Here is a 56,536-nt window from a genome sequence, read left to right on the forward strand (position 1 = left end):
GATGGCCGTGTGCGTGGCTGAAAAGCAGCACGAGAAGCGCTTCCGCGACCTGCTGGCCAACGTGGAGAGCGGGCGCGTGTTCAAGCGCGACACCCCCGTCACCTGGCGCTGCCGCAACTGCGGCTACCTGCACACCGCCGAGGAGGCCCCTGGCGTTTGCCCCGCGTGCGCCCACCCGCAGGCCCATTTCGAGCTCCTGGGCGAGAACTGGTAGAGGCTGGCCGCGAAAGCCGGGCCCGGCGTCGCGAATGACAGCGTCGGGGCGTGGCGGCAGCGCGCGTCAGCGTAAAATAAACAGCGGGAGGGCCGCCTGAAGAGATTCAGGCGGCCTTTTCTGTTGAGGGAAGCGATTTGGCGGCTGGTTGCCCGGCCTGCTCTGGCCCGTGGATTGCGACGGGGCAAGGGGCCCGGCTGCGATCACGGCTGCCGGATGAAGGCCGCCTGAAGCAGCGCCTGCCGCCTATGAACAGTCCGACGGGAGAAGCTGTCCACCCTTGCGGATGCCGGGCAGGCCAGCGCTCGCGCCGGGGGGGGCCCTGCCCGGCCGGTTTCCCCCGGCGGGCGCGGCGAAGCGGCATTCCGGCAAGTCGAAACACGCCTAGATTGCCCCGGAAGCCCGGCTCATTCTTCAGGAGTATTTTCCTGGTCGTCTTCAGGAGCTGCGGCTTTCTTCTCCTGCTTGCGCTTCAGCTTCTCTTCTTTCTTCTTGTTCTTGGCAGCCTCTTTGGCCCGCTTTTCGTAGGTATAATTGGGTGTCTTGGCCACGGATCGTCCTTGTGTATGGGTGATTGAGGCATGTGGGCTCCGGCGGCGGCAATCCGGGACTGCGGGCCTGCCGGGCTCTTCCATGGGGGATCATACGTGAGAAAGCCGCTCCCGTCGATGCGTGCGCCTCGCGGCGGACCATGGCCCATGAAGCGTGCGCTGCCGCGCTCATGATGTGGTGCCTCACCCCTGCGGGGCATGGGCAGATGCGTCAGGTATAAGTTTAGTGTTATCCGCCTGTTATCCTCAATAGATACTCACTTCTGGGGCGTTGCGCCAGGTTCTGGAGCGCTGGCCGCGAGCTTCGCCACCGCGCTGTCCCATTCCTGCGTGGAGCATTTGCTCTGTTCGATTATCTCGAAGAAATCACCCGGCCCAAGGTGCAAGAGCTCGTTCTCGGGGTGATGGCGGCGCAGCCAGGTGGGCGCTTCGCGCGCCTCTTCCTCGGAATCGGCGCTGAAAAAGACCACCGGGGTTCTCGCGCCGTCACCTCCGCAGCGGTATAGCAGATAGGACTTGGCCATGGTGGACCCTCACGTGGCGTAGTATTCGGTTGCCGTCGAAATCATGGACAGGAATCGGAGTCCGGGGTTTCAAGGTAGCGCATATCGCAGGCCGTGGGAAGAGTCGCACGGCAAAACGGGCGAAGTGCCGCGCCTTCGGACCAGGGCGGGGAGTTCCGCAAACCGGAGGTGCATGCCTTCGGCAGGAACAGCGTACCGCAGACGCCTGATACGCGCGGCGTCATGTAAACTGAGCACGCTCATCACGCACGCGACGCGAAAGGGATTGGCCCAAGTGGCCCAATCCCTTTCGCGCGGGGTTCAGGCAGCAGGATCGGCCGTGGGGACGGGCTGGTCGGCGGACGGTGCGGCCAGCGCCTGCACCGCCACGTAGTCGGTCTTCCCGGTACCCAGGATGGGCATCCTGCCCACCGTCAGGATCGACTTCGGCGCCATCAGTTCGGCCAGCCCCCGGGCGCGCAAGTGCGAGAGGATCTCCGCGCGCGTGGCCTGTCCGTTGGTGGTGACCAGAAGCAGCCGCTCTCCCTTATGCCCGTCCGGCAGCGCGACAACGGCGTGGTGATGCCCGGGCCACAGGGCCGCGATCTCGGTCTCCACCTTGCCGAGCGGGACCATCTCTCCTGCGATCTTGGCGAAGCGCTTGGCGCGCCCGAGGATGCGCACGTAGCCGGACTCGTCCACGGAGACGATGTCCCCGGTGTCGTACCAGCCGTCCACGGGCGGCTCCAGCAGGCCGGGACGCTCGGCGCGCAGGTACCCGAGCATGACGTTGGCCCCCTTCACCCACAGCCGCCCGCCTTCCTCCACGCCGGGCACGGGCTCCAGCCGGTGCTCGATGCCGGGCAGGATGCGCCCCACGGTTCCCGCCTTGAAGTGCATGGGCGTGTTGACCGCGATCACGGGCGCGGTTTCGGTGGCGCCGTAGCCCTCCAGGATGCGCAGGCCGAAGGTGTCCATCCAGGCGCGCCGGGTCTCCTCCTTCACCTTCTCCGCGCCTGCGAACACGTAGCGCACGCTGTAGAAGTCGTAGGGCGAGGCCACGCGGGCGTATCCGGCCAGGAAGGTGTCCGCGCCGAACATGATGGTGGCGTTGGTGTCGTACACCATCTCCGGCACGATCCGGTAATGCAGCGGGGACGGGTAGAGGAACGTCTTCACGCCTGAAAGCACCGGAAGCAGCAGCCCGCCCGTGAGGCCGAAGGAATGGAAGATCGGCAGCGCGTTGAACAGGATGTCCGAGGAGGACAGGGCGACGCGCGCGGTCATCTGCCGGCAGTTGGTGAGGATGTTGGCGTGCGACAGCACCACGCCCTTGGGCGTGCCTTCCGACCCGGAAGTGAACAGGATCACGGCGGGGTCGTCGCAGGAGCGCCTGAAGCGCCGGGCCAGCCTGCCCGCGAAGAGTCCGGCCAGCAGGCCGTAGAGTTTGTCCAGGACGGTCATCCCGGCCCGCACGTCTTCCAGGTAGACCAGCCGCACGCTGCCCGCCAGCGCCTCGGCCAGGGGCAGGAGCCCGGCCTGCTCGATAAAGCGCCTGGAGGTGACCACGGTGCGGATGCGCGCCGCCTCGCAGGCCGACAGGGCGTTGCGCGCCCCGGTGGTGTAGTTCAGCATGGCCGGGACGCGCCCGTAGGCCTGGGCGGCGAAGAAGGCCGCTGCTGCGGCGTTGGCGTTGGGCAGCATCAGGCCGACCGCTTCGCCGGGTTGCGTCCCCTGGGTGATCCGGCGGCCAAGGGCCAGGGCTCCCGCGATGAGCCTCCCGTAGGACAGGGGCTTGCGGTTGATGTCCTCCACTGCGGGCGCTCCCGACCCGTGGGTGCGGCGCGCGTCCAGCAGGGCCTCGAACAGGGTGCGCCGGTTGTTGGAGGTCTCGAACATCATGCGCGACATGACGTCGTAGAGCTCCATGCCGATTTTCTGGCGGCGCGCCCGGCCCTTGAGCTCCTTAGGGATGTCGAAGCGCTGCGGCGGGAGTATGGAGATGGTGATCTGCGGGAACCAGCGGCGGCGCACCTTGCCCTTCAGGCGCGAGAACGGCGTGTACTGCGCGCCGTCGATGCGCACCGGAACGATGGGCGCGTCCGCCTTGTCCGCGATCATGCCGGGGCCGGCGTAGATCTTCATTAAAGCCCCGGTGATGGTGATGCGCCCCTCGGGGAAGATGACGCAGGTGCGCCCGGCCTGCACGGCGTGGATCAGCCCCCTGGTGGACATGGCGTTGGTGGGGTCCATGGGGTAGGCGTCCACCACGGACAGGAAGGGGCGGACCCACCAGCGGCGCGCGATGAAGCTGTTGATGGCGAAGGTGGGCTTGTGGGGCAGGAAGGCCGCCATGAGCACCGCGTCCAGGAAGGACACGTGGTTGACCACGATCACGGCCTTCTCGCCTGCGGCCTTGAGGTTCTCAAGGCCCTTTATCTCGACCCGGTACAGGCACTTCAAAAGCCACGCGAAGAACCCTTTGAGCAGCGCGTCGGGCAGCAGCCCGCAGATGTACACTGCGACCGCCAGCGTGGCCACGGCCACGGCCAGGAAGACCTCGGACACCGTGAACCCGAGGGCCAGCATGCCCGCCCCGGCCAGGGAGGAAGCCACCATGAAGGCGGCGTTCACGATGTTGTTGGCGGCGATGATGCGCGCCCGTTCGGACTCCTCGCTGCGCGCCTGGAGGATGGTGTACAAGGGCACGATGTACACGCCGCCAGCCACGGCCAGCAGCAGGAGGTCGGCCAGGACTCGCCACACCGAAAACTGCGCCAGAAGCTCAAACAGGGGCAGGATGGCCGCGTCCGTATGGCCCTGGCCGATGCCCGAGCCGGTCAGCCACAGGTCGAAGGCGAAGAAGGTCATGCCCAGGGCCGCGAACGGGACGTGGCGGGCGGAAATCTCGCCCTTGAGAAGCCGCGTGCACAGGAAGGAGCCAAGTCCGATGCCCACGGAGAACACGGTGAGCATCAGGGTCACGGCGTGCTCGTCGGCGTGCAGCACGTCCTTGGCGAAGGCCGGGAACTGCGCGAGGTACGTGACGCCCACCAGCCAGAACCAGGAGATGCCCAGCACCGACAGGAAGATGTCGCGCCGTTTGCGGGTCAGCGCCAGCACCTGCATGGTCTCTTTGAGGATGTTGGGTCGGATGGCCACCGACGGATTGCCGGGCCGGGCCTTGGGCAGGAACAGGCTGGCGGCGAACCCCAGCACCGCCAGGACGATCAGCAGCGTGCAGATCGCGGCGATGCCGCCCTCCTGCAGCACCAGCAGTCCGCCCGCAATGGTTCCCAGCAGGATGGCCAGGAACGTGCCGCTCTCGATGAGGGCGTTGCCGTCCACCAGATCGTCCGGGGGCAACTGCTCGGGCAGGATGGCATATTTCAGGGGGCCGAAGAAGGTGGCCTGCACCCCGAGCAGGAAAAGCACGCCGAGCATGCCGGGGATGCTCGGGACCATGAGCGACCAGGCCCCCAGCCCGGCGATGAGAATCTCCGCGAACTTCACCACCCGGATGAGCCCGCTTTTTTCGTAACGATCCGCGATCTGGCCCGCCGTGGCCGAGAACAGGAAGAACGGCAGGATGAAGAGCCCCGAAGCCAGGCTGACCAGCACCTCGGGGGCCACGAAGGACTGGTCGCCCAGGCGGTAGATCACCAGGATGGCGATGGCGTTCTTGAACACGTTGTCGTTGCCCGCGCCCAGGAACTGGCTGACGAACAGCGGCCAGAAGCGACGCTTGAACAGCACGGCGGAAAGTCCGGTCATCATGTTATTTCCCCTCGGCGGTGTGGACGTGTATTGGCTCGTGGATACTGTTTCTGGCAAGGCCCGGATGCGCAACGAACATCTCCGGCGGAAACTGCGCGCCAGTTTCGGGGTGGCGCAGGGTACGCTTCAGCACGAGATCGAACAGCAAAGGGTTGTGGCGGTAAATTTCGGTCAGGCTGCGGCGCTCGCTGGCGGAGATGAATCCGTATTGCTGCAGCAGGCGCGGCTGGATGATGACGTCGATGGCGGGCAGGGGGTAGTCGCTGCCGTTGACCAGACGGTGGTGCAGGTCTGCGCGTGCAAGCAGGGTCGTCAGATCGCGGGGGTTCCTGAGGGTCTGGGTGAGCATGGAGATGTCGGCGTACAGATGGTCCCGGTATGCGGGATCGTCCATCATGCGCAGGAACAGGTCGAAGTTGCGGGCCTTTTTGCCCGGGTTGTCCAGGTCGTCGCTCATGCCCCGGTTGCCTGCGTGGGCCATGATGACCGTGACCCCGAGGTCCAGCGGGCGGCGCAGGAGCAGGGGGTTGCCCAGGCGCTGGGCATCGGATCGGACCGAGCTTTCCAGGCCCGTGTGGCACAACAGGGCCATGCCGTGGCGGGCCATGGCCCGGTAGAACGAGTCGATGTCCGGGTCGGACGGGTCCATGCCCTGGGCGTTGGGCAGCCATTTCACCAGGGTGATCCCGGCCCTGGCGCACGCCTCGAGCCTGTGCAGGGCCTGCGGGTCATAGGGGTGCACAGAGGCCACGGGGATGAAGCGCTCGGGGTGGCGCGCGGCCAGTTGCAGGACGTACTCGTCGGGGATGTGGAATTCGCTCCTGGCGTAATCGATGGAGCCGTCCTTGGCGTAGTGGTAGTCGAAGGCCAGGATGGCCAGCTTCGGGGAATCCGGGAATTGCCGCGCCAGGTCCAGCAGGCGGGCAAGGTATTGCGGGTCGGCCTGGGCCTCGTCGGTTACGCCTGAGCTTCTGAAGATGGTCCTGGCCTTGAGGCGCGGCAGCGGGTGGTTCCAGCTGAGGAGCCTGGGGCTGGCATACGCGCCGGTGCCTGCGGCCCCAAGGCCCAGGATATGGACATGGTAGTCCACGGGTTGGCGTCCGCCCAGATCGTCAAAGGCCCGCTGGACCAGGACTTGTGCGTCCTGGCTGAGCGGTTTGGGCGTGGTCTCTGCCAGAACGGGCAGAACGGGCAGAACCGGCAGGACCAGGGGAATCAGAAGGGCTGAAAATCCTGCGAGGACGTGTCGGTGCAGCATGGTGGGCTCCGTGAATGGTTTGACCTGTTCTGAACACTGTTCAGAAAGAGGGGTAGCTTGCTTTTGAACGATGTTCAATATATTATTTGTCTGCCGTGAAAATTGCCGCGCCCCAAGTTACTCGGGCTGCACGGGCTGGGCGGACATGCCTGCGGTATGGCGGCATACGCCTGGAATGGCTCACTATATCTGGAGGGACGAATGGCTCGCCGATCCGATCATTCGCGCGAGGAGCTCTACGATCTCGTGCTGGGCGAGGCCCGGCGCATCGTGGAGGCCGAGGGTTTTAGGGCCTTGACCGCGCGGCGCGTGGCGGTGGCGGTGGGGTACTCGCCCGGCACGCTCTACAATCATTTCAAGAACCTGGATGATCTGGTGGTGCACCTGAACAGCCGCACGCTGGAGCATCTCGACCAGACCCTGGCCGCGACGCGCCTGGAGGGCGACCCCGAAAAGGACATCCTCTCCCTGGCCCTGGCCTACTTTGCCTTCGTCGAGGAACATCCCCGCCTGTGGGAGCTGCTGTTCGAGTACCGGCTGGGCGAGGGCTCGGAGCTCCCGGAGTGGTTCACGGACAGGATCACCCGGCTTCTGGCGCGTCTCGCGGCGGTGCTGGCCCCGCTGTTTGAGCCATCGCAGACGCATCTGGTGGAGGAGGCGGTACAGGTGCTGTGGGCCAGCCTGCACGGCATCGGGTCCCTGGCCACCAGCGGCAAGCTGGAGGTGGTCACTTCGCGCAGCGTGTTTGACCTGACCCGCTCCCTGGTGGTCCATTACGTGGGGGGCTTGAAGGCCGCCCGCAGGCACTAGCCCGAGGGGATCGGCTTTCAGGCTCCCCGGAGTTGACACCTTCCCCGGTTAGGCGGATTGAACCGCCTTGCGCTTTGGTCCCGGCATCTCCTGCCCGCACATCATATACGGGGCACGCCCCCGAGCAGGTCTTCATGGCATTGAACGCGAGAACCGGCGGCTATCTGGCCGCCCTGGCCGCTACCATCCTGTGGGCGGGCAATTTCGTGGTGGCGCGCGGCATCGCCCACGAGATTCCCCCCATGCAGCTCAACTTCTGGCGCTGGGTGCTGGCCCTGTGCTGCATGCTGCCGCTGGCCCTGCCCAAACTCCGGGCCGACCTGCCCGTCATGCGCAGGCACTGGCCGTACCTCTGCGTCATGGCGCTGGTTGGGGTCACGGCCCTGAACGCGCTCATCTACAAGGCCGGGCAGACCACGCAGAGCCTGAACATGGCGCTCCTGGTGCCCACGGCCCCCATCATAATCATCATCCTGTCGCGCATCGTGTACGGCGAACCCATCACGCCCAGGCGTCTGGGCGGAGTCGCCGTGGTGCTCCTGGGCGTTTTGCTGCTGATATCGCGCGGGGACTGGCAGCACCTGGCGTCCGTGACCTTCACCCCGGGCGACCTGTGGGCTCTGGCCGGGGCGGCCAGCTTCGCCGTGTACTCGTTCCTCATTCGCAAACGCCCCCCGGAGATATCCATCGAGGGTTTCAACGCCGCCCTGTTCGCCCTTGGCGTGGCGTTCATGATTCCGGCAGTGGCCTGGGAGGCGGCGGTCCTGCCCGCGCCCACATGGAACGCCCGCGTGATCGTGGGCGTGGTCTACGCGGGCGTGGGGTGTTCGTTCGCGGCGTACCTGCTCTGGACTCGCGCCATCGCCTGTATCGGGCCGGTGCTGGCGGGCATCGTGTACTACTCGCTGCCCCTGTTCGCGGCCATCGAATCCGTGCTGATCCTGGGAGAGGGGATAGCCATGTTCCACGTGCTGGGCGGCGGGCTCATCGTGGCGGGTATCCTGATGGCCACGGTGGAGTGGCGCTTCGCCTCGCTTCGTCCGCGCGGACACCACTAATCAAGCTTCAGGAGCTTCCCATGAGGATGGACAACATCGCGTTTGGCGTCACCGACTGGAACAGCGTGGAGCCCACCGAGCACAAGGGCGAGACCGGCGTGGCGCTCTGGCGCACGCGCCTCTTCGGCGACCCGGCCGACCAGATCCGCGTGCGCATGGTGGAGTATTCCCCCGGCTATCTGGCGGATCACTGGTGCAGCAAGGGGCACGTGCTGCTCTGCCTGGAAGGGGAACTGGAGACCACCCTGGAGGACGGCAGGACGTTCACCCTCACCCCAGGCATGAGCTACCAGGTGGCGGACAACGCCGAGGCGCACCAGTCCTACACGGCCACCGGCGCGAAGCTGTTCATCGTGGACTGAGCGCGGCGTCGTCCGCCGCAGGTCAGTTGCCCAGAGGCAGCCACAGGATGAAGCGCGCGCCCTTGCCGGGTTCGGACTGCACCTCGAAGCGCCCCCCGTGGTTGGTGACGATGATGAAGTAGGAGACCGACAGTCCAAGGCCGGTGCCTTCGCCCACGGGCTTGGTGGTGAAGAACGGTTCGAAGACGCGTTTGCGCACGGACTCGGGCATGCCGGGGCCGTTGTCCTCCACCTCGATGCGCAGCCAGTCCCCGTCGACGGCGGTCCGCAGGACAATGGCTGGAGGCGGCGCGTTGTCCGGCGCTTGCGCCATGGCATGCGCCGCGTTTTTGAGCAGGTTGAGGAACACCTGCTCGATCTCGGTGCGGGTGCAGGGCGCCTCCGGCAGGTGCGGGTCGTATTCGCGCACGATGCGCACCCGCTTGAAGTCATACTGTTTTTTCAGGTCGTAATCCGAGAGGGCCAGCTCCACGGCCTTGTCCATGAGGTCGTTGACCTGCTCGGGGGTTCGCGTGGAGTGGCTCTTGCGGCTGAATTCCAACATGTTGGAGACGATGCGCGCGGCCCGGACTCCCGACTCCCGGATGCCCTCCAGAAAGTCCGGGAGTTGGCGTTTCTCGGCGTAGGCCCGGATGTTCTCCATGGTGCAGCCGCTGGCCTCCGCCGCAGCGCGGTTGGCGGGAACGTCCGGCGAGAGGTGCGAAATGAGCACCTGTGCGCTCTGGAGAATCCCGCTCAGGGGATTGTTGATCTCGTGGGCCATGCCTGCGGCCAGCCCTCCAACCGAGACCATCTTCTCGGACTGGACCATCATCTCTTCCAGGTGCACCCGGTGGGTGACGTCGTCCACGCGCACCACCACGCCCTCCACGCCGTTGCTGATGAGGGGATAGACCATCACGTCCTGGTAGCCGACCGTGTTGCCCTTGTGGAACATCTCGCGCTCAACGTGTTGCGGGCGGCGCTCCCGCAGGGCCGTGCGGATGTCCTTCAGGTGGGAGCCCAGCCGGGGAAATACGGCCTCCAGGGGCTGGCCTTGTGCCTGCGCGGAGGAAATGCCCTCAGCCTCCTCGGCGGCCTTGTTCCAGTGCGTGACCACGCCGTCCTGGTCCACCCCCACCAGCACCGAGGGCATGGAGTCCAGGATGTTTGCTATGTAGCTCTTGGCCCTGGTCAGCCCCTGCTCGGCCTGCCTGCGTTCGGCTGATTCCTCGGAGAGGGCCGTGGCCATCTGGTCGAAGGCCTGCCCCGCTTCGCGCACTTCCCGGCAGGAATCCAGCGGCCCCACGCGAAACGAGAGGTCGCCTGCGCTCAGTTGCCGGGCGGCCAGCGCGAGGCGGTCCAGGCCCGCGCCGATGGTCATTTTCCCCAGGAACCGGGCGGTCAGGAGCGCCAGCGCGAGCACGCCGAGCATCAGCGTCAGGGCAGGCAGCAATTTGGCCACGAAAACCTGTGTGAACGCCACAACGGGCAGTCCCACCGCGACCGTCATGTAGGGGGGCTCCTGTGGGGAGAGGCGAAGTTTGACGAAGGCGTATTCCAGCCTGACCCCGTCCGGGCCGATGGCCTGGACGTTTCCTTCGTCCATGGCGGAGTTTTCGAAGACTGTCCGAATCTCGGGCAGGATCGGTTTGCCGGGAGCGATGGCGTCGTTTTTCGGGAATCGGTGCAGCCGGATTCCCTGGTGGTCGATCAGCGCGAAGCGCCAATGGTCCGGGAGGACCGTTTCGGAGTACAGGTGATCGTACATGTTCAGCTTCATGGTGGCGACCAGCACCCCGGACATGTCCCCGGCCTCGTTGAACACCGGCGTGGAGAACTGGAATATGGGGTCCTGTACCACCCTGCCCACCACGAACTCCCCGGCGCTGAACTGTTTGGTGCGCACTGCGTCTTTGAAGTACTTGCGGTCGTAGGCGATTATCGGCGGTTTGAAGACGTGGCTGCTGCTCACCAGATAGCCGTTCATGTCCACAAAAGAGATGTTGGAGTAGTTGGAGTGGACGGTCAGTAGTCCCTTGAACAGTTCGTGCATGGCCGGGGGGTTGGCCGAAATGACTTCCGGCAGACGGGCCAGGGTGTGCAGGAGGATGCGGGTGTTCTCGGTAAGGATCTGCTGCTGGAAGGCGATGGACTTGACCAGGTTCAGGGTCTGGTCGCGGGTCTGGAGCTGCGCGCGGTAGTAGTCCTGCGCGCCGTAGAATATTATGACCAGAAGCGCCGGGCACACGGCGCAGAGCACCAGGGCGTAGAGGGTCTGGCGGATGGACCAGCGGTAGAGGAATTCAGGCCGCAACGAGCGCATGGATACTCCTCGGTCATGAACTGGGCATAATAATACGGGCTATTCTCAAACCGTAGCCTACCGGGCTTCCCCGGCGCAAGTGCTTCCTGAAAATATATAGATTTGCTCATGCGTGTTCCTGGCCGGTGGACGGGCCCGGATGCGCTCCGAGAGAAGGGAGATGCCGCCGCAGGGGGGGCATGGCCGGGGCGGAACGGGGATGTGGCGTGGCAAAACGGCGGTCCTGGGCGCGGCTCGCATGCGCCGGAAGCGATTGTGAGGGAGGCGAAGATAAAATACGAAGCTGGTGCCCTATATGCCGGAGTTGACAGCGCCGGGTGGCAAGACCAAAGAATCTCCGGGGCAAACCTTTCAGACTTCATGGGGGATATCCATGCGCCGGATTTTGTTTCTCGCAATCATTCTTCCCTGCCTTGCCTCGTGCTCGGGCCTGGGCGGGACCGGCCCGGCGGTTCCGGTCGCGGTTGAGCGCCAGGACTGGGCGCGCCACTTCGCCGACGCGGGCGTGACCGGAACCATGGTCCTCTTCAAAGACGGCTCAGGCACGGCCCAGGTCCATGACGCTGGCCGGGCCGCCAGGGGGTATCTGCCCGCCTCCACCTTCAAGATACCAAACACCATGATCATTCTGGAGACCGGGGCGGCCAACGGGCCGGACGAAGTGTTTCCCTGGAACGGGACGAAATACGAGGTGGCGGCCTGGAACAAGGACCTCTCCTTCAGGGAGGCCTTCGCCGTGTCCTGCGTTCCGGTCTACCAGGAGCTCGCCCGCCGGGTTGGGCAGCAGCGCATGGAGCACTGGGTGAAGGCCGCCCGCTACGGCAATGAAAACATCGGCGGCGGCATCGACCTGTTCTGGCTGCAAGGCGACCTGCGCATCTCCGCCCTGGAGCAGGTGGAGTTCCTGCAACGCCTGAAGCACGACCGTCTGCCGTTCTCCAAGAAGAACATGGCCATCGTGAAGGACTTCATGGTGGTGGAGCAGGGCGAAGGCTGGACGCTCCGGGCCAAGACCGGCTGGGCGGCGCGAAGCGCCAACATCGGCTGGTGGGTGGGATGGCTGGAGCGCGGCAACGAGGTGTGGTACTTCGCCCTGAACATCGACATCGCCAACCCAGGGCAGCTCCCGGCCCGCCAGGGCGTGGTCAAGGCCGTGCTGCGCGGCGAGGGGCTTCTGCCTTAGCGGCAGAGCCTCAAAGCGCGAGAGAACACATGTCAGCACAACGACTCGATTTTTCCGGCCTAGTATACTCCTCGGAGCAGGGCAAGATGTGCCCGGCCTGCGGCAAACCCGTGTCCGGATGCGTCTGCGCCAAACAGAAAGCCGCCCCCAAGGGCGACGGCATCATACGCATCTCCCGTCAGACCAAGGGTCGCAAGGGCAAGGGCGTGAGCCTCGTCACCGGGCTGCCCCTGTCTGAGGACGCGCTGGAGAAGCTGGCCAAGCAGCTCAAGCAGCGCTGCGGCGCCGGTGGCGCGGTGAAGGACGGCGTCATCGAGATCCAGGGCGACCACCGCGAGGTGCTGGCCCAGGAGCTTGCCAAGCTCGGCTACAAGGTGAAGCTGGCTGGCGGATGATGCGGCTCACATATTGGATTTCATGAACTCGCCACACTGCCGCGCAGGCCATTGAAAGAATGTGCCCATGAAGAACAGCGTGAACATCTGGAAGCCCAAGGGGCTCGGCGGCGTGGAGTGCCTGCGCGCCGAGCACGTGGGCGTGCGCTTCGCGCGCCACTTCCACGAGGGCTACGCCGTGGGCGTCATCGAATCCGGGGCGCTGGGCTTCCGCTACCTGGGGCGCGACTGCGTGGCCGCTGCCGGGGCCGTGAACATGGTGGTCCCCGGCGAGGTGCATGACGGCCACCCCGCGTCGCCCCAGGGGTTCGCGTACCGCATGTTCTACCTGGATGCCCCGGTGGTGGAGCGTCTGGCCGGGGAACTGGACGGGCAGGGCGTCAAGATTCCGGACTTCCCCGGCGGGGTCATCCAGGATGTGCAGCTGGCTTCGGCCCTGCGCAGGCTCCACCTGGACCTGGAGGCCGGGACCACCACGCTGCTGGAGCGCCAGAGCCGCCTGAGCACCATCCTGTCCACCTGGATATCGCGCCACGCCGAACGAAAGGCCAGGGTCCGCCCGGCGGACGAGCCCCGCGCCGTGAGCCGCGCTCGTGAATACCTGCGCGAGCGCGCAACCAGCCCGGTCAGCCTGGAGGAATTGTCCCAGGCGTCCGGCCTCTCGGGTTTTCGCCTGAACCGCCAGTTCAGCCGCTTTGTGGGGCTTGCCCCGCACGCCTATCAGGTGATGCTGCGCGTGGAGCAGGCCCGCGCCCTGATCGCGTCCGGGCGCAGCGTGTCCGATGCGGCCCTGGAGTCCGGCTTCTGCGACCAGAGCCACCTGACCCGCCATTTCCGCCGCATCACCGGGCTCACACCCGGCGCATACGGCAAGATCGTCCAAGACCGCTGATCCCGGTAGGTGGCAGGACGGCTCCGGCACCACGCCGGAGGTATCCGTTCATGCACGACAAGACTGCCGCTTCGCCGGGAACCGTTCCCGTATCGCCCGACGGTTCCGCCCCTCCCGCATCGCCCGTTCCTGCTGGGCTCCCCCTGATCGCATCCGTGACCGATCCGCTGTCGGCTCCCGGACACGCGGCCCCGACTCCGGCTACTGGCCTTTCCCCTGACCATGCCAGCGGCCCGGCTCTGCTTCAGGCCCCCGACACGTCTTCCGAAGCCTCCCGGCCCGGCGTGCTGCGCGCCCTGGCGGACATGGCAATGGCCATGCTGCTGGTGGGGGCCACCGCCCCGCTGGGGGAGATCGCCCTGGCCGGGATTCCGTTGTTTCCGGCGCTGGCCGTGCGCCTGGCTTTGGCCGGGCTCGCCCTGTGGATATTCAGTGGCCGAGGTGGCGAGGCGGGCACGCTCTCGCCCAAACATTGGGCCGTGCTGACCCTCCAGGCCCTGTGCGGCGTGCTGGTCTTCAACGTGGGGCTGTGGCTGGGCATGCGCGAAAGCGGCCCCGTGGCCGCAGGGGTGTTCACCAGCGCCACCCCTGCCGTGATGGCTGGGCTTGGCGTGGTGCTGTTCGGTGAGCGGCCCTCGCTGCGGGTGCTGGCGGGCATCGGCCTCACCGTGGCCGGGGTGCTGGCCGCGCGCGGCGTTGAGGGGCTGGCCTGGACGCCGGGCATCGGTGACGCGCTGCTGCTGGCCGCAGTGTGCGGCGAGGCCGTGTTCCTGCTGGCGCTGCGCTGGCTGCCGACGTGGCTGACCCCCATGGGCGCGGCCAAGCGCGTCACCTGGATCGGGTTCGCGCTGGCGCTCCCGGCGGCGCTCATCCAGGGGGCTGATGCCGGGCTGGGGGACGCCTCCGCCGGAGCGTGGCTGGCCGTGGGGGCGCTGGGCGTCTTGGTGACGGCGGGCGGCTACGTGCTGTGGTTTCGCGGCGTGGGGTCTGTGCGGGCCAGCCAGGCGGCGGCCATCACCGGGCTCATGCCGGTGAGCGCGGTGATGGCCAGCTGGGCGCTGCTGGGCGTCTCGCCCACGTCCGGCCAGGGCCTGGGGTGTCTGGCCGTGGGGGCGGGCATCTGGCTGGCTGCCGGGAAGAAGGGGTGAAGAACCCGGTTCTTGATTTCAATGGGGCAGAAATGACCAAGCCAATGCCCCCTTCGCCCCAAAATCCCGCCAAACGGCCTCAACTTGCCGGTGAACGGCGCGACAACCCTCCGTTGGCCTCCCGCTGGCCCCCGGTGAACGGCGAGCCGCAAAACCGCTCACCGATCATCAGCCGCTTCCCATCCGCTCGCCGAAACACACTTTTTTTTCTTGCTTCCTGGTTTACTGAAGAATCGCGGAAGGTGGCGACCGCGCACCGCCGCCTTCCAAGAAACCCGAACCGGGAGGTCCTCACCATGCATCACGACAAAATCGACCAGGACGCCTTCAAAGGCCTCGTCCGCAAGAAATGGTCCGTCTCCTTGTCCATGACCGCACTCATGCTGGTAATCTACTTCGGCTTCATCCTGCTCCTGGCCTTCAACAAGTCCGTACTGGCCCAGAAGATCGGCGAGCACATGACCCTTGGCATCCCCGTGGGCCTGGGCGTCATCCTCTCGGCCTGCGTGCTCACCGGCCTGTACGTCCGCTGGGCCAACACCACCTACGACCGCACCGTGAACGACATCATCGAGAAGATGAAGAGGTAGACAGCATGAACAATTTCACCTCCACCATCGGACAGCCCAACGCCATGTCCATCGCCTTCTTTTTCGTGTTCGTGGCGTTCACCATGGTCATCACCTACTTCGCGGCCAAGAAGTCCAAGACCGCCTCCGACTTCTACGCCGCCGGGCGCTCGGTCACGGGCTTCCAGAACGGCCTGGCGCTGGCGGGCGACTACATGTCCGCCGCATCCTTCCTGGGCATCGCGGGCCTGGTGGCCCTCAAGGGCTATGACGGCCTGATCTACTCCATCGGCTTCCTGGTCGGCTGGCCGCTCATCATGTTCCTGATCGCGGAGCCCCTGCGCAACCTCGGCAAGTACACCTTCGCCGACGTGGTGGCCTACCGCCTGAAGCAGAAGCCCATCCGCATCGCGGCCTCCTGCGGTTCGCTCATGACCGTGTGCTTCTACCTGATCGCCCAGATGGTGGGCGCGGGCTCGCTGGTCAACCTGATGTTCGGCCTGCCCTACGAGCTGGCCGTGGGCATCGTGGGCGTGGTGATGATCATGTACGTGCTGTTCGGCGGCATGCTGGCCACCACCTGGGTGCAGATCATAAAGGCCGTGCTGCTCCTGGGCGGCGCTTCGGTGATGGTGTTCATGGTCATGGCCAAGTTCAACTTCAACCCGGCCGACCTGTTCTCCGCCGCCGCCACCAAGTACGGCCAGAAGGTGCTGGAGCCGGGCGGCCTGGTCTCCAACCCCTGGGACGCCCTGAGCCTTGGCATCGCCTTGATGTTCGGCACCGCCGGGCTGCCCCACATCCTCATGCGCTTCTACACCGTGCCCGACGCCGAGCAGGCCAGAAAAAGCGTGTTCTACGCCACGGGCTTCATCTCCTACTTCTACATCCTGACCTTCATCATCGGCTTCGGCGCCATGGTGCTGGTGGGGCAAGACGTCATCACCCACTTCGACAAGGGCGGCAACATGTCCGCGTTGCTCCTGGCCGAAGTCACCGGAGGCACCATGTTCCTGGGCTTCATCGCGGCCGTGGCCTTCGCAACCATCCTGGCCGTGGTGGCGGGCCTGACCCTGGCGGGCGCGGCCACCTTCTCGCACGACCTGTACGTGAACGTGTTCAAGTCCGGAAAAACCACCGAGGAAGAGGAAGTGAAGATGGCCAAGCGGGCCACCATGGTGCTTGGGCTGGTGGCCATGGGCCTTGGCATCGCCTTCAAGGGCCAGAACGTGGCCTTCATGGTGGGCCTGGCCTTCGCCATCGCGGCCAGCGGCAACTTCCCGGCGCTTCTGATGTCCATCCTGTGGCGCGGCATGTCCACCGTGGGTGCGACTGCGGCCATCGTCACCGGGTCGGTGCTGGCCGTGGGCCTGATCCTCATCTCGCCCACCGTGTGGGTGGACGTCCTGGGCTTCAAGGCGGCCATCTTCCCCTGGAAGAACCCGGCGCTCATCTCCATGCCTGCGGCCTTCTTCGCCGGATGGCTGGGCTCCGTGCTGGCCCCCGACGCTGACGCCAGCGCCCGCTACGAGGACCAGAAGATCCGCAACTACCTTGGCGTGGGCGTGGAATGAACGACAGCGAAGGCTTTCTGGGACTGACCACCGGCAGCCTGACCTTAAAGGCCCCCGTGTTCGTGACCGGCGAGACATCCGTGGTGGAGGCGGCGCGCGCCATGCGCGCCGCCCGCGCCACGGCCTGCCTCGTGGGCTCGGCGCAGGCGGTGGCGGGCATCCTCACCGAGCGCGACATCTCCTGGGCCGTGGCCGACGGGCGCGACCTCACCGGCCCGGCCTCGCAGTTCATGACTCGCGGCGTGGTGACCATAGGGCGGGAGGATCTTGTGGCTGAGGCCTTCCTGGCCATGATCCGGCACGGCATCCGGCGTCTGGCCGTGACCGACGAAACCGGGCTGGTGACCGCCATGCTCGACGAGCGCGACCTCATGGCCGCGCGCCTGGAGAGCCCGGTGGCATTGTCTGCGGCCATCTCCCGGGCCGGGGACGGCCCGGCCCTGGCCAGGGCCTACGCCGGTTTGTCCGAAATTCTGCCGCTCTGGCTGCGGCAGGGCGCGGACGTGTCGCGCGCCGGGGCGCTTGCCGCCGCCGTGCGCGACCAGCTCTTCTGCCGCGCCGCCGAGCTGGCCCTGGCTGGCGGAGCCGACCCCGGCCCCCTGGCCCTGGTGGTGCTTGGCAGCGAGGGCAGGCGCGAGCAGTTCCTGGCCACGGACCAGGACAACGCCCTGGTGCTGGGCGAGGGCACGGACACGGCCCTGGCCGAAGGCTTCGCCGCTCGCCTCATGGACATCCTGAATCAGGCCGGCCTGCCGCCGTGCCCCCACGGGGTGACGGCGGACCACGCGGCCTGGCGCATGACCACTTCGGCCTGGAATGACCACCTGGAGGCCCTGGGCCGAGACCTCGGGCCGGATGCGGTGCTGGCCCTGTCGCTGCTGGCGGACGCGCGCCACGTGTTCGGAGACCCGGCCCTGACCGGGCGGCTTCGCGCTTCGCTGCTCCAGACCATGCGCGATAACCCGCGCGCGCTGCGCTACATGGCCCGCGAGGCCGTGCGCTTCGAGCCGCCCTTGTCGGTGTTCGGGGCTTTGGTCACGGAAAAAAACGGGCCTGGGCGCGGCGGGCTGGACCTCAAGCGCGGGGGGGTGTTCCCCCTGACCCAGGGGGCGCGGGTGCTGGCCCTGGACCAGGGCGTGGCCGCCACGGCCGGAGCCTCCCGGCTGGACACGGCCTCGCGCCTGGAGGGAGCCGCAGAGGCCGGGGTGATAACCGACGACACGGCCTCCGACCTGGCCCAGGCCTTGGCCTTCATGCAGGAGCTGCGCCTGCGCTTCCAGGCCCGGGCACTGGCCGAAGGGCGCGAGCCGGACAGCTTCATCTATCCCGACAGGATGTCTCGCCTGGAGCGCTCACGCCTGAAGGAGTGCTTCAAGGCCGTGGCCGCCTTCCAGGCCATCCTCACCAACAAGTACGCCCTGAGGCTGCTCACATGATCCTGGAAGACGTGGTCGATTTTTTCCGCGAGGCTCCGCCTCTGTCTCTTCTGGAGCCGGGGACGCTCATGGACCTGGCGCGCCGGGCCGGGCTGGACTTCTATCCCGGCGGCACCCCGGTGCTGGGGCCGGGCCAGGCGGGCGAGGGCTTCGTGCTGGTGGTCAAGAAGGGGCTCCTGCGGGTGGCTGGCGAGGACTACGGCGAGGGGTCGGTGCTGGGCTGGGCTCCTGGCGCAGGCGTCGTGATCGAGGACGCGGTCTGCTACCTCCTGCCGCCGGGGGACGTGGCCGAGGCCCTGCGCGCCCGCCCCGAGCTGCTGGATTTTCTGGAGGGCCGCCTGAGCGCCCAGGTGCTGGAGATAGGCCTTGCGGGCATCGTGCGCGAAATCCCCGCATGGCTGACCAGGCGTCCCCTGGCCACGGTGTCCGCCGGGGACGTGGTGCGCGTGGGCGACCCGGTGCCCTACGACATGAGCATCCGGCAGGCCGCTGCCGTCATGACCGAGACCTTCCGCGACGCCCTGGTGGTGGTGGGGCGCGAGGGGCGGCCCTCCGGCGTCGTCACCGACCGGGATTTCCGCATCAAGGCCGTGGGCGGGGGCATGTCCCCGGACGCCCCGGTGGAGGAGCTCATGAGCTCCCCGGTGGTGTCCGTGGACGCGGGCTCCTCCTGCTTCGACGCGCTCATGGCCATGACGCGCCACCACCTGCGCCACGTGGTGGTCATGGCCGGGCGCATCCCGGCGGGGGTGCTCTCGGCCCAGGAACTTCTTCTCAAGCAGGTCGGTTCCCCCCCGGCGCTGGCGGCGCGGGTGGCTCGCGCAACCACGGTGGAGGAGCTGGCCGAGGTGTCGTCGCTTCTGGATCAGCTCGCGTTGGGGCTCCTTAGGGAGGGTGCGCGAGCCTCCAGCCTGGGACGCATCGTGGGCGGGCTGCGCGAGGCCCTGGCCGCCAGGGCCTGCCAGCTTGCCGAGGAGATACTCGGGCCGCCGCCCTGCGGCTACGCCCTGATGCTGCTTGGGCGGGCGGCCCGTCGCGAAGGCCCGGCCCTGTGCCCCATGTGGCACGCCGTGGTGCACGAATGCTCCATGGACTCGCGCGCGGCGGATCTGTGGTTCGAGCGGCTGGGTGACTTTCTGGGCGAGGCCCTGGAGATCATGCACCTGTCGGGCGCTCCCGGCAGCCCTGCCGCCATGGATCCGGCGTGGCGCGGCACACTGGAAGAGTGGCGCGAACGTCTGGGCGCCTGGGCGGCGGGCAAGTCGGGCGGCGTGGGAGATGTGGGCCATTTCGATTTCCGCCCTGTGCACGGCCAGCTGTGGCTGGCCGAGGCCTTGCGCAGCCATCTGGCCGGGTTGTTCGGGGCGTCGGGCATTTCCGGCGCAGCAGCCTGCGCCATGCCTCCAGAGACCGCCCAGGATTCTGGTGCCGACCTGGCGGCGCGGCTGGTGGACGACGTCCGTACCTGGGCCATGTGCGCCGGGGTCACGCGCATCGCCAGCGTGGAGCGGGCCGTTGCCCTGAAGGAGCTTCGCCCCGTGGGTGCGGAACTGGCCCACGCCCTGGAATATCTGACCGCGTGGCAGTGGGTGGGCGAGCCGCTTCGCAAAAGTCCCATGGGCAAAGCCATGGAGCGAATGTGCCGCAACGCGGCGAGGAGGGCGCACGATGAAATGGTGGCCGTGGTCAAACCCTAAGCAGGACGTATCCATCGGGCAGGCGGATTTCGTGGTCTTCGACCTGGAGACCAGCGGGCTCGATCCGACCCGCGACGACATCCTCTCCTTCGGGGCGGTGCGCATGCACGGCGCGCGCATCGACCTGGGCAGCGCCTACGAGACGCTGGTGCGCCCGGCAGGGCACGCCCCCAGGCCCGAGAACGTGCGCATCCACCAGCTCACCCCGGCCCAGTTGGCCGAGAAGCCGCCCCTGTCCGAGGCGCTGCCCGCGTTCCTGGAATATTGCCGGGACGGGGTGCTCACCGGCTGGCACGTGGAGCTGGACCTGGCCTTTCTTCGCGCCTGGGCCAAACGCCTGGGCCTGCCCCCGCCCAGGAACAGGAGCCTGGACGTCCTGGGGCTGTACCTGTCCATCCGGGGCGGGCGGGCCTCGCAGCTGCTCGAAGAGCTTCCCCTGAAGGACGCCACGCTCTACAGCGTGGCCCGCGCCCTTGGGGTGTCGCCAAAAGGCGCGCACGACGCCCAGGGGGACGCCTTTTTGACCGCCCAGGTGCTCCAGCGGTTTTTGTCCATCCTGCGGGTGTCGCGCCAGGGCGAGGAGCCGAGCCTGGACACCGTGCTGCGTCTGGCCGATCCGTCCTGCCACGCCCGCGCCCGCTCCGCCCCCCAGCCAGCCTTCTGAGAACCGCTCACCGTCAAAGTCTGGCCGCTGGCCTAAAAACACTGGGAATCAAATGGGTTTGTGGGCTAGATATACAACCGAACCAACATCTCCACCAAGGAGCCGTCCATGACCGACAATATCGAATCCCTCTCGCATGAAGATCGCCTCTTCCAGCCGCCCGCCGGGCCGCACCACGCCCGCGCCCATATCAAGAGCATTGAAGAGTACCGCGCCGTCTACAAACGTTCCGTCGAGGACCCCGAAGGCTACTGGGGCGACCGCTCCCGCGAGCTGATCACCTGGATGACCCCCTTCGGCAAGGTCATGGACTGCGACTTCGACAAGGCCTCCTTCAACTGGTTCGCGGGCGGCACCCTGAACGCCGCGCACAACTGCCTGGACCGCCACCTGGACGGCCCGCGCCGCAACAAGGCGGCCATCATCTGGCAGGGCGACCGCGTTGAGGACACGCGCGTGCTCACCTACCAGATGCTCCACGACGAGGTCTGCAAGTTCGCCAACGTCCTCAAAAGCCTGGGCGTGGAAAAGGGCGACCGCGTGGCCCTGTACCTGGGCATGGTGCCGGAGCTGGCGATTGCCATGCTGGCCTGCGCGCGCATCGGCGCGGCGCACTCCATCGTGTTCGCCGGGTTCTCGGCCCACTCGCTGCGCGACCGCATCAACGACTGCCAGTGCAAGGTGGTGGTCTGCGGCGACTCGGTGCGCCGCGCGGGCAAGGCCATCCCCTTGAAGCCTGCCGTGGACGACGCCCTGAAGGAGTGCCCCTGCGTCCAGAAGGTGGTGGTGCACAACACCGCCGGAACCCAGATCAACTTCGTGGAAGGCCGGGACCTCTGGTGGCACGAGGTGATGGCCGATCCCGCCATGAAGGCCCCCTGTCCGCCCCAGCCCATGGACTCCGAGGACGTGCTGTTCATCCTGTACACCTCCGGCTCCACGGGCAAGCCCAAGGGCGTGTACCACACCACCGGCGGCTACCTGACCTACGCGGCCCACACCACGCAGCTGGTGTTCGACCTCTACGACGAGGACATCCACTGGTGCACGGCAGACATCGGCTGGGTCACGGGCCACAGCTACATCGTGTACGGGCCGCTGGCCCTGGGCGCCACCTCGCTGATGTTCGAGGGAGTGCCCACCTGGCCCACGCCCGACCGCTTCTGGTCCACGGTGGAAAAATTCAAGGTGAACACCTTCTACACCGCGCCCACCGCCATCCGCGCGCTTATGCGAGAGGGCGTCAAATGGACCCAGGCGCATGACCTCTCCTCGCTGCGCATTCTCGGCAGCGTGGGTGAGCCCATCAACCCCGAGGCCTGGATGTGGTACCAGGAGAACATCGGCAAGGGGAAACTGCCCATCGTGGACACCTGGTGGCAGACCGAGACAGGCGGCCTCATGATCTCGCCCCTGCCCTACGCCACGCCCCAGAAGCCCGGCTCGGCCACCCTGCCGCTGCCCGGAATCGTGCCCAAGATCGTGGACAAGGACGGCATCGAAGTTCCCAACGGCCAGGGCGGCTTCCTGGTGCTGACCCAGGCCTGGCCCGGCATGCTGCGCGGCGTGTGGGGCGACCCGGCCCGCTACAAGAGCCAGTACTTCTCGGCCTTCCCCGGCGTGTACGAGACCGGCGACGGCGCGCGCATCGACAAGGACGGCTACGTGTGGATCATGGGCCGCGTGGACGACGTGGTGAACGTGTCCGGCCACCGCATGGGCACGGCGGAGATCGAGTCCGCGCTGGTGGCGCACCCGGACGTGGCCGAGGCCGCCGTGGTGGGCATGCCGCATGACATCAAGGGCCAGGCCATCTACGCCTACGTCACCGTGAAGGACGGCGTGGACGCCTCGGACGACCTGCTGGCGGCGCTGAAGAAGCACGTGCGCGCCGAGATCGGCCCCATCGCCACCCCGGACGTGATCCAGTTCGCGCAGGGGCTGCCCAAGACCCGCTCCGGCAAGATCATGCGCCGCATCCTGCGCAAGATCGCCGAGGGCGAGACCTCCACCCTGGGCGACACCTCCACCCTGGCCGATCCGAGCGTGGTGAACGACCTCATCGAGGGCAAGGAGAAGCTGTTCGGGTAGAGACCCGCGCGGCATGAACCGACAGGCAGTATCAGGGCGGCTTTCCGAAAATCGGGGAGCTGCCCTTTACTTTTTCCGTGTCGCGTTTCATTCTGACAACGAGAGTATTCCAAAGTGATTTGTTCGAGCCGGTCCAGATGTTGTCGGCGCGACGTTGTATAGTACCCGCAGGTCCCGTCCGGAACGCGCACTGTCAGGACGCAGGTCATGCAGCCATAACGTCACCGTGAAACAAGACCAAAGGGAATCTTCATGCCCAGCCTGTCCGCCATGCTTTCGCAGCCCAGTCTGACCATCAAGTTTCTGACCATCTCGTTTCTCTCCCTGGCCATCTTCGCCCTTGCCCTGTTCGGCGTCATACTGCCCCGCACCGAGGCGGAGCTGGTCGACGTGCACAAGGACTCCCTGTACGCCGTGGTGGGGACCATCCAGTCGCTGCTCAAGGAGTACGATCTCCAGGTGCAGCGCGGCGAACTGACACTGGAGGAAGCCCAGAAGCGGGCGCTCCGGCGCATCAAGCAGGCGCGCTACGGAAACGGCGACTACTTCTGGATCAACGACCTGACCCTGCCCTATCCGAAGATGATCATGCACCCCACCGTGCCCAGCCTGGACGGCAAGGTGCTCGACGACGCGAAGTTCGCCTGCGCCACTTTCTCCCAGAAGGGGCGCGGCGGCCAACTGGACGCCGTGCCGGGCGGCAAGGGCAACCTGTTCGCCACCCTGCTGGAGGTCAGCCGGGCCTCCGGCGACGGCTACATCATCTACCAGTGGCCCAAACCGCTCTCCGGCGGCGGGGTATCCACGGAGCTCTTTCCCAAACTGTCCTACGGCGTGGTGTTCGCACCCTGGGGCTGGCTGATCGGCAGCGGCATCTACATCGACAGCATCGACGCCAAGATCGCCAATATGCGCCTGTGGGGCGCGGGCGTGCTGGCCGTGGCCTTCATGGTGGGCCTGCTCGTGACCATCTGGCTGACCAGGGCCTTCGTGGGTCGTCAGCTGGACGCCCTGGTGAGCTATTCCGGCAGGATCGCCGAGGGCGATCTGGAGGCGCGTGTGCCTTCGGAGTCCTTCAAGGCGGAATTGGCGGTGCTCAAGCATTCCCTGGAAGTGATGGTGGAGAATCTGCGCCGCTCCATCGCCCTGGCGGACGAGAAATCGCGCGAGGCCAGCCAGCAGGCCCTTGAGGCCCAGGAGCAGGCCAGACGGGCCGAGGAAGCCTGCAGGATGGCCGAGGAGGCCAAACGTGCGGGCGAACTGGCCGCCGTGACCGCCATGGGGGGGGCAGCCGACGGCATCGGGCAGGTGGCCGGGGAACTCTCCGGGCTTCTGGCCTCTGCCGTGGACGGAACCGGCAGGCAACGCAGGCAGGCCGAAGAGACCGCCCGCGAGGTGGAGGACGTGAACCGCACCCTGGCCCACGTGTCCCAGCTGGCCACGGACGTGGCCGGGCTTGCCGGGGAAGCCAGCAAAAAGGCCAGGGCCGGGTCCACCGTGGTGGAGGATTCCGCCCAGGCCATCGCGGCGGTGAACACCCAGGCCCAGGCCCTGTCGGACTCCATGCACGAGCTGGGCGCGCAGAGCCAGGCCATCGGGGCCATCCTGACCACCATCGCCGATATCGCCGACCAGACCAACCTGCTGGCCCTGAACGCGGCAATCGAGGCGGCCCGCGCAGGCGAAGCCGGGCGCGGCTTCGCGGTTGTGGCCGACGAGGTGCGAAAACTCGCAGAAAAGACCATGACCGCCACTCAGGAGGTCTCCCGCTCCGTGGGGGCCATCCAGGACGGCGCGCGCCGGAACGTGGAGCGCATGGACCAGGCCGCGCAGGCCATTGGCCGGGCAACGGACCTGGCGCGCCAGTCCGGCGAGGTGTTCGTGGACATCGTGGACATCGTGGGGCGCTCGGCCGGTCAGACCTCGGCCATCGCAAGCGACGCCCAGGCCCAGTCCGGGGCCATGCGGCAGGTGTCGGCAGCCGTGGAGGACATCGCCCAGGTGGCCGGGGACATCGCCCGGAACGCCGCCGAATCGCAGGACGCGCTGCGCAGGCTGGAGCGCGAGCAGGCCCAGTTGGGAGAGGTCATCCGAAAGTTCGACGCATAGCGCCGGGAGCGCCATATGGTCCGGTCGGCCAGGAAATCCTCGATCTTGACGCTCCTGCTCAATGCCTTCGCATTGTGCATGGCGCCTACCCTTGTGGTGTTCGCGGTCCTGGCGCACAGAGAGTACAGCAGGGACGTCGATTCCGTGGAACAGGACGGGGCGCGCGTCATTTCCTCCCTCATGGCGATTCAAAGCAGGATCGCGCTCAACGCCAACGTCTTGTTGAGGACGCTCTCCAGCACCGACGACTTCAAGCAGCTCAATGCGCAGGAGATGGCAGCCAGCTTCAGGAACATCCTGAAGTTCTACCCCGACTACGCCAACCTCCACGCCGTCTACCCCAATGGCGATGTGTTCGCCTCCGCCGCCCCCATCCCCGAAGGGGGCGTGAACCTCCTGGACCGCAAGCATGTCCTTGATGCGCTCGCGACGATAGATTTCGCCGTGGGCGAATACATCGTGAGCCGCGTGGCGTTCGAGCCCGTCCTCCCGTTCTCGTTTCCCGTCACCAACGACCGTGGCGAGATCCTTGCCGTGCTGGTGGCGGTCCTTCGCCTGTCGTCCTTGTCGGAAGGTTTCGGGGAGTCCATGTCAGTGGACAAATCCAGCGTGATCCTGCTCGATCATTCCTTCAGGGTGCTGTTGCGATATCCGGCCAGAGTGAGCCAGGCCGCTTACGGCGCTGTCGACGATGAACTCCAAAAGGCCTTGAAGAGCGGCTCCGGGCAGGCGCTGCTGACGGATGGAGACGGCATCGAGCGAATGTACGCCATCCGGCCCATCGTGTTGGAGGGACACGGCAAGCCGTACATGTACATCGCGGCGGGCATTCCCATGGCCACGGCCAGGGCCAGGGGCATATCCACGCTGGTGTTCTGGACAGTGCTCACGAGCTGCGTGATGCTCGTGTCCCTGATCGCGTCCTGGTTGCTCATCAGGAAGAAGATCGCCGGGAATTGCCGCGAGATAGTGAAGGCGTCCCAGGGGATAATGTCGGGGCGGCTGGACGCGCGCACCGGCCTGACCGAGTCCGACGGCGAGCTGGGCGTGGTCGGGGTGGCTTTCGACGAAATGGCAGGCAAGCTCCAGGCCGGGATTCTCGACCTGCGCGAAAGCGAGGAGCGGTTCCGCGCCCTGGTGGAGCAGGCGCCCGAGGCAATCGTGGTGATCGACGTCCAGGACGACAGTGTCGTCCTGGTCAATGAAAGGGCGCAGGCTTTGTTCGGCTGCGGTGAGAAGGATCTGCTTTCGGGCGGAATTTTCCGATTCTACCTCGACCCGCAGCCAAACGGCAGGCCGGTAAAGGAACTGATCAAAGACACCATGCGGCGGGCTCTTGCCGGGGAAACCGTGCTCGGCGAGCGTGTGATACGAAACGCGCTTGGAGAATTCCTGACATGCGAGATCAGGGCCGTCAGGTTTCCAGGCAGAGACAAGAGCATGGTGCGTTCCAGTTGGATCGACATAACGCAACGCAAGAAGATCGAAGAGGCCTTGCGGGTGTCCGAGGATCAGTTCAGGAGCGTGGTCGGCACTTTGCCCATCGGCATGCTGTTCTTCGACGTCGCCGCAGACGGGCGGCTGGCGTTTCTTTCGGCGAATCCCGCAGCCATGAGGCAATTCGAGCTGGGGAAGGCAGGGCTTGCGGGAAAACCCGTCGAAGTGGCCTTCCCCTCGCTCGCGGCGCTTGGAATCCACGACGTGGTGCATGCCATCATGTCCGGGGAAACACCCACGTTCACCTCCCGCAGCACTTTGGATGATGAAACGCTGCGCGGGGTCTTCGACATATACATGTTCATGCCAAAGGATAACCGCCTCGCGGTGGCGCTCCTGGATATCACCGAGAAGATGCGCATGCAGGACGTGATGGTCCAGACCGAAAAGATGATGAGCGTGGGCGGGCTGGCTGCCGGCATGGCCCACGAGATCAACAACCCCCTGAGCGCCATACTTCAGTCGGCCCAGGTTCTTCAGAGGCGTCTGCTCCAGGACAACGCCGTCAATCTCGCCAAGGCGCGCGAAGCCGGGTGCGAGTTCGAATCCGTCTTCAGGTATTTGCAGGCCAGGGATGTTCCGTCGATGCTGGCCGGAATACTCGAGTCCGGAGTCCGGGCTGCCAGGGTGGTTTCCGGCATGCTGGAGTTCAGCCGGAAGGTGGAGTCGAACCGCTCCTATGTGCAGCTTGAAACACTTCTGGACAAGGCGGTGGAGCTCAGCTCAAACGACTACGATTTGAAGAAGAAGTACGATTTCCGGCATATCCGCATCATCCGCGAGTACGACGAAGCCATCGGGGCCGTGCAGTGCACCAGCACTCAGATCGAACAGGTGTTCCTCAACCTGCTCAAAAACGCAGCCCATGCCTTGAGTTCCGGCAGGGGCGAGGGGGAGCAGCCCACCATCTGGCTTCGCACCCGCCAGGAGTCCGGCTACGCCGTGATGGAGGTCGAGGACAACGGACCCGGAATGGACGAAGCGGTCAGCAGGCGCATCTTCGACCCCTTCTACACCACCAAGCCGACAGGGGAGGGCACCGGGCTCGGGCTGTCGGTCTCCCGCTTCCTGATCGTCGAGAAGCACAACGGAACCATCGCCGTGGAGTCGAAGCCCAGCGTGGGGACGAGGTTCGTGATCCGGCTTCCTCTTGGGACCGCTTCGTCAAACGCTTCGTGATCTTCACGCCCGCTCGGGCGCAACAAATCCCACATGCAGGCGAGTGCCGAAGGCACAAAAAAAGGGGAGGCGCTTGTCAGCGCCTCCCCGGAACCGGCCTAGGCCGGTATCAACTATTTCTGCTTGGCGTGGTCGCCGGAGGCGGCGCGCTGCATCTTGACCTCGACCTTCTCGGTCAGGCCTTCATAGTACTCGCGCAGAATGGCCAGGCACTCGTCGCGGCCGAAGTGGTCGGGGATGGCGTCGCCTTCGGACAGCATCTTGCGCAGCTTGGTGCCGGACAGGATGACGCGGTCTTCCTTGCCGTGGGGGCAGGTGCGCAGGGAGGCCATGCCGTCGCACTTGAAGCAGTAGAAGGTCCAGTCGATGTTCATGTTCTCGCAGAGCAGGGCCTTGCCGGGCTCGACGGCGCAAGCGGCCTCGGGGGTCGCGTAGGGGATGCGCTTGAAGATCTCCTGGGCCTCGAACATGCCGTAGAAGTCGCCCACGCCGGCGTGGTCACGACCGATGATCATCTGGTTGATGCCGAAGTTCTGGCGGAAGGTGGCGTGCAGCAGGCCTTCGCGGGGACCGGCGTAGCGCATGTCCAGGGGGTAGCCGGCCTGGATCACGTGGTCCTTCACGAAGTAGTGCTCGACCAGGGTGTCGATGGCCTTCACGCGCACTTCAGCCGGGATGTCGCCGGGCTTCAGGTTGCCGATCAGGGAGTGGATGACCACGCCGTCGCAGACTTCCACGGCGATCTTGGCCAGGAACTCGTGCGAGCGGTGCATGGGGTTGCGCAGCTGCAGAGCGGCAACCTTCTGCCAGCCCTTGGCGTCCATTTCGGCGCGCAGCTCGGCGGGACGCTTGTAAACGCCCTTGTACTTGACGGGGTAGTCGCCCTCGGAGAGGACCTTCACGTTACCGGCCAGGGACACGGGCTTCTGGCCCATGACCATCTGCACGCCGGGGTGATCCTTCAGAGCGGTCTCCCAGAACACGTCGTCGGCGGAGTCGGGGCCGGCGCCCTTGAACACCTGGTAGCACTCCCACTTCTTCTCTTCTTCGGTGAGGGTGTACTTCTCGGTGACGGTGATGATGGCCATCATCTCGCCCTTGTGGGACTCCAGCGCAACTTCCTGGCCCACGTTGATGCCGGCGGCATCTTCGGCGGAGACGGAGAGGGTGACGGGGACGGGCCAGAAGGTGCCGTCGGTCAGGGTCATCTTCTCGCACACGGACTTCCAGTCGGCCTTGTTCATGAAGTAGGTGATCGGCGAGAAGCCGCCGATGCCCATCATGATCAGGTCGCCCTTTTCGCGGGGGGAGATGACGACTTTCTTCAGGGTGGCGGCCTTCTTCAGAGCCTCAGCGCGCTCGGCGCCTTCCAGAAGACAAATGGTCAGGCCTTTGCCACCATGCGGGGGAACCAGTCTGGACATGTTCGTTTCCTCTCCTTTACGGATAGTGTGGTTTCTCGTCTTGCCGCCCAGGCCGCTTAGCGGCCATCAATCCGTCCGGGTCCAAGGGAGCCCGGCCGCCCTATGATAAAAAATTCACGTGGAGTGTTATTGTGAAAAAAATGACTTCTTGTCAAGCCATTCCACCCCGGCTTGACGACTTCGTTCCACGCGGGCATCCTCGCCCGTGAAAGCATCAGGAGGACTGTAAACCATGTTGCTCGACGTTCGCAACGAAGACGGTTTGTCCATCGTGCGCATCAACACCCCGCGCATCGAAGCCCGCATCGCCGACGAACTCACCGAGGGCCTCATCGACGTGTTCAGCCCGACCCGGGCCGCCGCCCTGGATTTCTCCCAGGTGGGCTTCATCGACTCCGTAGGCATGAAGTCGCTCATGACCGTTCTGCTGCACTGCCGAAAACATGAGGGCGTGTGCGTCCTGTTCGGCGTGTCCGAGGACATCATGAGCGTATTCGTCATCACGCGCCTCAATAAGCTCCTGCCCATCGCCGAAGACGAGGCGTCCGCCGTGGCCCGCGTGCGCGAACTCGTCCGGGAAAACCGCGAGCGCACCCTCAGGGGTTGATCCCAGGCTACACCAGTATCTCTTCCAGAGACTTGCGCGGCCTCTGGGGCGGGCTCTCCGCCGGATGCCCCACGGCCATCAGGGCCGCCACGCCAAGACCTTCGGGCAGCCCCAGGCGCTCCCGGATGATCCTCTCTTCCAATCTGCCTATCCAGGTGGTTCCAAGCTTAAGCTCCACGGCCCGGAGCATCATGGCGGACATGGCGATGGCCAGGTTCAGCGACGCCGCGCCCCGCAACAGTTCCGGCGGTCCGGACTCGGCGGGCTTCAGGTAGGATTCGTCCACGTCCTGCGCGAACTCCGGGGTCATAAGCCCGGCCTCCCGCAGCGCCCTGATGGTGGCGCGCGAATCGCACAGGTAGGCGGACGTGTCCACGCAGCACACGATCACCGCGCCCGCCTTGCCCACCCAGCGTTGTCCGGCCGTGGCCGGGCCGCCGAGCCACTCGATATCCTCGCGGCGCGTGATGAGCCTGAAGCGCCAGGGCTGCGAGTTACAACCGGACGGCGAGAGCCGGGCGGCCTCGATCAGTTCGAGCAAAAGTTCACGAGTGACGGGCTGGTCCGTGAATTTACGGATGGAGCGGCGGTTGGCGATGGCTTCCTGTACGGTCATGGAAAGGCCTCCAGGCAGGGTGTGCGGCGTCCGTGTCACGTCCGCATCATATTTTGGTGTCGTTTTGCGGTCACGCGATGCTTTTGAAACAGCGCAGGTCGACGGTGATGTCCTCGTCCAGGTCGATGAAGGCCATGCAGGGCCTGTCGCCCGAGAGGCTGCCGGGGTTCACCACCAGGGTGTCGCCGAAGCGGATGTTGGTCTGGCGGTGGGTGTGGCCGAAAAGGATCAGGTCGAAACCCGGCCCGAAGGCCTCGGGCAGGCGGGCGGGCAGGCTCGGCCGGTCGCCCCAGCCGTGGGTGACGCCGATGGTTTTCCCGCCCAGGTTCAGGCGCAGCATGGCCGGGAGTTCCTGCCCCACGCGCCAGTCGCAGCAGTTGCCCGCCACGCCGTGGAAGTTGGGATGGTTGCGGGCCATGTAGTCGTGCATGGCCACGCCGGTGGTGTCGCCGCAGTGGATGAGCGCGTCCGCAGGAAGCAGGTGTTCGTCGAAGAATCGCCTGAACCAGTCCGTGGGCGCGTCCAGGTGGGTGTCGGAGATGACCGCGATGCGCATGAGCCTCAGCCCTTTCCGTTTTTGCGTTCCCACCAGCAGGCCTCGGGGCCGAGAAACCACCAGTCGGTGTGGTCCGTGGTCATGATGGCCTCGGCCAGTTCGCGCCCCTGGGGCGTGCGCAGGCGGCCCACGGCGCAGTCCAGCCACTTCTTGGCGTAGGTGTTGCCGAGGTCCAGCGCCTCCTTCAGGTTGACCATCAGGTCCAGCTGGTCGGCGTCCTGGGCCAGGATGGCCTCCAGGGACTGCGCGTCCTCCAGCTCGTCGTGGAGCGTCAGCACCGGTTCGGACAGGCCTGTGCCCTTGAGGCCGTCGGCCAGGGCGCGGCGCGCGTCGTGGGTGTTGTAGAGCTTGTTGACGTAGTTGAAGTCGCCGGTGCGGGCTTCATGGATGTCGTGGAAGAGGCAGAGCAGGACGGTCTTGGCCGCGTCGGCCCCGGCCATGTGGGCCAGGGCGTAGCCGATCACCGCCGTGCCGAAGCTGTGTTCGGCCACGTTCTCGGAGCCGGTGCCCAAAAACTGGTAGCCGGTGCGGGGGGTGCGGCGCAGCATGCTCACTTCAAAAAGAAAATCGGCCATGCGCGTTAAGCGCTCACGGCCGGACATGTCTATGGTGGATGCGGGCTTGTCTGTCATGGGGGGAAGATGCCTCCGGCGGCCAGAGAGGAAACTTTTTGAAATAAAGTTGTCCTCTCTGGACTCTCCTTCAAAAACTTTTAAGTAGCTTCGCGTCCGAACTCGTCACGTGTGACGGGTTAAGACGCGAAGCCAACAGAGGGTCCAGGGGGATCATCCCCCTGGCGGGTGCAGGGCAGAGCCCTGGTCTGTTTCTAGAGGTCGGACAGCTTCATGTTCTTGCGGCCGACGGAGTAGTACAGGTTGGCGATGGCGATCTGGTAGTCGGTGAGCGCCTGGGTGAGCTGGAACTCCGCGCGCGACACGCGCGCCTGGGCGTCCAGCACGTCGGTGTTGGTGCCGACCTGCGCCTGATAGCGGGCCACGGCCATTCGGTAGCCTTCGGTGGCGGCGGCGAGGCCGGCCTTGGCCACGGTGATGCGCTTGGCGGCGTCCTGGATGTTCAGGAACTGGGTCTTGACTTCGGCGCCCACGTCCAGGCGCAGGCGCGCCAGGTCGGCCTGGAGCTTTTTGACGTTGTCGTTGGCCTGGCGGTAGGTGAAGAAGGTGTTGCCCCAGTCCCAGGCCTTCCAGGTGAACTTCAGCTGGAACTGATGGCGCTCGAGGTAGAGGCTGGAACTCGTGGAGCTGAGGTTTTCGCGCAGGCCCATGGTGTCGCCCTGGCGGATGTAGTCGTAGTTGGCGCTCAGCTGCGGCAGGGCGGGGCTCAGGGCGATGGTGGCGTCCTTGCCTGCGATCTCCACGGACTTGAGCGCGATGGCGATGTCGGGGCGCTGCATGTAGGCCTCGTCCAGGGCCTGCTGCAGGGTGGTCTTGAAGGGGATCTGGGTCAGCTCGCCCGTGTAGTCCACGCTGTTTTCCAGGGGGATGTTCAGAAGCGAGTTGAGCTGGGCCAGCTGGATGTCCACGGAGTTCTGGGCGGCCAGCAGGGCCTGCTCGGCGCTGGCAAGGTCGGACTCGGCCTGGAGGACGTCCAGGCGGGGGCGCAGGCCCACGTCGTAGAAGGCGCGGGTCACCTTGAGCTGCGAATCCAGGCGGGCCACGGAGTCCTGGTTGGATTTCACGTCGGCGCGGGACTTGAGCAGCGTCAGGAAGGCCGTCTGGACCGTGCGGATGAGCGTCAGTTCGGAGCGCTTGAACAGGGCGTCGGCCTGATCCCTGGCCAGCTTGGCCTTCTGGTAGCTGGAGAGCAGGCGAAAGCCGGTGAACAGCGGCTGGCTGACGTTCAGGTCAAGCGTGGCGAACAGCGAGGGGTCGTACCAGCGGGAGGTGGCTCCGGTCAGGGTGGTTCCATTGACGGTGTTGGTCACCGCCACGGGATATCTCGAGGTGCTCGAGGTGGACGTGTAGTTGACCGTGCCCACGGGCGCGAAGGCCGCCACGGAGGCGCGCACGCCTTCCTGTGCGCCGTAGATCTGCTGCTTGGCGGACTGGATCTGGGGGTTGGCCTCGATGGCGCGCAGGACTGATTTTTCCAGGTCCATGCGCGGGGTCTCCTGGGCCAGGGCCGTCGCGGCGGCGGCCAGAATGCACAGGGCGAGCGCAAGAGCGCGACGTATCATGTGTGCCTCCCGTGGGGAGCGCCTGAACGGCGCGCCCCGTAATCAACAATATGAAGAACGAGTTAGTAGGAACTATGTCGAAGGACGTACCATTCGATGGGCAATGGCTTCGCCACGACGGGCAAGGTATAGCCAAGTTCAAATCGTATGAAAAGGGCAAAAAAAATCAGGGGCCGCAGCCCCTGACAGTGTGTGGGTTGATTAGGGGGGCTACACGTCCAGCAGCACCACTTCGATCTGCTTCTTTCCGAACTGTAATGCGCGGTCCTGGTCGTTCATGTAGATGTCCACATGCTTTGTTTTGCTGTTGCCCATCAGGTCGGTGATGGTGAAAATCCCGTGATTCTTGATGTAGACCTTTTTGCCGAACACCCATCCCTGGTTGAACAAGTCGCGAGACACGGCTATCGCGCCTTCCTTGGGCTTGGACAGGGAGGCGGTGAGCAGTTGCTGTTCGGGGAACTCACGCAGTTCCACGCTGGAGTAGGCGGTCACGGTGAGCAATTTGTTTGGAATGGGGTCGGCAATTTTGGAGAGGTTGGCCATGACCACCAGGCGCAACAGGTTTGACTCGTCGCGCACCTTTTCCATTTCCAGACGCATCTCGGCTTTGTCATTCTCGGCAGCAACCAAAACGGATTCCAACTGCACTGTCTCGCGATGATAGTGATAGGCTGCAACACTCAAACAGATCAGCAAGACTATGTTCAGGCATTTTAACATTGTTACCTCCTGCAATGGAACAGAGCCCATTTGCGATGTCCGGGCGGCCCTCATGGACGCGGCCGGGGATGTCATGGTAGGGCGATTAGCAGATGAGGATTTGGCCTGCAACCCCTTTTTTCTCCCGGGTCGTCAACGGCCCACGGTTGCCCCGGCTGGCGCGAACGGCTAGAAGACCCGAAAAAGGAATTCCCCCATGCCACCGAGGGACCATCTCCCCAGAGGCTCCGAGCCGCTCTACCTGATCGACGGCTCCGCCTTCATATACCGTGGGTTCTACGCCTTCAGCGACCTCACGCGCTCCGACGGGTTTCCCACCAACGCGCTCTATTCCGTTTTACGCCTGGGGCTCCGCCTCCTGCGGGAGGAGCGCCCCCGCTACGCCGCCTTTGTCATGGACGGGCGCGGCCCCTCCTTCAGGGCGGACATCTTTCCGGCCTACAAGGCCCAGCGCGAGAAGATGCCAGAGCCCCTGGCCCAGCAGATGGACCCCATCGTCGCGGGCATGAAGCTCCTGGGCTTCCCGGTGCTGCGCGAGGAAGGCGTGGAGGCCGACGACACCATCGCCACCCTGGCCGCGCGCTGCAAGGCCGTCGGTCCGGTGGTCATCATCGGGGCGGACAAGGATCTGCGCCAGTGCCTGGACGAGCAGGTGCTGCTCTGGGACCCCTCCGGCAAGCAGGAAAAGCTCACCACCCTGCGGGACTTCCAGGCGGATTTCCCCCCCGGCCCGGCCTTCTGGCCGGATTTCCAGGCCCTCACTGGCGACTCCAGCGACAACATCCCCGGCGTTCCCGGCGTAGGCCCCAAAACCGCCATCGAGATCGTGGCCCAGTTCCCGAGCCTCGAAGAGCTTCGCGAGGGCGTGGCGCTCCTCAAGCCCGCGTGGCGCAAGAAGATCGAGCCCCACCTGGAAGACGTGTTCGTGTACCGCGAGCTGACGCGCCTCAAGCTGGACGCCGCTGTGGACGTCTCCCTGGAGTCCCTGGCCGTGGCCCCCGCGCCCCGCGAGGAGCTGGTTGATTTCCTGAACGCCTACGAACTGCGCTCGCTCCTGCGGGAATTGCCCCGCGAGGGCGCGCCGGGCGGCCAGAACGGCTCCCCCAGGCCGGATCAGCCGAACCAGCCGGGCCGGGCGTCGCTGTTCGATGCCGCCCCTGAGGGCGGAGCAAGCAAAGGCGCTGGCGTGTCCGGGTCGTCTCCCCAGTCCGCCCCTTCGGCTTCCCCTGCTCCTTCTGATGGAGGGCAGCTGTCGCTGTTCGGTTACACCGCCGTCCCGCAGCCCGCGCCCCAGGCCGCTCCGGTGCAGGCCACGCCCCTTGCGGAGCTTCCTTCTTTTAATGATAGGAACACCGCCCTGGTCCCCACGGACGACGGCTTCCTGCTGGCCGTGTCCGGACAGCAGTGGCTGGTGGCAGCCACCCCGGCGGAGCTAGCCCCGCTTTTGGCCGGTGCCGCCTCGGTGGCCGCGCCGTCGCTCAAGGACCTGCTGACGGCCAGCCTCGAGTGGGAGCGCGTGCCCCTGGAAAAGTGGTTCGATCTGAGTCTGGGCGCATATCTTTTGAGCCCGGAGGAACGCGTGTATTCCTGGGGCAGGCTGCTGGACAGCCTGTGGTCCGACCCGGGCTTCAGCCCGGAGGAGGCCCCGGACGGCGCGCAGGGGCTGGCCTGTCTGGCCCTGGCCCGGCGCTTCGCCGCGCGCCTGGAGCAGGCCGGGCTGACCCCGCTTCTGCGCACCCTGGAGCTGCCCCTGGTGCCCGTGCTGGTGCACATGGAGCGCGCGGGCATCGGCATCGACAAGGCCGCCTTCGCCGCCTTCGCCGAAGAGGTGAACACCCGGCTTTCGGAGCTCACCGAGCGCATGTACCAGCAGGCCGGGATGCGCTTCAACGTGCGCTCCAGCCAGCAGCTGGGTGACGTGCTGTACAACAAACTGGGGCTCAAGGCTCCGGGCAAGACCCCCGGCGGAGCGGCCTCCACCTCCGCCGAGGTGCTGGAGCGTCTGGCTGGCCAGCATCCGCTGCTGGATTCCATTCTGGAATACCGCAAGCTGGAAAAGCTGCGCTCCACATATCTGGAGCCGCTGCCGGGCCTCGCCGACGAGAACGGGCGCGTGCATACCACGTTCAACCAGCTGACCACGGCCACGGGGAGGCTCTCCTCCAGCGCCCCCAACCTTCAGAACATCCCCGCGCGCGGCGACCTGGGGCGGCGCATGCGCGGCCTGTTCACCGCCGCGCCGGGCATGCTGCTCACCTCGGCGGACTACTCCCAGATCGAGCTTCGGGTGCTGGCGCACTTCTCCGGCGACCCCACCCTCATGGAGGCCTTCCGCCTGGGCCAGGACATCCACGGCCGCACGGCCGCGCTTCTGTTCGACAAGCCCCAGGGCGACGTGACTTCCGAGGAGCGCCGTCAGGCCAAGACCATCAACTTCGGCCTGCTCTACGGCATGGGGCCGCAGAAGCTCGGGCGCGAACTGGGCCTGACGCTGAACGAAGCCAAGGATTTTATCGCGAAATATTTTGAGCGCTTATCCAGGCTCAAAGAGTACTACCAGTCCCTTGTGGAGCAGGCCAGGGAGAACGGCTTCGTCACCACGCTGGCCGGGCGCAGGCGGCTTCTGCCGGACATCCGCTCGCGAAACACCCAGCTGGAGGCCCAGGCCCGCAGGCAGGCCGTCAACACGGTGATCCAGGGCAGCGCGGCGGACATCATCAAGATGGCCATGCTGGCCGTGGCCCGCGATGAGACGCTTAAAAATCTGAACGCGCGGCTCATCCTCCAGATTCACGACGAACTGGTGCTGGAAGCGCCCGAGGCCTCGGCGCGCGAGGCCGGAGACCGCTTGGCCTCGCTCATGACCGGGGTGGTGGAGCTTTCCGTGCCCCTGGTGGCCGACGTGGGCGTCGGGCGCGACTGGGGCCTGGCCCACTAGTGCCGCGTATGAGAAAAACATGAACATGTTTTTCTCATACAAAATGCTTGGTTCTCTTGGGTTAGGGTCACGCATTGTATGAACGCATTTTGAGAACGCCACACTGCCGGGCAACACGTAGCGGTTTTCTTTGGTCAGGCTCATGTATGACGCCGGGCAGACACTGCAAGCACGACAAACGGGGAAGAACCGGGGCATGAACATCACCGCCAAGACCATCAAGGAAGACCTGGCCCGCTGCAAGGCCGCCTACCTGAAGAACGAGGACCTGAAGGCCCTGGCCACCCTGGCCTCGGCCCTCAAGGGCTTCGTCTCCGTGAAGCTCCCCGGCACCGACCGGAGCGAGGTGGAGAGCCTTTTCCGCGAAGCCTTCTCCAATGTGAGCAAGATCGCCCGCGTCCTGAAGTACGTTCCCAAGGGCATCCCTTATTTGAAGGGCGAGGAAGCCAAGCTCTTTCAGTACATGGCAGCCGTGTACAAAAAGGTGCAGCAGGACATCGAGACCGAGTCGCTGGAGGAGATGCGCCAGCGCAAGCTCAAGATCGACCAGCTGGTGATAAAGGGCATGAAGCTCCTGGAGGACGGCAACCTCCTGGAGGCCCAGCGCAGCTTCCGCGAGGCCGTGACCCTGCACGTGGACGAGGAGGGGCTGTTCCCCATGCTGGCCATGAAGCTCATGGACAAGGGGCATCACAAGGCTTCGCTGGAATACCTGCGCGGAGCCATTGAAACCAGCCCGGACAACGCCCGCGCCTACGACCTGCTGGTGACCGCCATCACCAAGCTCAAGGAAACCGAGCCTGGGCTCAAGCTTTTGAACGACGTGCGCAAGAAGACCGGCGAGAGCCCTCTGTGGCTGGCCGCCTCGGCGCAGATCAAGGGGCAGGCGGGCAAGTGGCCCGAGGCCAAGGCCGACGCCGAAAAGGCCCTGGCCGCCAAGCCCGGCCTGGACATGGCCGCGAAGGCCCTGGCCAAGGCGAAAAAGGCGCTTGGCGCCGGGTAGGGGCGAAGTGGCCAGAAGCCTCCGGCGGCCAAAGGGCTTCGCCCTTGTGGAATCCCTTATGGGGTCGGCGGGTTCCCGCCTGTGTCGCCGTGCCGGGAGGTTTTCGTGTCCCAGAACGATGTGAAGACGCCACGCTGACATGGCGGGCTTGACCCCGTCCCCGCACGGGGCGATAGTCCGTCTACGATGCATACCCCTCATTCTTCAGCCGGGTCTTCCGGCGTGAGTTCGGGCAGCGCCGTGGTGGCCGCCACGGACCTTACCCGCGTCTACCACACGCGCGGCGGCGACGTGGCCGGGGTTCGCGGCGCGAGCTTCCGGATTCAGGCCGGGCAGGTGGTGCTGCTCAAAGGGGCCAGCGGCTCGGGCAAGTCCACGCTGCTCTCGCTCCTGGCCGGATTGGACACCCCTACCGGGGGCGAACTCTCCGTGGCCGGGTGCGACCTGCGCCGCGCCTCCCAGGCCGACCTCACGTACTTTCGCCGCCGCACCGTGGGCATGGTCTTCCAGAGCTTCAACCTGATGCCCACCATGACCGTGCTGGAGAACGTCTGCCTCCCGGCGCTGCTGGCCGGAGACGCGCTCTCCGATGTGCGCCCCCGGGCCATGGCCCATCTGGAGTGGCTCGGGCTCAGCCACCGCGCCACGCATCTGCCCGAGGAGCTCTCCGGCGGCGAGATGCAGCGCACGGCCATCGCCCGCGCCCTGATAAACGACCCTCCGGTCATCCTGGCCGACGAACCCACCGGCAACCTGGACAGCGTCAGCGGACAGGCCGTGGCCGACTATCTGGCGGAGCTTGGCAGGCGCTTTGGGCGCACCGTGCTCATCGCCACCCACGGCGCACTGGCCGACCATCTGGCGGACCGCACCCTGTGCATAAAAGACGGGCAGGTGTCGGAGGGCGAGTGCGGCCTCTCCTGAATTTCGCACGCATCGCCTGCTGGTTCGTGTTGCGCCAGTGGCGGCAGAAGCTCTGGCGTTCCCTGGCGGTGATCGTGGGCGTGGGTCTTGGCGCCTCGGTCTTTCTGAGCGTTCGCCTCGCGGTGAACGCCTCGGTGGAGGCCTTCAGTCAGGGCATGGACGCCTTTACCGGCACGGCCTCGCTCTCCGTTGCCGCGCCCGGCTTCCGTGTGGATGACTCGTTGGTGGGGCGGCTTCTGCGCCTTCCGGGTGTCACCCAGGCCTCGCCGGTTATTTCGGCCTACGTGAAGGACGATGCGGGCAATCCGGTGCGCCTGATCGGGGTGGACCCCCTGCTGGACCGCGCCTTCCGGGGATTCTCCATCGCAGGAAGCTCCGGCGAGGCGGACCAGGGCGTCAACTGGATGGACCTCATGGCCGTTCCCGGAACCGTGCTCCTGGGCAAACCCCTGGCCCAGCGCCTGGGCGTGGAGCCGGGCGGGCGCTTCACCCTGCACTCCGGCGGTCGCGAGGCCTCTTTCACGGTGCTGGCGGTGCTCGCTCCGGAAGGTCTGGCCGGGGTGGAGGCGGGCAATCTGGCGGTGGCGGACATCTCCACCGCCCAGGAGTTTTTGGGGCTGGCCGGAAAGGTGGACCGCATCGACGTGAAGCTCGCGCCGGGCGTGTCAGCCGACGCCGTGGGGGAAATATTGCCTCCGGGCGTCCACGCCGCGCCGCCCGGCGAGGCCCGCGAATCCGGTCTGGCCATGATTGAGGCCTATCAGCTGAACCTCACGGTGCTTTCATTCGTGTCGCTCTTCGTGGGCATGTTCCTGGTGTACAGCCTGGTGTCCCTGGACGCGGCCTCGCGCCGCAAGGAGCTGGCCGTGCTGCGCTCCCTGGGGGCAGGGCCGGGCGCGGTGTCCGCCCTGTTCCTGTTTCAAGGAGGCATGCTCGGGGCGCTGGGCTGGCTGGCAGGCATGCCCGTGGCGGCGGTGTTCACGGGCTGGATGCTCCAGGGCGTCAGTTCCACGGTGAACAACCTGTTCGTGCGCGTGGCTGTGCAGGGGGCGAGCCTTGATCCCCGGGAGATCGGCCTGTCGCTCGGCGTCACTGTGGCCGTGTCGCTTCTGGCCTCCATCGGGCCTGCGGTGCGGGCCATGCGCGTCTCCCCGCGAGAAGCCATGTCCATCCACCGTCAGGAGGAGAGCCAGAGCGCATCCGCCGGACGGGTCTGGGCCGCTCTGGGGCTCGTGCTGGCCGTGGGCGCGTGGCCCGTCAGCATGCTGCCGTCGCCAACGGGGTTTCCGCTGCCCGGCTATCTGGCCATCTTTCTGCTGTTCACGGGGCTGGCCCTGCTCTCGCCCTTCGCGCTTCGCCTGACCATCGCCCTGGCCGCCCCCCTGGCCCGGTTGGGCGGGGTCCCGGCGGAGCTGGCTTCGGCGCAGGCCGGGCGGGGCGGCAACCGGGCCGCCGTGTCCGTAGGGGCGCTGGCCACGGCTATGGCCCTGTTCCTGGCGCTCTCCACCATGATCCACAGCTTCCGGGCCAGCTTCGTCACCTGGCTGGACCAGACCGTCACCGGGGACCTGTTCGTGCGCCCGGCCTACGCCGAGCTGAACGGCTACCGCGACAACCTGCCCCCGGAGCTCTCCGCATGGCTGGCCGCGCGCGGCGACGTGGAGGTGGTGCCCTATCTGCGGCGCTATCTCACTCTGGGAAAGACGGCGTACCAGTTCGAGGCTACGGACATGCCCGGCCTCCTCAAGTTTTCACGCTTTGCCGTGCTGGAGCGCCTGCCCGACGCCGAAGCCCTGCTGCTCTCCGGGCAGGGCGTGGCCATAGCCGAGGCCCTGGCCAACCAGGCCGGGCTGAAAGCCGGCGACCGCTTCCATGTGCAGGTGGGCGCGGCCAGGGTGGACGCCGTGGTGGCCATGGTGGTGCGCAGCTACCGCACACGCGGCGGCGAGGCCTATTTTGATCTCGCCGCGTTCCAGTCCCTGGGCGGCGACCCAGGCGCAGGAGGGCTTCGCGTATACTTCAAGGACCGCAGCGGCGACCTGACCGCCAGGGCCGAGGCCCTGCGCGCGCAGATGCTGGCCGAGCCCTGGGGGCCGGGCGTGGAGGGAGTCCCTGGAACGGGGCTGCACACGCTGGTGACGGGCATCTTCGACGAGACCTTCGCCATCACCGGGGTGCTCCTGGTGATCGCGCTGGGCGTGGCGGCGCTCGGAGTGTGCGTCACGCTGACGGTGCGTGTGCTGGAGCGCATGCGCCAGATCAACACGCTCCTGGCCGTGGGGGCAAGCCGGGGCCAGATAACGGCCATGGTGCTCTGGGAGGCGGTGTACCTGGGGCTGGCCGGGGAGATCGTAGGCGTCATCGGCGGGCTGGCCCTGTCGGTCATCATCATCTACGTGATCAACCGCCAGTCCTTCGGCTGGACGTTCGTGTACCTGCTGGACTGGCGCGCCCTGGCCCTCTCGCTGCCGCTTATCCTGGCGGCGGTGCTGGCTGCGGGGCCGCCTGCCTGCCGGGCCGCGCTGTCGCGTACGCCCGCGCTGATCCTGAGGGAACGATGAGACGAACGCATATCGCTTTGCTTGCCGCGCTGTGCCTGCTTCTGGCCTCGCAGGCTTTCGGGCAGGAGTTTATACCCGTGACCGGGCCGTGCGACTTCGAGTTCCCACGCGACCACGGGCCGCACCCCGGCCACAAGACCGAGTGGTGGTACTACACAGGGGCGCTCAAGGGGCCGTCCGGCGAGCGCTACGGGTTCCAGTTCACCCTCTTCAGGAGCCGCATCAAGCCCGGCGAGCCTGAACATGCCACGGGGTGGCGCACCAACCAGATTTTCTTGGGCCACGCGGCCATCACCGACGTGCCCGGCCGCAGGCACCGCCAGCACGAGGCGGTGTCCCGCGCGGCGCTGGATCTGGCCGGATGGGCGCAGGACGGCTCGGAAACGCGCATCTTCCTGCGCGACTGGAACCTGTCCATCGCACCGGACGCGCATCGCCTCACGGCCAGGGGGCCTGACTTCTCCTACGATCTGACGCTTACTCCCCGGAAAGGCCCCATCGCCCATGGGGAGAGGGGCTACAGCCAGAAGGGCGTCAAACCCGAGAGCGCCAGCTGCTACTATTCCATCCCGCGCATGGAGGTTGCCGGGACCATCCAACTGGACGGCAAGGCGATCCCGGTCACCGGGGAGGCCTGGATGGACCAGGAGTATTCGTCCGCGCCGCTGGAGGCGGGGATATCGGGCTGGGACTGGTTCAGCCTGCGCCTGTCGGACGGCTCCGACCTGATGGTGTTTTTCCTGCGCGCGGAGAAGGGCGGCTTCGGCCCGGCCACGGGGGGGACGCTGATCGCGCCGGACGGCAGGACCACGCGCATCAGCGCGTCGCAGCTTACGCTCGCTTCCACCGGGAGCTGGACCAGCCCGCGCTCCAAGGCCCGGTATCCGGCGGGCTGGAAGCTGACCGCGCCGGGCATCGCGCTTACGATCTCACCGGAAGTCCCCGACCAGGAGATGAACACGCCGCTTTCCACGGGGGTGAACTACTGGGAGGGGCTGGTGCGGGCCACCGGCACTGCTGGCGGCAAACCGGTGACCGGCGAGGGGTACGTGGAGCTGACCGGGTACGACAAAGCGTTCACGGCGAGGTATTGAGCGTTGAGCGGGGCGAAGAGTTTACACGGCTTGTAGTGAGGATTTATATGGTTTTTCTGGAGGTCGGCCCAGATTCTCGATTCGGGCGAGGCGGAGCCTTCTTAAGATAGAAGGACAAGAGTGCGGCAAAATACATTAGTTGTTTTTCGTGAATATTCCTTCGATGTCAGTTGGGAGTTCCCTTTGACGTATTATCTCATGGAACACGCTGTGTAAGTTACACATTTGTTCCCAAATGTGTCTGACAAGATTTACTTCTCCGAAGAGATCTAATATGGTTGATAAATTGGATCGGGTGTCCCTCATCGTTCCAGTCTCAAGATATTCTTTTAATGGTTGAATGAACTCATCATGAATCAAGGAAATGCCTTGCCATGGGTGATCAATTCCCCAAATATCTCTACAGAGAATCTCATTTATAAAACATTTGATTTGTGCCTTGTCCGGCGGGATGAGTTTAAGATGGTCGTATGCATCTAGCATGTACAGTATTTTGGATCGCTGGTACTCAAGTAATGAGAAGAGTGAGAACAGCTTTGCCCTAGTTGAATAGAGGCGCAGCCGCATATGGGCGCTGTCTGGTGTCAAGGTGTTTAACTTGGGTATGTATATTGTTTTAGTATTCTGGCCTTGTCGAATGCGTACGTCGCATGAGGAGATGTAGTCATTCAAACACAAATAATAAATTTGCTCACTTTTAAAACATACTAAGACTAAGAGTAGTGGGGCAGCCGTGCCCATCTTTCGGGCGGTGTGCAGTGATTTGGTCTCAATGGTGAATTTCACAACATCAATAGAAAAGTCTGCATCGAGCGATAGTTTGGTGTGTTCGCATGCGTTTGTGGACTTTAATTGTACAAAAAAATGTTCTCCAGATGTTGTTGAGTATTCAGAATCTATTTTGTCAAACACCTCAATGGATAAATCAATCCCATAGTCTGGGTAGTCATAGTTCCTGACAACCCAGTGAGAAGGAATAAGCCGCTGGAACATCTCACGAGATTTTGTTTCCATCTCATGTTGAAACGTTCTTTTGTGCGATGTGATATGCCTGTTATTCATGGTGAGTTATAAGTCTTGGCTTTTACTCATTATAACTGCCAGCAATAATCATCAAAGTTGTTTCTGCGCCTGTCACACGCCCATCGTTGTGTTTGTGTTGAGGAAACGAAGACTCAGCAAGTTCCAATTCCCCTCTTCCTCGTTGTCTATTTCCCCACCATTTCCAGCTCATCGCGGGCGATCTGTTCCCAGTCGAAGCGGCAGGCCACCTGGGCGGCCTCGGCCACCAGCGCGGCGCGGCGTTCGTGATTATCCATCAGGTCGACCACTGCGGCGGCGAATCCGGCCACGTCGCCCTGGGGGCGGCGCACCATGCCGCCGGGGAAGATTTCGTCATAAATCGCCAGCTCGTAGGCCACCACAGGCAGTCCGCAGGCCATGGCTTCCACGGCCACCTGCCCGAAGCTCTCGTAGTGGCTGGGCATGCAGAAACATCCGGCGTTCTTGAGCAGACGGACCTTCTCAGCCCCCTGCCTGAACCCCAAGAGGTCCACGTTGGCGGCGAGTCCGGCTGCGTCGATGTCTGATTTCAGGCGCGCGAACCAGGAGTCGCTGCCTCCGCCGATGATGGCCAGCCGCGCGCCGGGCTTGGCGTCGCAGACTTTGCGCCAGATCTTCACCAGATCGAGGAGACCCTTCTGGGGGTGCAGGCGTCCCAGGAAGATTCCGTCGTAGCGGGGGGTGTCGGGGGTGACCTGCACGGAATCGAACTCGGTCATGTCCACGCCCATGGTGACCACGGCGACGGCGGCGGGGTCCACGCCGCGCGCGAGGAGCGTGTCGCGGTCCAGGGAGTTCAGCACCAGCATGCGGCCCTTGAACAGGCGCGTGAGGCCGACTGCCAGCATCTGGGTGGACCAGTAGAGCAGGCCCCGGATGGTGGGGACGCGCCAGCGCGGGCGGAACACGTTCTCGTAGCCGCGAAAGGGGTTGGGCGCGATGAGGAACACGCACACGGTGAGCTTGGCCGCTGGGTTTCTCAGCTTGGCCAGAAGCGCCGGGACGAGGTCCACCAGGAAGTCGGACGGGGCGTAAATGGCGTCAAGCTGTTTGGGATAGCTTACGAACAGGCAGCGGAAAAGCCGCCACAGATACGTTTTCAGCACGTTGCCCAGGCTGTCGGCCTCGCTGGTGAAGGGCTCGGGGAACACCTGATAGTCCATGCCCAGGACGTTCTGGGACTCGAAGACGCCGATCTGGCGTCTGGGGAGCATGACCACGAGGCGCTGGCCCCAGGCGAGCCAGCGGCGGGCGATCTCCGAGAAGCGGACTTCGCTGCCGTCGCGGTTTTTGGTGTTCACGCGGCCCATGGCCGGGATGAAGATGCGCATGATTTCCCACTCGCTCGACTGATTGATTGACCGGGCGGTGGATAGCATTGGGGGCGGGGGGTTGGCAAAGCCCCTTTTCGCGTTCGGGTTTCTGGCGGCAATGCCCGAACCACGGCAAAGCCGCCTCCCATCCCGCGAAGCTGGTAGCCGGGTCCAGGGGGAGGCTTCTCCCCCTGGCCGCCGGAGGCATCTTAACTCTTACTCTTACAACTCCACCTGGTTCCCAAGCTCAACAACTCGCCCAGGCGGGATGTTGAAGAACGACGTGGCGTTCCAGGAGTTGCGCGACATGAACGCGAAGATCGTCTTGCGCCACTGGGCCATGGGGGCGTCTCCGGTAGTCAGGAGCGTCTCGCGCCCCAGGAAGAAGGAGGTGGAGTACACGTCCAGGGGGAGCCCCTTCTCGGTGGCCAGTTCCAGGATCTCGGGCACGCGGGGCGACTCCATGTAACCGTAGCGGGCGATCACCCTGTGGAACCCCTGACCCAGGTCCTCAATGGTGACCCGGTCTTCGGGCGCGACCTGGGGCGACTCGGTGGCCAGGATGGACAGAAGCACCACGCGCTCGTGCATGGCCTCGTTGTGCTTGAAGTGGTGCAGCAGCGTGTGCGGCACGCCCTCGGGCGAGATGGACATGAACACGGCGGTGCCGGAGGTGCGCTGCGGCTTGTACTCGGCGATGTCTCGCAGGAAGATGTCCACGGGCATGCGCATGTGTCCGTAGTGGCGGGCCAGGATGGCGCGCCCGTCGCGCCAGGTGACCATCACCATCAGGATGGCCAGGGCCAGGCTCAGGGTGAACCAGCCGCCGTCCACGATTTTCAGCAGGTTCGCGCCCAGGAAGCAGCCGTCGAAAAAGAGAAACAGCACCAGGAGTGGCAGGGCCTTCCACAGGGGCCACTTCCAGTTGAGGCGCAGCACCTCGAAATAGAGGATGGAGGTGATGGCCATGGTGGCGGTGACGGCGATGCCGTAGGCGGCGGCCAGGCGGCTGGACTCCTGGAAGACCAGCACCAGCCCGATGCAGGCGATCATGAGCATCCAGTTGACTGTGGGCAGGTAGATCTGGCCGATGGCCTGGCTGGAGGTGTGCACGATGTGCATGCGCGGCGTGAAGCCGAGCTGGATGGCCTGCTGGGTCAGGGAGTAGACGCCCGAGATCATGGCCTGGGAGGCGATGATGGTGGCCGCCGTGGACAGCACCACCATGGGATAGAGCATGAGCTTGGGCACCAGGGCGTAGAAGGGGTTGAAGGCCATGTCCGGATGATCCAGGAGCAGCGCGCCCTGGCCGAAATAGTTGAGCAGCAGCCCCGGCAGCACGATGCAATACCAGGACAGGCGGATGGGCAGGCGTCCGAAGTGGCCCATGTCGGCGTAGAGGGCCTCGCCGCCGGTGATGCACAGCACCACGGAGCCGAGAACCACGATGCCGTGCAGGTTGTTGATGGAGAAGAACTGTACGGCCCAGGCGGGGTTGAGCGCCGAGAGGATCATGGGCTCGGCGATGATCTCGGCAAGGCCGAGCCCGCCGATGACGCAGAACCACAGGATCATCACAGGCCCGAAGATCCTGCCGATGGCTGCGGTGCCGTGCTTCTGGAACATGAACAGGCCCACCAGCACCACGCAGGTCAGGGGGGCCACGTAGTCCTTGGCGGCGGCGGTGGCCACTTCCAGGCCCTCGATGGCGGACAGTACGGAGATGGCCGGGGTTATCACTCCGTCGCCGTAGAGGAGCGCCGCGCCGAACGCGGCCATGAGGAGCATGTACGGCCAGTAGCGGCCCTTGCTGGCCGGGCCGGAGCGCAGCATGGCCAGCAGGGCGAAGATGCCGCCCTCGCCCTTGTTGTCGGCGCGCAGGATGAACACCACGTATTTGAGGCTCACCACGATCATGAGCGACCAGAACACCATGGACAGCACCCCCAGCACGTTGGCCTGGGTGACGGGCACGGCGTGCATGCCGTGGAAGCATTCCTTGATGGTGTAGAGCGGGCTTGTGCCGATGTCGCCGTAGACGATGCCCAGTGCGGCCAGGGCCAGCGACGCGGTCTGGGCCTTGGTGCAGGAGCCGCCGTGGGGCGAATGGGAAGAAGAGTCCTCGGGCAGGGAGCAGGGACGCATGAAAAAGGCCTCCTAAGCGTGGGCTGAAGCACGGGCAAAGGCTCGGGCTCAAGCGCAGGTGTGGGTACTCGGGAAGGCCCCCACACCAGTTAGGAGGTCTCCCTTCGACGCTTACGAGGTTAGCTGACGGGCTCGGGCCGAAAGGTGCCCTACGCGCATGCGCGATTCGCCCCAAAAAATGGGTCCCCCGCTCCCGCCCATGGCGGGACTCAGCGATTCATTGCGGCATCTACGCCCGAGGGTTTGCGGAGTCAACGCCGCGCGCTTTCCTTTTTTCCAAATTCGGTTATCAGGGAGCATCTTCCCTTTTTTTGGAGGCAATCATGAACGTGCTCATCGTGTACTATTCCATGTATGGACATATCCAGACCATGGCCAAGGCCGTGGCCGAAGGCGTCTCCCAGGTGGCAGGCGCGACGCCGATTATGCGCCGCGTGCCCGAGACGCTGCCCGCCGAGGTGTTGGAGAAAATGGGCGCCACGGCGGCCCAGGCGGCGCAGAGCGCGGTGCCGGTTTGCACCGTGGACGAGTTGGCCGAGGCCGACGCCATCATTTTCGGCACGCCCACGCGGTTCGGCAACATGTGCGGCCAGATGCGCCAGTTCCTGGACGCAACCGGCGGCCTGTGGATGAAAGGGGCGCTGGTGGGCAAGGTGGGCTCGGTGTTCGCAAGCTCCGCCACGCAGCACGGCGGACAGGAATCCACCATCCTGACGTTCCACGTGACGCTCCTGCACCAGGGAATGGTGATCGTTGGCCTGCCCTACGCTTACCAGGGCCAGATGGGCGTGGAGGAGATCAAGGGGTGCTCGCCGTACGGGGCCAGCACCATCGCGGGCGGCGACGGCTCGCGCATGCCCACCGAGATCGAACTTGCCGGGGCGCGCTGGCAGGGCAGGCACGTGGCGGAAATCGCCACGAAGCTCACCAGGTAGCGCCGTTGTTTGAACAATATGAAGCAATGCCCTCGCGTTCACCGGGAGAACAGTCCCCCAGCAGGACGCGAGGGCCATCGCACGTCAGCGATCCTTCCAGTTCCACCATTTGAGCTTATCCGGGTCTCGCCGGGCGGGCGGGGTGGCGGCAAAGTAGACCGCCTCCCGGAACACGTAGAGCACGCAGCGGTCCTGGTGCTTGCCCCGCTGGGCGATCAGGGTGTCGTACATCTCCTGTGGGTCTCGGCGGGCGAGGTCCTCCATGGTGCGGATGCCGAGTTCCCAGAGGTCGAGGGCCATGGCCGGTCCCACGCCCGGAATGGTGCGCAGGAGCTTTTCCGTTTGCTTGTCCATGGGGCCTCCCCTATCATTTCACGGCCATGACAAAAAGCCTGCTCATATCCGGCACGCACTCCGGGTGCGGCAAGACCTCGCTGACGCTGGGGCTTCTGGCCGCGCTCACCCGGCGGGGCCTTTCCTGCGCGCCCTTCAAGACAGGACCGGACTTCATCGACCCCGGGCTGCACGCCCTGGCCTGCGGGCGCACAAGCCACAACCTGGACTCCTGGATGCTCTCCGAGGCGGCCAACCGGGAAATCTTCGCCCGGTACGCGTTCGGCGCGGACTTGGCCGTGGCCGAAGGGGCCATGGGCCTGTTCGACGGAGCATCAGGCACAAACGAGCGCGGTAGCGCGGCCCACATGGCCAAGATGCTTGGCGTCCCGGTCCTTCTGGTGATCGACGCCTCGGGCATGGCCCGCAGCGCAGCCGCCGTGGCCCAGGGCTTCGCGCGCTTCGACCCGCAGCTGTCCCTGGCCGGGGTGGTCTTCAACCGCGTGGGCGGGCCGGGGCATCGCGAGATCCTGTCCGAGGCCATGATGCAGGCGGGCATCCGGGTGCTGGGCTATCTGCCCAAGGCCCCGGAACTGGCGCTGCCCTCGCGCCATCTGGGCCTCGTTACCGCCCAGGATCTGGGCCAGGACCTGGGCCAGGACCTGGACGCTGGCCGAAGCCTGCCCGCATGGCTTACCCGGCTGGCCGACTGGGTGGAGGCCGGGACGTTGCTGGACGCGCTCCTGGAAGCGCTGCCGGATACTCCGTTGGATTTGTCTCCGCAGGAGCAGGCGGAGCCGAGGGCCGACAGGACGCAACCCGTGCGCCTGGGCGTGGCCCGAGACCGGGCCTTCTGTTTCGCCTACGCCGAGAACCTGCGCCTGCTGGAAGCCGCAGGAGCCGGGATCGTCCCCTTCTCGCCCCTGGCCGACTCCCGCCTGCCCGAAAATCTCCACGGGCTGTATCTGCCCGGCGGCTATCCCGAGCTGCACGCCCAGGCCCTCTCGCAGAACGCCTCCATGCTGGCGGCCATCCGCGCCTTCGCCCTGTCCGGCAGGCCGGTTTACGCCGAGTGCGGCGGGTTCATGGCACTCATGCAGGCCATCGTGGACGCCGAGGGCCGCTCCTGGCCCATGGCCGGGGTGTTCCCCTGCGCGGCCCGCATGCAGACGCGCTTTTCGGCGCTGGGCTACCGTGAGGCCCGCTTCACCGCAGACACGCCGCTCGGGCCGCAGGGCACGGCGGCGCGCGGCCATGAGTTCCACTATTCAAGCCTGGAGAACGCCCCAGACGCGCCAGCCGTCTACTCCCTGGCCGGGCGCAAAGGCCCGCTGGATACGCCCGAGGGCTTTCTCGCCGGGAACACGCTCGGCAGCTATGTGCATCTGCATTTCGCCTCCAACCCCGCTCTGGCCGGGAACTTCGTGGCGTCCATGCGCCGCGCGGAGGATGCATGACCACGCGGACTCTACGACAGGGATTCACCACCGGTTCGGCTGCGGCTGCTGCGGCCAAGGCCGCGCTTTCTTTCCTGTTGGAAGGGAAGGAGACCCGGATAGCCGACATCCCCCTGCCCGGCGGCGGCAGGCTGGACGTGCCCGTTGACAGTGTGGCGCGGGAAGAGGCTGGAGTCAGGGCGACGGTGGTCAAGGACGCGGGCGACGACCCCGACGCCACCAACAAGGCGCGTATTTCCTGCGTGGTAAGAATTATAAGAGAGGAGAAGAGGCCTCCGGCGGCCAAAGGGCTCCGCCCTTTGGAAACCCTAATGGGGGACGCCGGTGACGCTGGACCAGGGAGTGGGGGCGGTCAGCGGGGGGAGGTTCCTGCGATGTTCGCGGGAGAGGCCGGAGTTGGGCGTGAGGTTGAATCGGGGGAGGGGGGCCTTGCGGAAGCAGGAGAAGTCCGGGTGGAGATTCTCGGCGGGCGCGGCGTCGGGCGCGTGACGTTGCCTGGATTGCCTGTGGCCGTGGGACAACCCGCCATCAACCCCGTGCCGCGCGCCCAGATCGAGCAGGCTGCGCGGGAGGTTCTGGACCAGGCCGGGTTCGCGGGCGAAGTCCGGCTGACCATCGAAGTGGAGGACGGCGAGACCATCGCCCGCCGCACTTTGAATCCTCGACTGGGCATCGTGGGAGGAATTTCGATCCTGGGGACGCAGGGCATCGTCAAGCCCTACAGCCACGAGGCCTGGAAGGCCACCATCGAGTCCGGCCTCCAGGTGGCGCGCGCCGCCGGAATCGACACCGCAGCCTTCTCCACCGGGCGGCGCAGCGAGCGCATGCTCATGGCGCACCGTCCGGAACTGCCGGAGCTGTGCTTCGTGCAGGCTGCTGATTTCTACGGATTCTCTATGAAAAGGGCGCAGGAGATGGGCTTTTCGCGCATCGTCTGGGGCTGCTTCTTCGGCAAGCTGGCCAAGATGGCCCAGGGCCTGGAGTACACCCACGCCCACGCCCAGCCCACGAACTTCGCGGCCCTGGCCGGGCTGGCCGCCCAGGCCGGAGCGCCCCCGGAGGCTTGGCGCGCCGTGGCCCAGGCCAACACCGCCCGCCACGCCCTGGAGATCGTGCCTGATGGCGAAATCCGCCAGCGTTTCGCGGCCCTGACCGCAGCCCGCGCACTGGAAACGGCCCGGTCCTTTTTCAGCACCGGGCCGCAACCAGAGGTCGAAATTGTCTGTTTCGGGTTCGAAACGGGCGTCCTGGCCGAAGTTCCCGCCGGGACGGGGCCGAAGCCTACACTTCGTAATCGATGACGCGGCGCTCGGAGGCCACGGCCTTGATGAAGGCCACCACTTTCTGGTGCTCGGGGTGGATGGCGTAGGCCTTCAGGTCTTCCTTGGTCTTGAAAGCGGTGTACAGGGCGATGTCCGTGGGCGGCACGGACTCGAACAGGCCGTCGGTGGCCACTTCCAGCTCCACGCAGCCGGGCACCTTGGCGGGCAGCGCTTCCAGCATGGCTTTCATGGCGGCGAGATTCTCGGCCTTGGTCTTGCCTTCGGCTTCTTCCTTGAGGTTCCACATGACGATGTGCTTGATCATGATAAATCCTTTCGTTTCCGGGTAACCGGTGTTTTACCTCAGCCGGGCCGCCTCCGGGCAGCCGCGAGGGGCTGGCGTTCAGGTGCGGGCTCACGGTACACGGTGTTGCCGCCAGCACGCAAGACTCCCGCCAGTCCGCCCGGCGAGGCACGGCAAATCAGCAGGATAACGCGGACCCCACGCGTAAAGGCATTCCATGAAGAATCGACTGACAGACCCCCTGATCGAAGTGCTCGGCCTGGGCATGGGCTCTTCGCTCAACCGGGCCGAAATGGAGCGCCTTGTCAGCGCGGACGTCCTGGCGGGCGGCGCGAGGCTTCTGGCCCGCTTCGCCCATCTGCCCGGCGAGCGCATCGTGGTGGGCTCGCCCCTGTCCGAGGCCCTGGAACGCATGGCCAAGGCCCGCGCCGAGGGCCTGCGCGTGGCCGTGCTGGCCGACGGCGACCCTTTGTTCTACGGCATCGGAACCCGGCTGGTGGAACACTTCGGGGCGGACGCGCTGCACTTCACGCCGGGCATCACCGCCGTACAGGCTGCCTGCGCCCGCCTGGGCCTCACCTGGAACGATCTCGCCGCAGTGTCCCTGCACGGGCGAGACGACCCCGGCCCCTTGCTCGCGGCCCTGGCCGCCTCGGGCCGCGCCGCCGTGTACACCGATCAGGTCAACACGCCCTCGGCCATCGGCATGCTCCTGCTGGAATATTCCCTGGACGACGCTGTCCTGTGGGTGTGCGAGAACCTGGGCGGCCCCGAGGAGCGCCTGCGCCGCTTAAGCCCCGCCGAGGCCGCGCGCGAGGAGTTCGCCCCGCTCAATCTGGTGATCGTCCAGATTGCGTCCGCGTCGGACGCCCGGCCGATGCTCGGCCGACCTGACGATTTCTACCACCGCCACGACGGCCTCATCACCAAAGGCCCGGCCAGGGCCTGCTCCGTGGCGGCGCTTCGCCTGACGCCTGACGCCGTGCTGTGGGACGTGGGCGCGGGGTGCGGGTCGGTGGGCATCGAGGCGCTGGCGCTCATGCCGCGCGGGCGGGTCTTCGCCGTGGAGCGCGACCCCGAGCGCCATCAGGCCATCAAGGAGAACATCCGCCGCAGCGGCGCGTGGCTGGTCAAGGCCGTGAAGGGCGCGGCCCCCGAGGCGTTCGTGGGGCTTCCCGATCCGGACCGGGTGTTCGTGGGCGGGTCGCTGGGAAACCCTGGAGCCGTGGGCGCGGCAAAAGCGCCAGCTTCCGGCAAGGCCAAGCCGGGCGCGCTGGCCGAGGCCTGCCGCAGGCTGAAGCCCGGCGGGCGCATCGTGGCCAACACGGTGCTCCTGGGGTCGCTGCACGCAGCGCTGGAACATTTCCAGGCGCTTGGCTGGCCCGTGGAGGTCACGCAGGTGCAGGCCGGGGTGTCCGCCCCCCTGGCCGGGGACCTGCGCCTGTCCGCGCAGAACCCCATCTTCATCGTGGCTGCGGACAAACCCTCTTCTTCGTGATACAGGTTGGCGCATGCAGAGCATCTACGAATCCGTCACCAACATCTTCGAGCCCATGGTCCGCTTCTGGGAGAACCCCAGGACCGAGCGGGCCATCTCCGGGGCGCTGGTCATCATCTTCCTGGCAGCCCTGGCCTGCATCGAGCTCAAGCGGCACGGCCTGCTCCCCCCCTGGCTGCACGTCCTCACGCCGGACAACCACTTCCACGCCGTGGGCCTGGCCTTCACCCTGGTGCTCATCCTGGAGGTCATCGGGCTCATCTTCATCCTGCCCTGCTCCTTCTCCAAGTCCATGGGCAAGCAGTTCGAGATCCTGTCCCTGATTCTTCTGCGCAACTCCTTCAAGGAGCTGGTCAACCTGCCCGAGCCCATCCACGTCACCGCCGACTGGACGCCCATCCTGCACATCGTGTCCGACGGGGTGGGCGCGCTGCTGATCTTCGGGCTGCTCGGCGTGTACGACCGGCTCCAGCAGCCCAAGCAGACGCTGGCCCGCTCTGGCCACGCCCGCTACTCCTTCATCGCCTCCAAGAAGATCGTGGCCCTGTTCCTGCTCGGGCTCTTCACGGTGCTTGGGGCCATGGCCATCAGCGACGCCGTGCGCGGCAGGCACACCTTCGATTTCTTCGACACCTTCTACACCGTGCTGGTGTTTTCGGACATCCTGCTGGTGCTTCTGTCCCAGCGGTTCATCCCCGGCTACCTGGCGGTGTTCCGCAACTCCGGCTACGCCCTGGCCACGCTCGGCATCCGCCTCGCCCTGGCCGCGCCGCCCTATTTCAACACGCTCCTGGGCGTGGGCGCGGCGGTCTACGCCGTGGCCCTCACCTGGACCTTCAACCGCCTCTCCGACCGCTCGGACACTTCCGGGCGCACCGCAGCGCCCCAGGGCAAACAGCCATGACCTCCAGGATGCACTTCGTCGGCGCCGGACCCGGCGACCCGGAACTCCTGACCGTCAAGGCGGCCCGGCTCATCGCCCAGGCCGATCTGGTGATTTATCCGGGGTCGCTGACGCCCAAGGATATCGTTGATCTGGCCAAGCCGGGAGCAGAGCGCCTGGACAGCGCCTCCATGACCCTGGAACAGACACACGCCGCCATCATGGACACCCTCTCGCGCGGCGGACGCGTGGTGCGCCTCCAGGCCGGGGACCCCGCCCTGTACGGCACCGTCACCGAACAGGCCCGCCTTTTGGACGCCGAGGGCGTGGACTACGCCGTGGTGCCAGGCGTGACCGCCGCCGCCGCCACCGCCGCCGCACTCAAGATTTCGGTCACCGCGCCGGAAGTCACCCAGACGCTCATCCTCACGCGCCTTGCAGGGCGCACGCCCGTCCCCGAAGCCGAGGCCCTGCGCGAACTGGCCCGGCACCACAGCGCCCTGGCCGTGTACCTGAGCTCCACCGACCCCGAAGGCGTGCGCGAGGAGCTTCTGGCCGGGGGCTATCCGCCGGACACCTGCGTGGCCGTGGCCCACCGCGTGGGCTGGCCCGAAGAGCAAGTGCACGTCTGCACCGTGGCGGACTTTCCGGAGCTTGTGCGCCAGCGCGGACTGACCCGCCAGACGCTCTTTCTGGTGCTGCCCGGCTACGGCTCGGACACGCGCTCCAAGCTCTACGACCCGGCCTTCACCCACGGCAGCCGCCAGGGACATGAGCCAGCCTGACCCCGTCTGAACTCGCTTGGCCTCTCGCGCTTCACCCTGCGGCCAGCCGCGCGGCCAGAGCCACGAATACCGAGCCCATCACCTTGTTGCGCACCCGCGACAGCCTGCCCGAAACGTTGACCCGTCGCGCCAGCCCGCTGGCCGCCAGCACGTATCCTGCGTCGAACAGGCAACCCGCCGCCACCAGCACCGCCCCCAGCCACACGAACTGAACCAGCAGCGGCCCGCGTTCGGGCGAGACGAACTGCGGCAGCAGCATGGCGCAGAACATCAGCGCCTTGGGGTTGAGCAGATTGGTGAGGAAGCCGCGCGCCACCGCGCCCCATGGCGACAGCTCCTCCCGTGCCTGCTCCGCAGCGCCCGGCTTCGCGCGCCAGAGCTTCCAGGCCAGCCACAGCAGGTAGGCCGCGCCAGCGCCCCGCACCGCCAGGAGCAGCGCGGGCTGCTCCGACAACAACGCCGCCAGCCCCAACCCCGAGACCATCACGTGCGCAAACCGCGCGACCGCGATGCCCCCGGCGCAGCAAAACCCCGCGCGCGCCCCGTTCCCGGCGGATACGGCCATGATAAGCGCCATGTCCGGGCCAGGGGTCAGGTACACTGCCGCCACGGCGGCGAGATACACAGCGAACACGTCTGCTTCGATCATGGCGGCCCTCCTGGACTCCTTTTGGCAGAATAGTCGCCCAGGAAGGAAATTGCCTTGCTTTTCCCATGCTGATTTCTCAATACTTGGGCAGATAAATTTAAACAGAGGCATAAATGGGAAAGACTCTTGCGGAATCAGGGCTGGACGAGGTGGACCGCAGCATTCTGCGCCTGGTACAGCAGGACGGGCGCATGTCCAACGCGCGTCTGGCCGAGGCCCTGTCTCTGAGCGAGACGCCCAGTTGGCGGCGGCTCAAGCGCCTGGAAGCCGAAGGGTTCATCGAGGGGTATCAGGCCAACCTGAGCCGCCGCCGCATGGGTTTTGGCGTGCTGGCCCTGGTGCAGATCTCCTTCGGTAACCACGCCAGCGACGCCCCGGCGCGCTTCGAGGAGGCAATCCAGGCCATTCCCGAGGTGCTCTCCTGCCACAACGTCACCGGCGAGGCCGATTACTTCCTGCAGATCGTGGCCCCGGACCTGGACGCCTATGGGCGTTTTGTTTCCGAGGTGCTGCGCGGCATGCCCGGCATCACCTCCATTCGTTCCAGCCTGTCGCTGCGCGAAGTCAAAGCCTCCACACGTCTGCCGGTATAACTTCACACACGAAGGAGCCCTCATGCACACCTTGACCGTCAAGACCGCCCGGCGCGAAGACCTGGTGGCCATCACCGCGCAGCTTCAGGACATTGTAGCCGTAAATGGCTGGCAGAGCGGCATGCTGTTCCTGCACTGCCCCCACACCACCGCAGGCCTGACCGTGAACGAAAACGCCGACCCGGACGTGGTGCGCGACGTGCTGGCCACGCTCTCCCGGCTGGTGCCCAAGGAGGGCGACTACCGCCACAGCGAGGGCAACTCCGACGCGCACGTGAAGGCCAGTTGCATGGGGCCGGGGTTGAGCCTGATCGTGGAGGGCGGGCGCATCCGCCTGGGCACGTGGCAGGGCGTGTTCTTCTGCGAGTTCGACGGCCCCAGGAACCGGCAGCTGTGGGTGCAGTGGATGGGCGCGTGAGGGGGAAGAGGGAGAGAAGAGAAGAGTAAGATGCCTCCGGCGGGCAAAGAGGGCTCCGCCCTCTCTGCACTCTCCCGCCAGGGGGATGATCCCCCTGGACCCTCAGTTAGCTTCGCGGGATGGGGGGGAAGCTGCGTCGGGTCAGCGTCCTTTGGCCACGGTCAGGTAGACCATGCGGGCTACCACGCCAAGGAGCGGCGCGCCCAGGGCGAAGAAGATGGCCACGTTGAAGTTCTGCTGCACCCAGGGAATCTGCCCGAAAAAGTAGCCGCCGAAGAGGTACAGCGGCGTCCAGATAATTTTGCCGATGGCGTTGTATTTCAGGAATTCGCGCCACTCCATGCGCACGATGCCACCCACCAGCGGCGCGACGCCCCGCAGGATGGGCACGAACCGCGCGGCGATGATGGTCACGCCGCCGTGGAGTTCGTAGTATTGATGAGCTTTTTCGAGGGCCTGGGGAGACAGGAAGGGAATCCTGCGCCGCGCGAAAAAGTGTCCGCCCAGGTAGCGGCCGCAGGCGAAGTTCACGGTGTCGCCCAAAAAGGCTGCCAGGATGGTCAGCAAAAGCGTCCCCCACAGGCTGAAGTCCGCTCCGCGCGAAACCAGCGCCCCCACGGCGAAGAGCACCGTGTCCGACGGCAGCGCCGTAGCGATGATAAGGCCCGTCTCCGCGAACACCACCAGGAACATGAGCCCGTACACCCACAGGCCGTATTCTGCGTTCAAACCGAGCAGATGACCTTCCAGGTGGATGAACACGTCCCAGATTTCAGCCATCGTCATTCACACTCCTAAAAATCCCACTAACGCTTCGTCAAGTTTCCGCTCACCCACCAGACTCCCGCTCGCACTCCGCGAAGCCCACTGAGGGTCCAGGGGGATCATCCCCCTGGCGGGTCCAGGGCAGAGCCCGCCGGGTCCAGGGCAGAGCCCTGGCAGGGACTGGGACGGAGTCCCAGCTCCTCTCCGAATCTGGCATTCTCG

General features: G+C 65.8%; 48 protein-coding genes and 1 riboswitch (1 of these 49 running past the window's edge). Of the genes, 30 read left to right on the forward strand and 18 right to left on the reverse strand.

Annotated features, from left to right (window positions below; all coding sequences use genetic code 11):
- Positions 1 to 214, forward strand: the 3' portion of a protein-coding gene (rbr, locus tag G453_RS0105650) for a rubrerythrin (protein WP_027190264.1). Its footprint begins 362 nt before the window's first position; the window shows 214 of its 576 coding nt (coding positions 363-576); its start codon lies beyond the left edge, outside the window; the stop codon is at positions 212 to 214.
- A gap of 407 nt (positions 215 to 621) precedes the next feature.
- Here rbr and G453_RS28365 read toward each other — a convergent pair whose 3' ends face one another.
- The 4 genes from G453_RS28365 to G453_RS22570 form a co-directional block, all read right to left on the reverse strand.
- Positions 622 to 765, reverse strand: coding sequence for a hypothetical protein (locus G453_RS28365; RefSeq protein WP_169725294.1), 144 nt, complete (start codon positions 763 to 765; stop codon positions 622 to 624).
- A gap of 257 nt (positions 766 to 1,022) precedes the next feature.
- Positions 1,023 to 1,289 (reverse strand): hypothetical protein, encoded by a 267-nt coding sequence (locus tag G453_RS0105660; RefSeq protein ID WP_027190265.1) that lies wholly within the window; start codon positions 1,287 to 1,289, stop codon positions 1,023 to 1,025.
- A gap of 300 nt (positions 1,290 to 1,589) precedes the next feature.
- Positions 1,590 to 5,045 carry an acyl-[ACP]--phospholipid O-acyltransferase gene (locus G453_RS0105665; protein ID WP_027190266.1) on the reverse strand — a complete coding sequence of 1,152 codons (3,456 nt, stop codon included), beginning with the start codon at positions 5,043 to 5,045 and terminating at the stop codon, positions 1,590 to 1,592.
- Position 5,046: 1 nt separating this feature from the next.
- Positions 5,047 to 6,303 (reverse strand): amidohydrolase family protein, encoded by a 1,257-nt coding sequence (locus G453_RS22570; protein WP_051271791.1) that lies wholly within the window; start codon positions 6,301 to 6,303, stop codon positions 5,047 to 5,049.
- 201 nt (positions 6,304 to 6,504) lie between these two features.
- Between G453_RS22570 and G453_RS22575 the strand changes: the two genes are divergently transcribed.
- The 3 genes from G453_RS22575 (at position 6,505) to G453_RS0105685 (ending at position 8,533) form a co-directional block, all read left to right on the forward strand.
- A complete protein-coding gene (locus tag G453_RS22575; protein ID WP_051271794.1) occupies positions 6,505 to 7,113 on the forward strand; it encodes a TetR/AcrR family transcriptional regulator in 609 nt (202 codons plus the stop codon).
- A gap of 134 nt (positions 7,114 to 7,247) precedes the next feature.
- On the forward strand, positions 7,248 to 8,171 hold the full coding sequence (locus G453_RS0105680; protein WP_027190267.1) for a DMT family transporter: 924 nt from the start codon (positions 7,248 to 7,250) through the stop codon (positions 8,169 to 8,171).
- A 20-nt stretch (positions 8,172 to 8,191) separates the two neighbouring features.
- Positions 8,192 to 8,533, forward strand: coding sequence for a DHCW motif cupin fold protein (locus tag G453_RS0105685; RefSeq protein ID WP_027190268.1), 342 nt, complete (start codon positions 8,192 to 8,194; stop codon positions 8,531 to 8,533).
- 22 nt (positions 8,534 to 8,555) lie between these two features.
- Here the strand turns inward: G453_RS0105685 and G453_RS22580 are convergent, their stop codons facing one another.
- Positions 8,556 to 10,838 carry an ATP-binding protein gene (locus tag G453_RS22580; RefSeq protein ID WP_043644670.1) on the reverse strand — a complete coding sequence of 761 codons (2,283 nt, stop codon included), beginning with the start codon at positions 10,836 to 10,838 and terminating at the stop codon, positions 8,556 to 8,558.
- A gap of 373 nt (positions 10,839 to 11,211) precedes the next feature.
- On the opposite strand from G453_RS22580, the gene blaOXA reads away from it, so the two are divergent.
- The 12 genes from blaOXA (at position 11,212) to G453_RS26050 (ending at position 27,272) form a co-directional block, all read left to right on the forward strand.
- Positions 11,212 to 12,021, forward strand: coding sequence for a class D beta-lactamase (gene blaOXA, locus G453_RS0105695; RefSeq protein ID WP_027190269.1), 810 nt, complete (start codon positions 11,212 to 11,214; stop codon positions 12,019 to 12,021).
- 29 nt (positions 12,022 to 12,050) lie between these two features.
- Entirely contained in the window at positions 12,051 to 12,416 is a 366-nt protein-coding gene (locus G453_RS0105700; protein WP_027190270.1) for a translation initiation factor Sui1, read from the forward strand.
- 67 nt (positions 12,417 to 12,483) lie between these two features.
- Complete coding sequence (locus tag G453_RS0105705) at positions 12,484 to 13,308, forward strand: AraC family transcriptional regulator (protein WP_051271797.1); 825 nt, start codon at positions 12,484 to 12,486, stop codon at positions 13,306 to 13,308.
- Between the two features lie 50 nt (positions 13,309 to 13,358).
- Entirely contained in the window at positions 13,359 to 14,456 is a 1,098-nt protein-coding gene (locus tag G453_RS22585; RefSeq protein ID WP_051271800.1) for a DMT family transporter, read from the forward strand.
- Positions 14,457 to 14,752: 296 nt separating this feature from the next.
- Positions 14,753 to 15,046 carry a DUF485 domain-containing protein gene (locus G453_RS0105715; protein ID WP_051271802.1) on the forward strand — a complete coding sequence of 98 codons (294 nt, stop codon included), beginning with the start codon at positions 14,753 to 14,755 and terminating at the stop codon, positions 15,044 to 15,046.
- A gap of 5 nt (positions 15,047 to 15,051) precedes the next feature.
- The gene (locus G453_RS0105720; protein ID WP_027190273.1) at positions 15,052 to 16,599 is read left to right on the forward strand and encodes a sodium:solute symporter family transporter; all 1,548 of its coding nucleotides are present in this window, start codon (positions 15,052 to 15,054) and stop codon (positions 16,597 to 16,599) included.
- Entirely contained in the window at positions 16,596 to 18,035 is a 1,440-nt protein-coding gene (locus tag G453_RS22590; protein WP_027190274.1) for a putative nucleotidyltransferase substrate binding domain-containing protein, read from the forward strand. The genes G453_RS0105720 and G453_RS22590 overlap by 4 nt, the downstream gene beginning before the upstream one ends.
- Complete coding sequence (locus G453_RS26045) at positions 18,032 to 19,732, forward strand: DUF294 nucleotidyltransferase-like domain-containing protein (protein ID WP_027190275.1); 1,701 nt, start codon at positions 18,032 to 18,034, stop codon at positions 19,730 to 19,732. The genes G453_RS22590 and G453_RS26045 overlap by 4 nt, the downstream gene beginning before the upstream one ends.
- Positions 19,704 to 20,396 carry a 3'-5' exonuclease gene (locus G453_RS22600; RefSeq protein ID WP_051271805.1) on the forward strand — a complete coding sequence of 231 codons (693 nt, stop codon included), beginning with the start codon at positions 19,704 to 19,706 and terminating at the stop codon, positions 20,394 to 20,396. The genes G453_RS26045 and G453_RS22600 overlap by 29 nt, the downstream gene beginning before the upstream one ends.
- Before the next feature lie 108 nt (positions 20,397 to 20,504).
- The gene (gene acs, locus G453_RS0105740; RefSeq protein ID WP_027190276.1) at positions 20,505 to 22,487 is read left to right on the forward strand and encodes an acetate--CoA ligase; all 1,983 of its coding nucleotides are present in this window, start codon (positions 20,505 to 20,507) and stop codon (positions 22,485 to 22,487) included.
- Between the two features lie 252 nt (positions 22,488 to 22,739).
- Positions 22,740 to 24,596 carry a methyl-accepting chemotaxis protein gene (locus G453_RS0105745; protein ID WP_043644673.1) on the forward strand — a complete coding sequence of 619 codons (1,857 nt, stop codon included), beginning with the start codon at positions 22,740 to 22,742 and terminating at the stop codon, positions 24,594 to 24,596.
- A gap of 78 nt (positions 24,597 to 24,674) precedes the next feature.
- The gene (locus G453_RS26050; protein WP_169725295.1) at positions 24,675 to 27,272 is read left to right on the forward strand and encodes an ATP-binding protein; all 2,598 of its coding nucleotides are present in this window, start codon (positions 24,675 to 24,677) and stop codon (positions 27,270 to 27,272) included.
- A gap of 113 nt (positions 27,273 to 27,385) precedes the next feature.
- Here the strand turns inward: G453_RS26050 and sat are convergent, their stop codons facing one another.
- Positions 27,386 to 28,696, reverse strand: coding sequence for a sulfate adenylyltransferase (sat, locus tag G453_RS0105760; RefSeq protein WP_027190278.1), 1,311 nt, complete (start codon positions 28,694 to 28,696; stop codon positions 27,386 to 27,388).
- A gap of 232 nt (positions 28,697 to 28,928) precedes the next feature.
- Between sat and G453_RS0105765 the strand changes: the two genes are divergently transcribed.
- A complete protein-coding gene (locus G453_RS0105765) occupies positions 28,929 to 29,303 on the forward strand; it encodes an STAS domain-containing protein (protein WP_027190279.1) in 375 nt (124 codons plus the stop codon).
- A gap of 7 nt (positions 29,304 to 29,310) precedes the next feature.
- Here the strand turns inward: G453_RS0105765 and G453_RS0105770 are convergent, their stop codons facing one another.
- The 5 genes from G453_RS0105770 to G453_RS26055 all read right to left on the reverse strand — a co-directional run bounded on the left by G453_RS0105770 (position 29,311) and on the right by G453_RS26055 (position 33,392).
- Complete coding sequence (locus G453_RS0105770) at positions 29,311 to 29,919, reverse strand: nitroreductase family protein (RefSeq protein ID WP_027190280.1); 609 nt, start codon at positions 29,917 to 29,919, stop codon at positions 29,311 to 29,313.
- Between the two features lie 70 nt (positions 29,920 to 29,989).
- The gene (locus G453_RS0105775; protein WP_027190281.1) at positions 29,990 to 30,475 is read right to left on the reverse strand and encodes a metallophosphoesterase family protein; all 486 of its coding nucleotides are present in this window, start codon (positions 30,473 to 30,475) and stop codon (positions 29,990 to 29,992) included.
- A gap of 5 nt (positions 30,476 to 30,480) precedes the next feature.
- Positions 30,481 to 31,107 carry an HD domain-containing protein gene (locus G453_RS0105780; protein WP_027190282.1) on the reverse strand — a complete coding sequence of 209 codons (627 nt, stop codon included), beginning with the start codon at positions 31,105 to 31,107 and terminating at the stop codon, positions 30,481 to 30,483.
- A gap of 194 nt (positions 31,108 to 31,301) precedes the next feature.
- Entirely contained in the window at positions 31,302 to 32,669 is a 1,368-nt protein-coding gene (locus G453_RS0105785; protein WP_027190283.1) for a TolC family protein, read from the reverse strand.
- 210 nt (positions 32,670 to 32,879) lie between these two features.
- Positions 32,880 to 33,392 (reverse strand): 3D domain-containing protein, encoded by a 513-nt coding sequence (locus G453_RS26055; RefSeq protein ID WP_051271811.1) that lies wholly within the window; start codon positions 33,390 to 33,392, stop codon positions 32,880 to 32,882.
- Positions 33,393 to 33,588: 196 nt separating this feature from the next.
- Between G453_RS26055 and polA the strand changes: the two genes are divergently transcribed.
- From polA to G453_RS0105815, 5 genes are all read left to right on the forward strand, one after another.
- The gene (gene polA, locus G453_RS0105795; RefSeq protein ID WP_027190285.1) at positions 33,589 to 36,330 is read left to right on the forward strand and encodes a DNA polymerase I; all 2,742 of its coding nucleotides are present in this window, start codon (positions 33,589 to 33,591) and stop codon (positions 36,328 to 36,330) included.
- A gap of 196 nt (positions 36,331 to 36,526) precedes the next feature.
- The gene (locus G453_RS0105800; protein ID WP_027190286.1) at positions 36,527 to 37,333 is read left to right on the forward strand and encodes a tetratricopeptide repeat protein; all 807 of its coding nucleotides are present in this window, start codon (positions 36,527 to 36,529) and stop codon (positions 37,331 to 37,333) included.
- Between the two features lie 186 nt (positions 37,334 to 37,519).
- Positions 37,520 to 38,257, forward strand: a complete 738-nt coding sequence (locus G453_RS0105805; protein ID WP_051271814.1) for an ABC transporter ATP-binding protein — start codon at positions 37,520 to 37,522, stop codon at positions 38,255 to 38,257.
- Positions 38,242 to 40,818, forward strand: coding sequence for an ABC transporter permease (locus G453_RS0105810; RefSeq protein WP_027190288.1), 2,577 nt, complete (start codon positions 38,242 to 38,244; stop codon positions 40,816 to 40,818). Before G453_RS0105805 ends, G453_RS0105810 begins: the two co-directional genes overlap by 16 nt.
- On the forward strand, positions 40,815 to 41,912 hold the full coding sequence (locus tag G453_RS0105815; protein WP_084502130.1) for a lipocalin-like domain-containing protein: 1,098 nt from the start codon (positions 40,815 to 40,817) through the stop codon (positions 41,910 to 41,912). Before G453_RS0105810 ends, G453_RS0105815 begins: the two co-directional genes overlap by 4 nt.
- A gap of 135 nt (positions 41,913 to 42,047) precedes the next feature.
- Here G453_RS0105815 and G453_RS29170 read toward each other — a convergent pair whose 3' ends face one another.
- From G453_RS29170 to G453_RS0105825, 3 genes are all read right to left on the reverse strand, one after another.
- Entirely contained in the window at positions 42,048 to 42,974 is a 927-nt protein-coding gene (locus tag G453_RS29170; RefSeq protein WP_084502131.1) for a DUF4365 domain-containing protein, read from the reverse strand.
- Positions 42,975 to 43,120: 146 nt separating this feature from the next.
- Positions 43,121 to 44,305, reverse strand: a complete 1,185-nt coding sequence (locus G453_RS0105820; RefSeq protein ID WP_027190290.1) for a glycosyltransferase family 4 protein — start codon at positions 44,303 to 44,305, stop codon at positions 43,121 to 43,123.
- Between the two features lie 204 nt (positions 44,306 to 44,509).
- Positions 44,510 to 46,432 carry a potassium transporter Kup gene (locus G453_RS0105825; protein WP_027190291.1) on the reverse strand — a complete coding sequence of 641 codons (1,923 nt, stop codon included), beginning with the start codon at positions 46,430 to 46,432 and terminating at the stop codon, positions 44,510 to 44,512.
- Positions 46,433 to 46,525: 93 nt separating this feature from the next.
- Positions 46,526 to 46,657: riboswitch (cyclic di-AMP (ydaO/yuaA leader) on the reverse strand.
- 98 nt (positions 46,658 to 46,755) lie between these two features.
- Here G453_RS0105825 and wrbA point away from each other — a divergent pair.
- On the forward strand, positions 46,756 to 47,367 hold the full coding sequence (gene wrbA / locus G453_RS0105830) for an NAD(P)H:quinone oxidoreductase (protein WP_027190292.1): 612 nt from the start codon (positions 46,756 to 46,758) through the stop codon (positions 47,365 to 47,367).
- 84 nt (positions 47,368 to 47,451) lie between these two features.
- On the opposite strand, the gene G453_RS0105835 is transcribed toward wrbA, so the two are convergent.
- Entirely contained in the window at positions 47,452 to 47,721 is a 270-nt protein-coding gene (locus G453_RS0105835; protein ID WP_027190293.1) for a helix-hairpin-helix domain-containing protein, read from the reverse strand.
- A gap of 26 nt (positions 47,722 to 47,747) precedes the next feature.
- On the opposite strand from G453_RS0105835, the gene G453_RS0105840 reads away from it, so the two are divergent.
- Both G453_RS0105840 and cbiD read left to right on the forward strand, forming a co-directional pair.
- The gene (locus G453_RS0105840; protein ID WP_027190294.1) at positions 47,748 to 49,157 is read left to right on the forward strand and encodes a cobyrinate a,c-diamide synthase; all 1,410 of its coding nucleotides are present in this window, start codon (positions 47,748 to 47,750) and stop codon (positions 49,155 to 49,157) included.
- Positions 49,154 to 50,458: a cobalt-precorrin-5B (C(1))-methyltransferase CbiD gene (gene cbiD / locus G453_RS22620; protein ID WP_043644676.1), complete on the forward strand. Its 1,305-nt coding sequence runs from the start codon at positions 49,154 to 49,156 to the stop codon at positions 50,456 to 50,458. Before G453_RS0105840 ends, cbiD begins: the two co-directional genes overlap by 4 nt.
- On the opposite strand, the gene G453_RS0105850 is transcribed toward cbiD, so the two are convergent.
- Positions 50,439 to 50,744, reverse strand: a complete 306-nt coding sequence (locus G453_RS0105850) for a Dabb family protein (protein WP_027190295.1) — start codon at positions 50,742 to 50,744, stop codon at positions 50,439 to 50,441. The two genes, cbiD and G453_RS0105850, sit on opposite strands and share 20 nt — an antisense overlap.
- A 196-nt stretch (positions 50,745 to 50,940) precedes the next feature.
- Here G453_RS0105850 and G453_RS0105855 point away from each other — a divergent pair, with 196 nt between their 5' ends.
- The 3 genes from G453_RS0105855 to cobM are packed head-to-tail and all read left to right on the forward strand — an operon-like array spanning position 50,941 to position 53,889.
- Positions 50,941 to 52,221: a bifunctional cobalt-precorrin-7 (C(5))-methyltransferase/cobalt-precorrin-6B (C(15))-methyltransferase gene (locus tag G453_RS0105855; RefSeq protein WP_027190296.1), complete on the forward strand. Its 1,281-nt coding sequence runs from the start codon at positions 50,941 to 50,943 to the stop codon at positions 52,219 to 52,221.
- Positions 52,222 to 52,234: 13 nt separating this feature from the next.
- Positions 52,235 to 53,125, forward strand: coding sequence for a hypothetical protein (locus G453_RS22625; RefSeq protein ID WP_043644678.1), 891 nt, complete (start codon positions 52,235 to 52,237; stop codon positions 53,123 to 53,125).
- Positions 53,122 to 53,889, forward strand: coding sequence for a precorrin-4 C(11)-methyltransferase (cobM, locus tag G453_RS0105865; RefSeq protein WP_027190297.1), 768 nt, complete (start codon positions 53,122 to 53,124; stop codon positions 53,887 to 53,889). Before G453_RS22625 ends, cobM begins: the two co-directional genes overlap by 4 nt.
- 31 nt (positions 53,890 to 53,920) lie before the next feature.
- On the opposite strand, the gene G453_RS0105870 is transcribed toward cobM, so the two are convergent.
- Positions 53,921 to 54,538: a LysE family translocator gene (locus G453_RS0105870; protein WP_027190298.1), complete on the reverse strand. Its 618-nt coding sequence runs from the start codon at positions 54,536 to 54,538 to the stop codon at positions 53,921 to 53,923.
- 113 nt (positions 54,539 to 54,651) lie between these two features.
- On the opposite strand from G453_RS0105870, the gene G453_RS0105875 reads away from it, so the two are divergent.
- Positions 54,652 to 55,131, forward strand: coding sequence for an Lrp/AsnC family transcriptional regulator (locus G453_RS0105875; protein ID WP_027190299.1), 480 nt, complete (start codon positions 54,652 to 54,654; stop codon positions 55,129 to 55,131).
- A 22-nt stretch (positions 55,132 to 55,153) separates the two neighbouring features.
- Positions 55,154 to 55,549 (forward strand): secondary thiamine-phosphate synthase enzyme YjbQ, encoded by a 396-nt coding sequence (locus tag G453_RS0105880; protein WP_027190300.1) that lies wholly within the window; start codon positions 55,154 to 55,156, stop codon positions 55,547 to 55,549.
- A gap of 141 nt (positions 55,550 to 55,690) precedes the next feature.
- On the opposite strand, the gene G453_RS0105885 is transcribed toward G453_RS0105880, so the two are convergent.
- A complete protein-coding gene (locus G453_RS0105885) occupies positions 55,691 to 56,335 on the reverse strand; it encodes a VTT domain-containing protein (RefSeq protein ID WP_027190301.1) in 645 nt (214 codons plus the stop codon).
- Positions 56,336 to 56,536 lie beyond the last annotated feature (201 nt).

Source organism: Fundidesulfovibrio putealis DSM 16056 (assembly GCF_000429325.1).
Lineage (GTDB): Bacteria > Desulfobacterota > Desulfovibrionia > Desulfovibrionales > Desulfovibrionaceae > Fundidesulfovibrio > Fundidesulfovibrio putealis.

Excerpts from the sequence above, each read along its gene's own strand:
- G453_RS0105660 (WP_027190265.1), bottom strand. The coding sequence starts at position 1,289 with ATGGCCAAGTCCTATCTGCTATACCGCTGCGGAGGTGACGGCGCGAGA.
- G453_RS0105665 (WP_027190266.1), bottom strand. The coding sequence starts at position 5,045 with ATGATGACCGGACTTTCCGCCGTGCTGTTCAAGCGTCGCTTCTGGCCG.
- G453_RS22570 (WP_051271791.1), bottom strand. The coding sequence starts at position 6,303 with ATGCTGCACCGACACGTCCTCGCAGGATTTTCAGCCCTTCTGATTCCC.
- G453_RS22575 (WP_051271794.1), top strand. The coding sequence starts at position 6,505 with ATGGCTCGCCGATCCGATCATTCGCGCGAGGAGCTCTACGATCTCGTG.
- G453_RS0105680 (WP_027190267.1), top strand. The coding sequence starts at position 7,248 with ATGGCATTGAACGCGAGAACCGGCGGCTATCTGGCCGCCCTGGCCGCT.
- G453_RS0105685 (WP_027190268.1), top strand. The coding sequence starts at position 8,192 with ATGAGGATGGACAACATCGCGTTTGGCGTCACCGACTGGAACAGCGTG.
- G453_RS22580 (WP_043644670.1), bottom strand. The coding sequence starts at position 10,838 with ATGCGCTCGTTGCGGCCTGAATTCCTCTACCGCTGGTCCATCCGCCAG.
- blaOXA (WP_027190269.1), top strand. The coding sequence starts at position 11,212 with ATGCGCCGGATTTTGTTTCTCGCAATCATTCTTCCCTGCCTTGCCTCG.
- G453_RS0105700 (WP_027190270.1), top strand. The coding sequence starts at position 12,051 with ATGTCAGCACAACGACTCGATTTTTCCGGCCTAGTATACTCCTCGGAG.
- G453_RS0105705 (WP_051271797.1), top strand. The coding sequence starts at position 12,484 with ATGAAGAACAGCGTGAACATCTGGAAGCCCAAGGGGCTCGGCGGCGTG.
- G453_RS22585 (WP_051271800.1), top strand. The coding sequence starts at position 13,359 with ATGCACGACAAGACTGCCGCTTCGCCGGGAACCGTTCCCGTATCGCCC.
- G453_RS0105715 (WP_051271802.1), top strand. The coding sequence starts at position 14,753 with ATGCATCACGACAAAATCGACCAGGACGCCTTCAAAGGCCTCGTCCGC.
- G453_RS0105720 (WP_027190273.1), top strand. The coding sequence starts at position 15,052 with ATGAACAATTTCACCTCCACCATCGGACAGCCCAACGCCATGTCCATC.
- G453_RS22590 (WP_027190274.1), top strand. The coding sequence starts at position 16,596 with ATGAACGACAGCGAAGGCTTTCTGGGACTGACCACCGGCAGCCTGACC.
- G453_RS26045 (WP_027190275.1), top strand. The coding sequence starts at position 18,032 with ATGATCCTGGAAGACGTGGTCGATTTTTTCCGCGAGGCTCCGCCTCTG.
- G453_RS22600 (WP_051271805.1), top strand. The coding sequence starts at position 19,704 with ATGAAATGGTGGCCGTGGTCAAACCCTAAGCAGGACGTATCCATCGGG.
- acs (WP_027190276.1), top strand. The coding sequence starts at position 20,505 with ATGACCGACAATATCGAATCCCTCTCGCATGAAGATCGCCTCTTCCAG.
- G453_RS0105745 (WP_043644673.1), top strand. The coding sequence starts at position 22,740 with ATGCCCAGCCTGTCCGCCATGCTTTCGCAGCCCAGTCTGACCATCAAG.
- G453_RS26050 (WP_169725295.1), top strand. The coding sequence starts at position 24,675 with ATGGCGCCTACCCTTGTGGTGTTCGCGGTCCTGGCGCACAGAGAGTAC.
- sat (WP_027190278.1), bottom strand. The coding sequence starts at position 28,696 with ATGTCCAGACTGGTTCCCCCGCATGGTGGCAAAGGCCTGACCATTTGT.
- G453_RS0105765 (WP_027190279.1), top strand. The coding sequence starts at position 28,929 with ATGTTGCTCGACGTTCGCAACGAAGACGGTTTGTCCATCGTGCGCATC.
- G453_RS0105770 (WP_027190280.1), bottom strand. The coding sequence starts at position 29,919 with ATGACCGTACAGGAAGCCATCGCCAACCGCCGCTCCATCCGTAAATTC.
- G453_RS0105775 (WP_027190281.1), bottom strand. The coding sequence starts at position 30,475 with ATGCGCATCGCGGTCATCTCCGACACCCACCTGGACGCGCCCACGGAC.
- G453_RS0105780 (WP_027190282.1), bottom strand. The coding sequence starts at position 31,107 with ATGACAGACAAGCCCGCATCCACCATAGACATGTCCGGCCGTGAGCGC.
- G453_RS0105785 (WP_027190283.1), bottom strand. The coding sequence starts at position 32,669 with ATGATACGTCGCGCTCTTGCGCTCGCCCTGTGCATTCTGGCCGCCGCC.
- G453_RS26055 (WP_051271811.1), bottom strand. The coding sequence starts at position 33,392 with ATGTTAAAATGCCTGAACATAGTCTTGCTGATCTGTTTGAGTGTTGCA.
- polA (WP_027190285.1), top strand. The coding sequence starts at position 33,589 with ATGCCACCGAGGGACCATCTCCCCAGAGGCTCCGAGCCGCTCTACCTG.
- G453_RS0105800 (WP_027190286.1), top strand. The coding sequence starts at position 36,527 with ATGAACATCACCGCCAAGACCATCAAGGAAGACCTGGCCCGCTGCAAG.
- G453_RS0105805 (WP_051271814.1), top strand. The coding sequence starts at position 37,520 with ATGCATACCCCTCATTCTTCAGCCGGGTCTTCCGGCGTGAGTTCGGGC.
- G453_RS0105815 (WP_084502130.1), top strand. The coding sequence starts at position 40,815 with ATGAGACGAACGCATATCGCTTTGCTTGCCGCGCTGTGCCTGCTTCTG.
- G453_RS29170 (WP_084502131.1), bottom strand. The coding sequence starts at position 42,974 with ATGAATAACAGGCATATCACATCGCACAAAAGAACGTTTCAACATGAG.
- G453_RS0105820 (WP_027190290.1), bottom strand. The coding sequence starts at position 44,305 with ATGCGCATCTTCATCCCGGCCATGGGCCGCGTGAACACCAAAAACCGC.
- G453_RS0105825 (WP_027190291.1), bottom strand. The coding sequence starts at position 46,432 with ATGCGTCCCTGCTCCCTGCCCGAGGACTCTTCTTCCCATTCGCCCCAC.
- wrbA (WP_027190292.1), top strand. The coding sequence starts at position 46,756 with ATGAACGTGCTCATCGTGTACTATTCCATGTATGGACATATCCAGACC.
- G453_RS0105835 (WP_027190293.1), bottom strand. The coding sequence starts at position 47,721 with ATGGACAAGCAAACGGAAAAGCTCCTGCGCACCATTCCGGGCGTGGGA.
- G453_RS0105840 (WP_027190294.1), top strand. The coding sequence starts at position 47,748 with ATGACAAAAAGCCTGCTCATATCCGGCACGCACTCCGGGTGCGGCAAG.
- cbiD (WP_043644676.1), top strand. The coding sequence starts at position 49,154 with ATGACCACGCGGACTCTACGACAGGGATTCACCACCGGTTCGGCTGCG.
- G453_RS0105850 (WP_027190295.1), bottom strand. The coding sequence starts at position 50,744 with ATGATCAAGCACATCGTCATGTGGAACCTCAAGGAAGAAGCCGAAGGC.
- G453_RS0105855 (WP_027190296.1), top strand. The coding sequence starts at position 50,941 with ATGAAGAATCGACTGACAGACCCCCTGATCGAAGTGCTCGGCCTGGGC.
- G453_RS22625 (WP_043644678.1), top strand. The coding sequence starts at position 52,235 with ATGCAGAGCATCTACGAATCCGTCACCAACATCTTCGAGCCCATGGTC.
- cobM (WP_027190297.1), top strand. The coding sequence starts at position 53,122 with ATGACCTCCAGGATGCACTTCGTCGGCGCCGGACCCGGCGACCCGGAA.
- G453_RS0105870 (WP_027190298.1), bottom strand. The coding sequence starts at position 54,538 with ATGATCGAAGCAGACGTGTTCGCTGTGTATCTCGCCGCCGTGGCGGCA.
- G453_RS0105875 (WP_027190299.1), top strand. The coding sequence starts at position 54,652 with ATGGGAAAGACTCTTGCGGAATCAGGGCTGGACGAGGTGGACCGCAGC.
- G453_RS0105880 (WP_027190300.1), top strand. The coding sequence starts at position 55,154 with ATGCACACCTTGACCGTCAAGACCGCCCGGCGCGAAGACCTGGTGGCC.
- G453_RS0105885 (WP_027190301.1), bottom strand. The coding sequence starts at position 56,335 with ATGACGATGGCTGAAATCTGGGACGTGTTCATCCACCTGGAAGGTCAT.